At 41.9% G+C, this 56,986-nt stretch carries 57 protein-coding genes and 1 pseudogene (1 of these 58 cut by a window edge); 43 read left to right on the forward strand and 15 right to left on the reverse strand.

Going from position 1 to position 56,986, the window contains the following annotated elements; translation table 11 throughout:
- The 9 genes and pseudogenes from HMPREF2780_RS03375 to HMPREF2780_RS03415 all read left to right on the forward strand — a co-directional run.
- A partial coding sequence (locus tag HMPREF2780_RS03375) for an SspB-related isopeptide-forming adhesin (protein ID WP_158672289.1) occupies positions 1–1,871 on the forward strand: 1,871 nt, incomplete at its 5' end.
- A 245-nt stretch (positions 1,872–2,116) separates the two neighbouring features.
- On the forward strand, positions 2,117–2,767 hold the full coding sequence (locus tag HMPREF2780_RS03380; RefSeq protein WP_008808232.1) for a COG3942 and LysM peptidoglycan-binding domain-containing protein: 651 nt from the start codon (positions 2,117–2,119) through the stop codon (positions 2,765–2,767).
- A 152-nt stretch (positions 2,768–2,919) separates the two neighbouring features.
- Entirely contained in the window at positions 2,920–3,450 is a 531-nt protein-coding gene (locus HMPREF2780_RS03385) for an FUSC family protein (protein WP_008808233.1), read from the forward strand.
- A 288-nt stretch (positions 3,451–3,738) separates the two neighbouring features.
- The gene (locus tag HMPREF2780_RS03390) at positions 3,739–4,104 is read left to right on the forward strand and encodes a MerR family transcriptional regulator (protein WP_008808234.1); all 366 of its coding nucleotides are present in this window, start codon (positions 3,739–3,741) and stop codon (positions 4,102–4,104) included.
- 29 nt (positions 4,105–4,133) lie between these two features.
- A complete protein-coding gene (gene glnA / locus HMPREF2780_RS03395; protein WP_008808235.1) occupies positions 4,134–5,480 on the forward strand; it encodes a type I glutamate--ammonia ligase in 1,347 nt (448 codons plus the stop codon).
- Between the two features lie 53 nt (positions 5,481–5,533).
- Positions 5,534–5,938 (forward strand): GNAT family N-acetyltransferase, encoded by a 405-nt coding sequence (locus tag HMPREF2780_RS03400; protein WP_105026149.1) that lies wholly within the window; start codon positions 5,534–5,536, stop codon positions 5,936–5,938.
- 105 nt (positions 5,939–6,043) lie between these two features.
- A pseudogene (locus HMPREF2780_RS11875) lies at positions 6,044–6,495 on the forward strand (VOC family protein).
- Positions 6,488–7,075: a TetR/AcrR family transcriptional regulator gene (locus HMPREF2780_RS03410; RefSeq protein WP_061596220.1), complete on the forward strand. Its 588-nt coding sequence runs from the start codon at positions 6,488–6,490 to the stop codon at positions 7,073–7,075. The pseudogene HMPREF2780_RS11875 and the gene HMPREF2780_RS03410 overlap by 8 nt, the downstream one beginning before the upstream one ends.
- A complete protein-coding gene (locus tag HMPREF2780_RS03415) occupies positions 7,059–7,805 on the forward strand; it encodes a DNA alkylation repair protein (protein ID WP_105026150.1) in 747 nt (248 codons plus the stop codon). Before HMPREF2780_RS03410 ends, HMPREF2780_RS03415 begins: the two co-directional genes overlap by 17 nt.
- A 26-nt stretch (positions 7,806–7,831) precedes the next feature.
- On the opposite strand, the gene rnjA is transcribed toward HMPREF2780_RS03415, so the two are convergent.
- Together rnjA and HMPREF2780_RS03425 are read right to left on the reverse strand one after the other, a co-directional pair.
- Positions 7,832–9,514 carry a ribonuclease J1 gene (gene rnjA / locus HMPREF2780_RS03420; RefSeq protein ID WP_011999752.1) on the reverse strand — a complete coding sequence of 561 codons (1,683 nt, stop codon included), beginning with the start codon at positions 9,512–9,514 and terminating at the stop codon, positions 7,832–7,834.
- A gap of 3 nt (positions 9,515–9,517) precedes the next feature.
- Complete coding sequence (locus tag HMPREF2780_RS03425; protein ID WP_048776340.1) at positions 9,518–9,748, reverse strand: DNA-dependent RNA polymerase subunit epsilon; 231 nt, start codon at positions 9,746–9,748, stop codon at positions 9,518–9,520.
- 276 nt (positions 9,749–10,024) lie between these two features.
- Here HMPREF2780_RS03425 and tsaB point away from each other — a divergent pair, with 276 nt between their 5' ends.
- The 8 genes from tsaB to HMPREF2780_RS03465 all read left to right on the forward strand — a co-directional run bounded on the left by tsaB (position 10,025) and on the right by HMPREF2780_RS03465 (position 15,853).
- A complete protein-coding gene (gene tsaB / locus HMPREF2780_RS03430; RefSeq protein ID WP_105026151.1) occupies positions 10,025–10,711 on the forward strand; it encodes a tRNA (adenosine(37)-N6)-threonylcarbamoyltransferase complex dimerization subunit type 1 TsaB in 687 nt (228 codons plus the stop codon).
- Entirely contained in the window at positions 10,708–11,160 is a 453-nt protein-coding gene (gene rimI, locus HMPREF2780_RS03435) for a ribosomal protein S18-alanine N-acetyltransferase (protein ID WP_105026152.1), read from the forward strand. The genes tsaB and rimI overlap by 4 nt, the downstream gene beginning before the upstream one ends.
- The gene (tsaD, locus tag HMPREF2780_RS03440) at positions 11,150–12,160 is read left to right on the forward strand and encodes a tRNA (adenosine(37)-N6)-threonylcarbamoyltransferase complex transferase subunit TsaD (RefSeq protein WP_105026153.1); all 1,011 of its coding nucleotides are present in this window, start codon (positions 11,150–11,152) and stop codon (positions 12,158–12,160) included. The genes rimI and tsaD overlap by 11 nt, the downstream gene beginning before the upstream one ends.
- A 9-nt stretch (positions 12,161–12,169) precedes the next feature.
- Positions 12,170–12,865 carry an AzlC family ABC transporter permease gene (locus tag HMPREF2780_RS03445; protein ID WP_105026154.1) on the forward strand — a complete coding sequence of 232 codons (696 nt, stop codon included), beginning with the start codon at positions 12,170–12,172 and terminating at the stop codon, positions 12,863–12,865.
- Positions 12,855–13,187 carry an AzlD domain-containing protein gene (locus HMPREF2780_RS03450; protein WP_048777434.1) on the forward strand — a complete coding sequence of 111 codons (333 nt, stop codon included), beginning with the start codon at positions 12,855–12,857 and terminating at the stop codon, positions 13,185–13,187. The genes HMPREF2780_RS03445 and HMPREF2780_RS03450 overlap by 11 nt, the downstream gene beginning before the upstream one ends.
- A gap of 108 nt (positions 13,188–13,295) precedes the next feature.
- A complete protein-coding gene (locus HMPREF2780_RS03455; protein ID WP_105026155.1) occupies positions 13,296–14,042 on the forward strand; it encodes a class I SAM-dependent methyltransferase in 747 nt (248 codons plus the stop codon).
- A 301-nt stretch (positions 14,043–14,343) separates the two neighbouring features.
- Positions 14,344–15,012, forward strand: coding sequence for a hypothetical protein (locus HMPREF2780_RS03460; protein WP_105026156.1), 669 nt, complete (start codon positions 14,344–14,346; stop codon positions 15,010–15,012).
- A 100-nt stretch (positions 15,013–15,112) separates the two neighbouring features.
- Positions 15,113–15,853, forward strand: coding sequence for a MerR family transcriptional regulator (locus HMPREF2780_RS03465; RefSeq protein ID WP_105026157.1), 741 nt, complete (start codon positions 15,113–15,115; stop codon positions 15,851–15,853).
- Positions 15,854–15,908: 55 nt separating this feature from the next.
- On the opposite strand, the gene HMPREF2780_RS03470 is transcribed toward HMPREF2780_RS03465, so the two are convergent.
- Positions 15,909–17,084 (reverse strand): aminoacetone oxidase, encoded by a 1,176-nt coding sequence (locus HMPREF2780_RS03470; protein ID WP_105026158.1) that lies wholly within the window; start codon positions 17,082–17,084, stop codon positions 15,909–15,911.
- A gap of 267 nt (positions 17,085–17,351) precedes the next feature.
- On the opposite strand from HMPREF2780_RS03470, the gene HMPREF2780_RS03475 reads away from it, so the two are divergent.
- A complete protein-coding gene (locus HMPREF2780_RS03475; RefSeq protein WP_008808248.1) occupies positions 17,352–17,846 on the forward strand; it encodes a DUF536 domain-containing protein in 495 nt (164 codons plus the stop codon).
- Positions 17,847–17,901: 55 nt separating this feature from the next.
- Positions 17,902–19,662 carry a glycerophosphoryl diester phosphodiesterase membrane domain-containing protein gene (locus tag HMPREF2780_RS03480; RefSeq protein WP_105026159.1) on the forward strand — a complete coding sequence of 587 codons (1,761 nt, stop codon included), beginning with the start codon at positions 17,902–17,904 and terminating at the stop codon, positions 19,660–19,662.
- A 41-nt stretch (positions 19,663–19,703) separates the two neighbouring features.
- On the opposite strand, the gene HMPREF2780_RS03485 is transcribed toward HMPREF2780_RS03480, so the two are convergent.
- The gene (locus HMPREF2780_RS03485) at positions 19,704–20,003 is read right to left on the reverse strand and encodes a YbaB/EbfC family nucleoid-associated protein (protein ID WP_008808250.1); all 300 of its coding nucleotides are present in this window, start codon (positions 20,001–20,003) and stop codon (positions 19,704–19,706) included.
- Positions 20,004–20,194: 191 nt separating this feature from the next.
- Here HMPREF2780_RS03485 and HMPREF2780_RS03490 point away from each other — a divergent pair, with 191 nt between their 5' ends.
- Positions 20,195–20,602, forward strand: coding sequence for a glycosyl transferase (locus HMPREF2780_RS03490; protein ID WP_008808251.1), 408 nt, complete (start codon positions 20,195–20,197; stop codon positions 20,600–20,602).
- A 32-nt stretch (positions 20,603–20,634) separates the two neighbouring features.
- On the opposite strand, the gene HMPREF2780_RS03495 is transcribed toward HMPREF2780_RS03490, so the two are convergent.
- Positions 20,635–22,914, reverse strand: coding sequence for a Xaa-Pro dipeptidyl-peptidase (locus HMPREF2780_RS03495; RefSeq protein ID WP_105026160.1), 2,280 nt, complete (start codon positions 22,912–22,914; stop codon positions 20,635–20,637).
- 103 nt (positions 22,915–23,017) lie between these two features.
- On the opposite strand from HMPREF2780_RS03495, the gene gla reads away from it, so the two are divergent.
- The 8 genes from gla to fni all read left to right on the forward strand — a co-directional run bounded on the left by gla (position 23,018) and on the right by fni (position 31,018).
- A complete protein-coding gene (gene gla / locus HMPREF2780_RS03500) occupies positions 23,018–23,869 on the forward strand; it encodes an aquaglyceroporin Gla (protein ID WP_045505375.1) in 852 nt (283 codons plus the stop codon).
- Between the two features lie 137 nt (positions 23,870–24,006).
- Positions 24,007–25,287 (forward strand): hypothetical protein, encoded by a 1,281-nt coding sequence (locus tag HMPREF2780_RS03505; protein WP_105026161.1) that lies wholly within the window; start codon positions 24,007–24,009, stop codon positions 25,285–25,287.
- Positions 25,288–25,414: 127 nt separating this feature from the next.
- Positions 25,415–26,152 carry a CppA N-terminal domain-containing protein gene (locus HMPREF2780_RS03510; RefSeq protein WP_105026162.1) on the forward strand — a complete coding sequence of 246 codons (738 nt, stop codon included), beginning with the start codon at positions 25,415–25,417 and terminating at the stop codon, positions 26,150–26,152.
- Entirely contained in the window at positions 26,149–27,084 is a 936-nt protein-coding gene (locus HMPREF2780_RS03515; RefSeq protein ID WP_105026163.1) for a serine hydrolase domain-containing protein, read from the forward strand. The genes HMPREF2780_RS03510 and HMPREF2780_RS03515 overlap by 4 nt, the downstream gene beginning before the upstream one ends.
- Positions 27,085–27,213: 129 nt before the next feature.
- Positions 27,214–28,092, forward strand: a complete 879-nt coding sequence (gene mvk, locus HMPREF2780_RS03520; RefSeq protein ID WP_105026164.1) for a mevalonate kinase — start codon at positions 27,214–27,216, stop codon at positions 28,090–28,092.
- On the forward strand, positions 28,074–29,021 hold the full coding sequence (gene mvaD / locus HMPREF2780_RS03525; protein WP_061596197.1) for a diphosphomevalonate decarboxylase: 948 nt from the start codon (positions 28,074–28,076) through the stop codon (positions 29,019–29,021). Before mvk ends, mvaD begins: the two co-directional genes overlap by 19 nt.
- Positions 29,011–30,030 (forward strand): phosphomevalonate kinase, encoded by a 1,020-nt coding sequence (locus HMPREF2780_RS03530; protein WP_061596195.1) that lies wholly within the window; start codon positions 29,011–29,013, stop codon positions 30,028–30,030. The genes mvaD and HMPREF2780_RS03530 overlap by 11 nt, the downstream gene beginning before the upstream one ends.
- Entirely contained in the window at positions 30,011–31,018 is a 1,008-nt protein-coding gene (gene fni, locus HMPREF2780_RS03535) for a type 2 isopentenyl-diphosphate Delta-isomerase (RefSeq protein WP_105026165.1), read from the forward strand. The genes HMPREF2780_RS03530 and fni overlap by 20 nt, the downstream gene beginning before the upstream one ends.
- A 39-nt stretch (positions 31,019–31,057) precedes the next feature.
- Here the strand turns inward: fni and HMPREF2780_RS03540 are convergent, their stop codons facing one another.
- The 5 genes from HMPREF2780_RS03540 to pflB form a co-directional block, all read right to left on the reverse strand.
- On the reverse strand, positions 31,058–32,332 hold the full coding sequence (locus HMPREF2780_RS03540) for a hydroxymethylglutaryl-CoA reductase, degradative (protein ID WP_061596193.1): 1,275 nt from the start codon (positions 32,330–32,332) through the stop codon (positions 31,058–31,060).
- On the reverse strand, positions 32,329–33,507 hold the full coding sequence (locus HMPREF2780_RS03545; protein WP_061596191.1) for a hydroxymethylglutaryl-CoA synthase: 1,179 nt from the start codon (positions 33,505–33,507) through the stop codon (positions 32,329–32,331). Before HMPREF2780_RS03545 ends, HMPREF2780_RS03540 begins: the two co-directional genes overlap by 4 nt.
- 187 nt (positions 33,508–33,694) lie before the next feature.
- The gene (locus HMPREF2780_RS03550) at positions 33,695–34,150 is read right to left on the reverse strand and encodes a threonine/serine exporter family protein (protein ID WP_045505394.1); all 456 of its coding nucleotides are present in this window, start codon (positions 34,148–34,150) and stop codon (positions 33,695–33,697) included.
- A gap of 4 nt (positions 34,151–34,154) precedes the next feature.
- Entirely contained in the window at positions 34,155–34,913 is a 759-nt protein-coding gene (locus HMPREF2780_RS03555) for a threonine/serine exporter family protein (protein WP_045505396.1), read from the reverse strand.
- A gap of 137 nt (positions 34,914–35,050) precedes the next feature.
- On the reverse strand, positions 35,051–37,366 hold the full coding sequence (gene pflB, locus HMPREF2780_RS03560; protein WP_011999778.1) for a formate C-acetyltransferase: 2,316 nt from the start codon (positions 37,364–37,366) through the stop codon (positions 35,051–35,053).
- Between the two features lie 249 nt (positions 37,367–37,615).
- Between pflB and dinB the strand changes: the two genes are divergently transcribed.
- From dinB to HMPREF2780_RS03590, 5 genes are all read left to right on the forward strand, one after another.
- Positions 37,616–38,680 carry a DNA polymerase IV gene (gene dinB / locus HMPREF2780_RS03565; RefSeq protein ID WP_105026166.1) on the forward strand — a complete coding sequence of 355 codons (1,065 nt, stop codon included), beginning with the start codon at positions 37,616–37,618 and terminating at the stop codon, positions 38,678–38,680.
- Positions 38,681–38,895: 215 nt separating this feature from the next.
- Entirely contained in the window at positions 38,896–39,210 is a 315-nt protein-coding gene (locus HMPREF2780_RS03570; protein ID WP_002907313.1) for a hypothetical protein, read from the forward strand.
- Positions 39,211–39,528: 318 nt separating this feature from the next.
- Positions 39,529–40,323 (forward strand): CPBP family intramembrane glutamic endopeptidase, encoded by a 795-nt coding sequence (locus HMPREF2780_RS03580; RefSeq protein ID WP_105026167.1) that lies wholly within the window; start codon positions 39,529–39,531, stop codon positions 40,321–40,323.
- A 45-nt stretch (positions 40,324–40,368) separates the two neighbouring features.
- Positions 40,369–41,115 (forward strand): CPBP family intramembrane glutamic endopeptidase, encoded by a 747-nt coding sequence (locus HMPREF2780_RS03585; protein ID WP_105026168.1) that lies wholly within the window; start codon positions 40,369–40,371, stop codon positions 41,113–41,115.
- A gap of 75 nt (positions 41,116–41,190) precedes the next feature.
- A complete protein-coding gene (locus tag HMPREF2780_RS03590) occupies positions 41,191–41,829 on the forward strand; it encodes a TetR/AcrR family transcriptional regulator (RefSeq protein ID WP_105026169.1) in 639 nt (212 codons plus the stop codon).
- A 306-nt stretch (positions 41,830–42,135) separates the two neighbouring features.
- On the opposite strand, the gene HMPREF2780_RS03595 is transcribed toward HMPREF2780_RS03590, so the two are convergent.
- The 4 genes from HMPREF2780_RS03595 to rnhC form a co-directional block, all read right to left on the reverse strand.
- Positions 42,136–43,080, reverse strand: a complete 945-nt coding sequence (locus HMPREF2780_RS03595) for a hypothetical protein (protein ID WP_105026170.1) — start codon at positions 43,078–43,080, stop codon at positions 42,136–42,138.
- A gap of 56 nt (positions 43,081–43,136) precedes the next feature.
- Positions 43,137–45,503: an SF1B family DNA helicase RecD2 gene (gene recD2 / locus HMPREF2780_RS03600; RefSeq protein WP_105026171.1), complete on the reverse strand. Its 2,367-nt coding sequence runs from the start codon at positions 45,501–45,503 to the stop codon at positions 43,137–43,139.
- A gap of 94 nt (positions 45,504–45,597) precedes the next feature.
- Positions 45,598–46,200 (reverse strand): signal peptidase I, encoded by a 603-nt coding sequence (gene lepB / locus HMPREF2780_RS03605; protein WP_105026172.1) that lies wholly within the window; start codon positions 46,198–46,200, stop codon positions 45,598–45,600.
- Between the two features lie 3 nt (positions 46,201–46,203).
- Positions 46,204–47,094 (reverse strand): ribonuclease HIII, encoded by an 891-nt coding sequence (gene rnhC, locus HMPREF2780_RS03610; protein WP_105026173.1) that lies wholly within the window; start codon positions 47,092–47,094, stop codon positions 46,204–46,206.
- A gap of 149 nt (positions 47,095–47,243) precedes the next feature.
- Between rnhC and HMPREF2780_RS03615 the strand changes: the two genes are divergently transcribed.
- The 6 genes from HMPREF2780_RS03615 to trxA all read left to right on the forward strand — a co-directional run bounded on the left by HMPREF2780_RS03615 (position 47,244) and on the right by trxA (position 53,059).
- Positions 47,244–47,549, forward strand: coding sequence for a hypothetical protein (locus HMPREF2780_RS03615; protein ID WP_008808274.1), 306 nt, complete (start codon positions 47,244–47,246; stop codon positions 47,547–47,549).
- A complete protein-coding gene (locus tag HMPREF2780_RS03620; protein ID WP_199774046.1) occupies positions 47,549–48,097 on the forward strand; it encodes a CvpA family protein in 549 nt (182 codons plus the stop codon). Before HMPREF2780_RS03615 ends, HMPREF2780_RS03620 begins: the two co-directional genes overlap by 1 nt.
- Positions 48,098–48,152: 55 nt before the next feature.
- Positions 48,153–50,486: an endonuclease MutS2 gene (locus HMPREF2780_RS03625; RefSeq protein ID WP_105026175.1), complete on the forward strand. Its 2,334-nt coding sequence runs from the start codon at positions 48,153–48,155 to the stop codon at positions 50,484–50,486.
- Positions 50,487–50,496: 10 nt separating this feature from the next.
- Positions 50,497–51,141, forward strand: a complete 645-nt coding sequence (locus tag HMPREF2780_RS03630) for a GNAT family N-acetyltransferase (protein ID WP_061599784.1) — start codon at positions 50,497–50,499, stop codon at positions 51,139–51,141.
- Positions 51,142–51,241: 100 nt separating this feature from the next.
- Positions 51,242–52,660 (forward strand): C69 family dipeptidase, encoded by a 1,419-nt coding sequence (locus HMPREF2780_RS03635; RefSeq protein ID WP_105026176.1) that lies wholly within the window; start codon positions 51,242–51,244, stop codon positions 52,658–52,660.
- 84 nt (positions 52,661–52,744) lie between these two features.
- Complete coding sequence (gene trxA, locus HMPREF2780_RS03640; protein WP_002898369.1) at positions 52,745–53,059, forward strand: thioredoxin; 315 nt, start codon at positions 52,745–52,747, stop codon at positions 53,057–53,059.
- Positions 53,060–53,204: 145 nt separating this feature from the next.
- Here the strand turns inward: trxA and HMPREF2780_RS03645 are convergent, their stop codons facing one another.
- Complete coding sequence (locus tag HMPREF2780_RS03645; protein ID WP_045772750.1) at positions 53,205–53,723, reverse strand: DUF4865 family protein; 519 nt, start codon at positions 53,721–53,723, stop codon at positions 53,205–53,207.
- Positions 53,724–53,831: 108 nt separating this feature from the next.
- Here HMPREF2780_RS03645 and HMPREF2780_RS03650 point away from each other — a divergent pair, with 108 nt between their 5' ends.
- The 4 genes from HMPREF2780_RS03650 to HMPREF2780_RS03665 form a co-directional block, all read left to right on the forward strand.
- Complete coding sequence (locus HMPREF2780_RS03650) at positions 53,832–54,578, forward strand: LysR family transcriptional regulator (RefSeq protein WP_048777407.1); 747 nt, start codon at positions 53,832–53,834, stop codon at positions 54,576–54,578.
- Positions 54,579–54,677: 99 nt separating this feature from the next.
- Complete coding sequence (locus HMPREF2780_RS03655) at positions 54,678–55,085, forward strand: SRPBCC family protein (protein ID WP_105026177.1); 408 nt, start codon at positions 54,678–54,680, stop codon at positions 55,083–55,085.
- A 257-nt stretch (positions 55,086–55,342) separates the two neighbouring features.
- Positions 55,343–56,782 (forward strand): APC family permease, encoded by a 1,440-nt coding sequence (locus HMPREF2780_RS03660; RefSeq protein ID WP_105026178.1) that lies wholly within the window; start codon positions 55,343–55,345, stop codon positions 56,780–56,782.
- 144 nt (positions 56,783–56,926) lie between these two features.
- Positions 56,927–56,986: the 5' portion of a mechanosensitive ion channel family protein gene (locus HMPREF2780_RS03665; RefSeq protein WP_008808284.1), read on the forward strand. 780 nt of this gene lie beyond the right edge of the window; 60 of the gene's 840 nt are visible here — the first part of the coding sequence; it begins with the start codon at positions 56,927–56,929; its stop codon lies beyond the right edge, outside the window.

A 56,986-nucleotide genomic window follows, 5' to 3' on the forward strand; every position in this document is an offset into this window, starting at 1 on the left:
CGGAGCCATCAAAACCGGAAGAGCCAACATATGATCCATTGCCAACTCCACCGCTAGCACCAACTCCTAAGCAGTTGCCAACTCCACCAGTAGTACCGACAGTTCATTTCCACTATAGCAGTTTATTAGCTCAGCCTCAGATTAATAAAGAAATCAAGAATGAGGATGGTGTAGATATTGACCGGACGTTGGTTGCTAAACAGTCAATTGTTAAGTTTGAATTGAAAACTGAAGCGTTGACAGCTGGACGTCCAAAAACTACTTCATTTGTATTGGTAGATCCACTACCAACTGGCTATAAGTTTGACTTAGATGCAACTAAGGCTGCAAGTACAGGCTTTGATACAACTTATGATGAAGCCAGTCATACTGTAACCTTTAAAGCGACTGATGAGACATTGGCAAGCTACAATGCTGATTTAACTAAACCTGTTGAGACTCTTCATCCAACGGTTGTTGGACGAGTCTTGAACGATGGGGCAACTTATACTAATAACTTCACTTTGACAGTCAATGATGCATATGGTATTAAGTCAAATGTTGTTCGTGTAACGACTCCAGGTAAGCCAAATGATCCTGATAATCCAAATAACAACTATATTAAGCCAACGAAAGTAAATAAGAATAAAGAAGGCCTTAATATCGATGGAAAAGAAGTTTTAGCTGGTTCAACCAACTACTACGAATTAACATGGGATTTGGATCAATATAAGGGCGATAAATCTTCTAAGGAAGCAATCCAAAATGGTTTCTACTATGTAGATGATTATCCAGAGGAAGCATTAGATACTCGTCCTGATTTGATTAAGGTTGCAGATGAAAAAGGAAATCAAGTATCAGGTGTCAGCGTTCAACAATATGACAGTCTAGAAGCTGCTCCTAAGAAAGTTCAGGACTTGTTGAAGAAAGCTAACATTACTGTTAAGGGTGCTTTCCAACTCTTCTCTGCTGACAATCCAGAAGAATTTTACAAGCAATATGTAGCAACTGGAACATCACTAGTCATTACAGATCCGATGACTGTTAAGTCTGAATTTGGTAAGACAGGTGGTAAGTATGAAAACAAGGCTTATCAAATTGATTTCGGAAATGGCTATGCAACAGAAGTAGTGGTTAACAACGTACCGAAAATCACCCCTAAAAAAGACGTAACAGTGAGCCTAGATCCAACTAGTGAAAATCTAGATGGCCAAACAGTTCAATTGTATCAAACATTTAACTATCGTCTGATTGGTGGTCTCATTCCACAAAATCACTCTGAGGAATTAGAAGACTACAGCTTTGTGGATGATTATGACCAAGCTGGTGATCAGTATACTGGTAATTACAAGACATTCAGCTCTCTGAACTTGACAATGAAAGATGGTTCAGTGATTAAAGCAGGTACAGATCTAACATCTCAAACAACTGCTGAAACAGATGCTACAAATGGTATTGTAACTGTTCGTTTCAAGGAAGATTTCTTACAAAAGATTAGTTTGGATTCACCATTCCAAGCTGAAACCTACCTTCAAATGCGCAGAATTGCTATTGGAACATTTGAAAATACTTATGTAAATACTGTTAATAAGGTTGCTTATGCATCTAACACAGTACGTACAACAACTCCAATACCAAGAACTCCAGACAAACCGACACCAATTCCAACGCCAAAACCAAAGGATCCAGACAAACCTGAAACACCAAAAGAACCAAAAGTTCCTAGTCCAAAAGTTGAAGATCCTTCAGCATCAATTCCTGTTTCTGTTGGTAAAGAATTAACAACACTTCCAAAAACAGGAACAAATGATGCTACTTATATGCCTTACCTAGGCTTGGCTGCCCTTGTTGGTTTCCTAGGATTAGGTCTGGCAAAACGCAAAGAAGATTAATCAAATAGCTTAGACTTGTTTCATCTTTGATGTTATGTCGGCTATACTGAGTCGGTAATTTAGGACTCTATAGATTTTAAGGCTGGAACCCAGTGTTCCGGCCTTATTTTTTTCTACTTTCTATATAATTTATGTATCAGAAATATATAGAATTTGTAATCATTTCAAAATATTGAGATAAGATAACTGACATCTAAATAAGGTATGATGATGTTAACATCAAATTTTGTGGGGAAAATCATTTTATGAAAAAAATATTTATTAAAACAGCTCTTGTAGTTGCTTCTACAGCTCTTTCAGCTATAGCTGGTCTTCAAGTTGCACATGCAGATTCTTATGTTGTGCAACAAGGTGATTCTTTCTTTGGAATTGCTAGTGCTCACGGGATGAGCCCTTATGATTTAGCTGCAAAAAATGGCAAATCTATTTTTGATACAATCAACCCAGGTGATGTTTTGGAAGTGGACGGCGCTACTTCTACTTATGCAAATTCAGGTTATGGTGTGAGCAGTAATGCTGATTTGGTATCTGATGTAGATGATGTTGTTTTAAATACCCCTACTGACTATGGTAACTCTTATCCAATCGGACAATGTACTTGGGGTGTTAAGGAATTAGCTCCTTGGGCAAGCAACTGGTGGGGTAATGCCAATACTTGGGCTATCAATGCTAGCAATCAAGGTTATGTTACTGGTACAGTTCCGACAGTAGGTGCAATTGCTGTTTGGGACGGAGGAGAGTATGGTCACGTTGCTTATGTTACAGACGTTCAGAGCGATGGTACAATCCAAGTGCTAGAAGCTAATTACAATCGTCAAAAGCAAATTGATAATTATCGCGGTTATTTTAACCCCAATGAATTTTTGGGAAATGTAACGTATATCTATCCAAACTAATTTGATTAAAGATTTAGAGTGTGCTCTAGATCTTTTTTTATTTTTCAAGATAGGATGTAGAGGGTGAGAATGAGAGGTTGTTGCAAACAAGAAGGCTTTTTGTTGGAAAATATGTTAGAATGAAAGTAATTTGATTTGAAAGAGGATCAGGAATGAACTATTTTAGCAAGTACAAGTTTGATAAATCGAAATTCAAATTAGGAATGCGGACTTTTAAGACAGGGTTGGCGGTTTTTATCATTCTCTTGATGTTTAGTCTATTTGGCTGGGGTGGTCTGCAGATTGGCGCTTTGACAGCAGTTTTTAGCCTGCGAGAAGATTTTGATAAGAGTGTACATTTTGGTACTTCTCGTATCTTAGGAAATAGCATCGGTGGTTTTTATGCCTTGATTTTTTTCCTCATCAATAAGGTTTTTCAAGATCAGCTCTGGGTCACCTTGCTTTTTGTTCCGATTTGTACCATGCTAACGATTATGACTAATGTTGCCATGAACAATAAGGCAGGGGTAATTGGGGGTGTATCGGCCCTCTTGATTATTACACTGTCAGTTTCTGAAGGGGATACGATTGTTTACGTATTTGCCCGGATTTTTGAGACATTTCTTGGTGTATTCGTTGCCATGTTAGTAAATTATGACATTAATCGCCTGCGTTCTTTTTTTAGAAAAGAGAAAAGCAAATGAATATGTCAGAAAAAGTAACATTCCTTCTTGACAGGATAAATCTTTAGGAATATAATAGTGGTAATCTTGGCTAGTGGAGAGTGAAGTTTTTGCTTCATTTGCTAATACTTGCCATACAAGTAAGGAATTGGATCCGTACTAAAAACTTAGAAAGAATGATTAGCAATCCTTTTTATCTGAAAAGAAAAGTAATTGTTTCAGCTATCATATGGTCGTGCTAAAGCCGGTTTGATAGCTTGTTTTCCTATTAGTTTTTGGAGTTCTCATCTCTTACGAAAGGAGGATGTAATGAAAGAAAAAGAACTGCGACGCAATTTGGCAGTTTTCCCAATCGGCAGCGTTATGAAATTGACAGACTTAACGGCTCGGCAGATTCGCTATTATGAGGATCAGCAGCTGATTACACCTGAGCGAACAGAAGGGAATCGTCGCATGTATTCCCTAAATGACATGGATCGCTTGCTGGAAATAAAAGACTATATTTCTGAAGGCTATAATATTGCTGCAATCAAGCGTAAGTATGCTGAACGTGAAGCAATGGCCAAAAAACCAGTGAGCGCAAAAGACGTTCGACGTGCACTACACAACGACATTGTGCAACAGAGTAGATTTGCATCCTCTGTGCCGACATTTGGTCAATTAAAACGACCATAACTATTGTTTTATTCCATAAGGAGATCACCATGCCTATTACAGTTGCTGATATCAAGCGCGAAGTTAAAGAAAAAAATGTTACCTTTATCCGTCTTATGTTTTCAGATATTTTGGGAACAATGAAAAATGTGGAAATCCCTGCAACAGATGAACAGTTAGACAAAGTATTATCTAACAAAGCTATGTTTGACGGTTCTTCTATTGAAGGTTTTGTTCGGATTAACGAATCGGATATGTATCTATATCCAGATTTGGACACTTGGACTGTTTTCCCTTGGGGAGATGAAAATGGTAGCGTTGCAGGATTAATTTGTGATGTCTATACGACAGAAGGTCTTCCTTTCCAGGGAGATCCGCGCAGTAACTTGAAACGCGCCCTCAAGCACATGGAGGAGCTGGGCTTTAAATCCTTTAATCTTGGACCAGAGCCAGAATTCTTCCTCTTTAAGTTGGATGAAAATGGAGATCCTACTTTAGAGGTGAATGATAAAGGAGGTTATTTTGATTTAGCTCCGACAGACTTAGCTGATAATACTCGCCGAGAGATTGTCAATGTTTTGACAAGTATGGGATTTGAAGTTGAGGCTAGTCACCATGAAGTAGCTGTTGGTCAGCACGAAATTGATTTTAAATATGATGAAGTTCTACGTGCATGTGATAAAATCCAGCTCTTTAAACTGGTCGTTAAGACTATAGCTCGTAAGCATGGCTTGTACGCTACTTTCATGGCTAAGCCTAAGTTTGGTATTGCTGGTTCAGGTATGCACTGTAATATGTCTCTCTTTAATCAGGATGGGACAAATGCCTTTTTTGATCCTGAGGATCCAAGAGGTATGCAATTGTCGGATACAGCCTACTATTTCTTGGGTGGCTTGATCAAACACGCCTACAACTATACAGCTATTATGAATCCAACCGTCAACTCTTATAAGCGTTTGGTTCCTGGCTACGAAGCACCAGTTTATATTGCTTGGGCAGGGCAAAATCGATCTCCTTTGGTTCGTGTGCCAGCATCTCGCGGTATGGGAACTCGCTTGGAATTACGTTCTGTAGACCCTATGGCTAACCCTTATATTGCTATGGCTGTTCTTCTTGAAGTGGGTCTTCACGGAATTGAAAATAAGATTCAGGCACCAGCTCCTGTTGAAGAGAATATTTATGTTATGTCAGCAGAAGAACGAAAGGAAGCTGGCATTACAGACCTTCCTTCAACTCTACACAATGCTATAAAGGCTCTAACTGAGGATGAAGTCGTCAAGGATGCCCTCGGCAATCACATCTATACTAGCTTTGTAGAGGCTAAGCGTATCGAGTGGGCTAGCTACGCAACCTTTGTTTCACAATGGGAAATTGATAACTATTTAGATCTATACTAATGATAGAGCAGGTGGCCTGAAAGTCCCCTGCTTTTTCGTGGAGGAGAAGTAAGATGGAAAAATTTGATGATTTTATTAAGCGGGTTTTTGATGAGCAATATGAAGTCTGCTTTGGTTCAGATATGCTTGAAAAACTAGAGCCCAGAGATTATTATCTGACGCGGAAGGAGGATGATCGATTAATGGCCTTGCTCCATGGCCAGCAGCTATTAGAAAATATTCATATCAAGGCTTTGGTGGTGGATAAAGCGTACCAGAAAAAAGGCTTGGGAGCATCTCTATTGTCAGAATTAGAAGAAAAGGCTGCAGAAGCAGGAGCAACTAGTATTACCTTATCCACCAAATCCTATCAGGCCAAGGATTTTTACCTCAAACAAGGTTATGAAATCTACGCTAGTCTAGCAGATGTCCCACAAAAGGGCATTAGCAAATATCATTTGATTAAGCGATTAAGCTGAGTTTTTCTTAAATAGATGGAAGTCAATTTGGCTTCTGTTTTTAAACATTAATTTTGCATACATACTGAATGTATGTTAAAATGAAACTTAAGAAAAGGAGAACAAATGATTACTAGTTTATATCCAGTTTTAATGAGTGAAGATGTCCATCAATCTGCACAATTCTTTATTGATTATTTCCAATTTCAGGAAACTTTCCGTTCAGATTGGTATATTAGTTTAAAGAATATCGATCAGATTGGTATATTAGTTTAAAGAATATCGAGAGTGGTTTTGAGCTTGCTTTTATTGATGGCAAGCATGGGACAGTGCCACAAGCTTACCAGTCTAAGGCGAGTGGCCTAATCATCAATATCGAAGTTGACAATGTGGATTGTCTTTATGAAGAATTGCGTCAGCAAGAAGAAATGGAGTTCCTTCTTCCCATTAAGAGTGAAGATTTTGGTCAGCGCCATTTCATTGTGAAAGCGCCGGGTTCTGTTTTGGTTGATGTCATTCAAGTCATTCCGCCTAGTGCTGAGTTTGTGGCAAATTATTTGGAGAGTGAAGATGAATAAAAAACAGCAGGCTTCCTTAGAGACAAGCAAGAAAATATTAGCAATCGCTCGGCAACATTTTTCTTTAAAGGGTTATGCAGAAGCTTCCTTGGAGGAAATTGTGGATGAGCTGGGAATGACAAGAGGCGCACTTTATCATCATTTCGGGAATAAAAAAGCTTTGTTTATTGCGGTACTGGCACAAATTCAGTCCGAACTGGGGTCATATGTAGAACAAAACGCTCTGGAAGCACACGATTCTTGGGAGCAATTGGTGGAAGGCTGTGTGGCTTTTGTTCGTTTTGCGACTTTGACAGAAAATAAACGCATTCTCTTACTTGATGGACCTAATGTTGTTGAGTGGAAAGAGTGGCGCAGTCAGGACGAGGCTAATTCTTTCTTTCATTTGAGAGAGCAATTAGACATTTTATCTAAAGAAGAGAAGCTTATCTCTATTGATCTGGATATGGCCGCGCATATGATTTCAGGCGCCTTGAACGAGTTGTCTCTTTATCTGGCGGAGAAAGAGGGAGAAGCAGAAGTTCGAGATGCGATAAGCAATCTTTTAAGAGGATTTAAAAATCATGGCAAAAAAGGTTAAAGATTATTATGATTTGATTTATGCGGAGGATTTGAGTAGGCGCCTGCAAGAGGTAACAGATAAATTTGATGCTCAGCATTTTATGTCTCTGGTTGAAAGCGACTTAGAAGCTTTGGAATTTACTCAGCGTCAAGAGCTGCTGGCAAAGAGTATCAAAGAATGCTTGCCACTTTCTTATGCTGATTCCCTTAAGGTTTTTGAGCAGATACTTGGTCCGGAGTTAGAGGGTGGCTTGGGTATGTTTTCAGAAGGCTACTGGTTGTGGCCGATTGGCAAATATGTAGAACTTTACGGAGGTCAGGAATTCGAGCTGAGTGCCGCCTTCAGTAAGGAATTAACCAAGCGATTTACTGGAGAATTTTCCATGCGTCCCTTACTAGCTAATTATCCTAAAGCTACGTTGGATTTATTGTTAGTGTGGAGCCAAGATGAGAATATGCGTGTCCGCAGATTAGCCAGCGAGTGTATGCGGATTCGACTACCTTGGGCTAAGAAGCAGACCGTGGTTTTAGATTATTTTGATGAGTTTGCTACTGTTTTAAGGAATTTAAAGGATGATAGGGACAAATCAGTCCAAAAAAGTGTCGCAAATAATCTGAATGATTTATATAAAGAAGATCTTGAAAAGTTTGAGAGTATCATCCAAACTTGGCAGGAGGAAGAGCTGAGTCCAAGCTGTGCTTGGATTATCAAACATGCGTCTAGGACAAAAGATAAAACAAAAAAATAGCTTTGCCACTTGGGCAAAGCTATTTTTTAGTTGTCTTCGTCTGGTGTAAGCACCATCGGAATAATAATTGGTTCGCGCTCAGTATTTTCATAAAGGAAAGGACGAAGGGCGTTGACGATAGCACCATTGACAGACTGGATATTGGCATCTTTATTTTTGAGGGCAATGCGGATAGCATTGAAAAGAAGACGCTGACTTTGGCGAATCAAATCACCAGACTCACGCATGTAGATGAAGCCACGGCTGAGAATATCTGGGCCTGCTAGAATCATTTGTGATTCAAAGTCGACTGTTGCGACAGCAAGTACCACCCCGTCTTCTGACAGGTCTTTACGGTCGCGCAGGACAGCAGCACCGATTTCACCAATACGGTTTCCATCGACATAAATATCTTGAGCATTGAAACTACCAGCTATGCGGGCAGAATTAGCTGTCAGAGCTAGCACATCGCCGTTGCTCATGATGAAGATATTGTCTTTTGGAACTCCAGTATCAACGGCTAGCCCAGCATGGACTTTCTGCATGCGGTATTCACCGTGGACTGGCATGAAATATTTAGGCTTGATCAAGCGGAGCATAAGTTTCTGCTCTTGCTGGCCACCGTGTCCAGAGGTGTGGATGTTGTTAATCTTACCATGAATAACCTCTACACCAGCTTCAGAGATAATATTAATCAGCTTGTTAACGCTAGTCGTATTACCAGGGATAGGGCTAGATGAGAAGATGACTGTATCTCCAGGCTGTAGCTGAACCTGACGGTGAGTACCGTTAGCAATACGTGACAGGGCTGCCATAGGCTCACCCTGACTTCCGGTACACATAATCAGGACTTCACTAGCAGGGTAGTCTTTGATAGCATTTGGCTCAATGAAGGTATCTTTAGGAACCTTGATATAGCCTAATTCAATCCCGTTAACAATCGCCTTTTCCATAGATCGACCGAAGACCGCAATCTTGCGTCCAGCCTTTACCGCAGCTTCTGCAGCTTGTTGAAGACGGAAGATATTTGAGGCAAAGGAGGCAAAAATAATGCGTCCGTGAATACCCTCGATAATCTTCATGATTGATTGGCCAACTACTTTTTCAGAATTAGTAAAAGTAGGAACTTCAGCATTTGTCGAGTCAGAGAGAAGGCAGAGAACGCCTTCCTCGCCTAGAGCTGCCATACGGTGCAGGTCAGCTGGTTCACCGACTGGAGTAAAGTCAAACTTAAAGTCACCGGTACAGACAATCTTACCCTGTGGTGTATGAATGACAATTCCTAAAGGTTCTGGGATAGAGTGGGTCGTACGGAAGAAAGTTGCTTTAAGGTTTTTAAATTTCAGTTCAGTGTTTTGGTTAATTTCGTAGAGTTTGGCATCACGTAAAAGTCCGTGCTCTTCCAATTTGCCACGAATAAGGGCTAGTGCCAGAGGTCCAGCATAAATAGGTACATTAGCCTGTTTAAGCAAGAATGGGATACCACCGATGTGGTCTTCGTGACCGTGAGTAATAAGAACCCCTTTGACACGGTCGATATTCTCTACAATATAGGAGTAATCGGGGATGACATAGTCAATCCCTAGAAGATCGTCTTCTGGAAATTTGATACCTGCATCAACGATAATAATCTCGTCTTGATATTCGATTCCGTAGGTGTTTTTACCAATTTCTCCTAGACCACCAATGGCAAAAACGCCAACTTCTTTTGGTTTTAAAGTATAGGACATGGTTTAAAACTCCGTTACTTGAAAAGTGCCTGATTCTTTTTCGTATTCTAAGTGTTTGTCAGACAAGAGTTCGATAAATTCAATGTTGTAATCAGTATTTTCTTCAACCAATTTACGGGCTTTAATGCGTCCCTCGAGTTCGTTATCTGCTTCAACTTCCAAGTAAAGAGAGCGAGTGTTTTCACGACGTGGGCTACGGTCTTTTGTTTCTTGATAAAAAACTTTATAAATCATTCTATTTCCTTTCATTTCACGATTAATCTACAACAAACATGCAGCCAAGTTATCAGCTGTTTTTTTATATTTAGTTTTCTGGGTAATAGATTAATCTTGGTTCGTTACAATTATAACAATTATATCATAAAATACGGTATTAGTAAAAGTTAGAAATCCAAAAAGAAGAGGAAGCCGTTTTCATTTTTCCCTTCTACCTAAAGGGGAAAGAAGTTGGAAAATCCCTCTCTTCGTAGTATAATATAAGGCAGACAATCGAGTAAGGAAAAGATAAGAATGAAATTATTGGCTTTTGATACTTCTAATCAAGCACTGTCTCTAGCTATTTTAGAAGATGAGCATCTATTGGCTCAGACAACGCTCAATATTAAGAAAAATCATAGCATTACCCTTATGCCGGCTATTGATTTTCTCATGAATAGTTTGGACATAAAACCGACGGATTTGGATCGTATCGTAGTGGCTCAGGGACCAGGTAGCTACACAGGTCTGAGAATTGCGGTGGCGACAGCTAAGACTCTGGCGCATACACTTAAGATTGAACTGGTCGGTGTGTCTAGTTTGCTAGCTTTAGTCCCAGAGCAGGTGGAAGGCTTGGTCATTCCTATCATGGATGCCCGCCGCAATAATGTCTACGCTGGCTTTTACCAGTCTGGTCAGGCTGTACGGCCGGAAGCTCATCTACCTTTGGCAGAGGTTTTGGAAATAGCTGGCGCTGCTGACCAGCCAGTCACTTTTGTCGGAGAGACAGCAGCTTTTGCGGAGCAGATTGAGGCAACTCTTCCTCAGGCTGCCATTCAGCCGACCTTACCAGACGCAGCAACTATTGGTCGTCTTGGTTTAGAACTGCCAGCCCAGTCTATTCATGACTTTGTTCCTAACTACCTCAAGCGGGTAGAGGCTGAGGAAAATTGGCTCAAGACCCATCAGGAATCCAGCGATTCTTACATTCAGCGCCTATGATTAAGATGAGAAAATGGAGCGACAGCTCAGATGATGACGTGGCTACTCTTGCAGAAAAGCTGGAACAGCTCTTACTTGCAGTCTATGAGGTCAGCCCTTGGACGGCGAACCAAGTGGCAGAGGTTCTGCGTTCGGATGTGAACAGTTGTGTGCTAGCAGAAGATGAGGGGCTACTGGTCGGCTTTTTAGTCTGGCAGGAGACAGACTTTGAAGCAGAAGTCCTGCAGATTGCTGTATTGCCTAGCTATCAGGGGCAGAAAATCGCGACAGCCTTGTTTGACTTTTTGCCAGCAAACAAAGAAATTTTCCTCGAAGTGAGGGAGTCCAACAAGCCAGCTCTGCTATTTTACAAAAAAGAAAAATTTGAAGCAATCGCGCGGCGGAAGGCCTACTACCATGCGCCGGTGGAAGATGCGATTGTCATGAAAAGAGAGATCCATGAAAGATAGATATATTTTAGCTTTTGAGACGTCTTGTGATGAGACCAGTGTGGCGGTTCTGAAGAATGAGACTGAGCTTTTGAGCAATGTCATTGCCAGCCAGATTGAGAGCCACAAGCGTTTTGGCGGAGTGGTACCGGAAGTTGCCAGTCGCCATCATGTGGAAGTTATTACGGTTTGTATTGAGGAGGCCTTGGCAGAAGCAGGGATTAGTGAGGAGCAAGTTACTGCTGTGGCTGTCACCTACGGTCCTGGTCTGGTTGGGGCGCTTCTAGTCGGTTTAGCCGCGGCTAAGTCCTTTGCCTGGGCTCATGATATCCCCTTGATTCCAGTCAATCATATGGCCGGCCACCTGATGGCAGCCCAGAGCGTGGAGCCCTTGGAATTTCCCTTGCTGGCTCTCTTGGTCAGTGGTGGCCATACCGAGCTGGTCTATGTTAGTCAGGCTGGTGACTATAAGATTGTGGGGGAAACTCGCGATGATGCGGTCGGTGAAGCCTATGATAAGGTCGGTCGAGTCATGGGGCTGACCTATCCAGCAGGCCGGGAGATTGATCAGCTGGCTCATCAAGGACGGGATATGTATGATTTTCCGCGGGCCATGATCAAGGAAGATAATCTGGAATTTTCTTTTTCCGGCCTCAAGTCGGCCTTTATCAACCTGCACCACAATGCCCAGCAAAAAGGAGAGGTCTTGTCTAATCAAGACCTGTCAGCAAGCTTTCAGGCAGCGGTCATGGATATTCTCATGGCCAAGACTAAAAAAGCGCTGGAAAAATATCCAGTCAAGACTCTTGTTGTGGCGGGCGGTGTTGCGGCCAATCAAGGCCTGAGAGAACGCTTGGCAGCTGAGATTCAGGATGTTAAGGTGATTATTCCGCCTCTTCGCCTTTGCGGTGACAATGCTGGTATGATTGCTTATGCTAGTGTCAGCGAGTGGAATAAGGAAAATTTTGCCGGTTTGGATCTGAATGCTAAGCCGAGTCTGGCTTTTGAAACGATGGAGTAAAGGAGAAGAATGCGCGGACAGACATTTAAACAGGGGGCACAGGCGGCAGTGCCAACGGCTCTGGGCTATATTGGAATTGGTCTAGCTTGCGGCATCATGGCGGCACCTCATATGAATCCCTTGGAGATGGGGGTGATGAGTATTCTGGTTTATGCCGGCAGCGCCCAGTTTGCCATGATTGGTTTATTTGCTCAGCAGGCGCCGGTTTTAGTCATCGCACTGACTGTTTTTCTTATTAATATTCGACATCTTTTACTCTGTCTGCATGCGTCAACTTTTTTTCGAAAGTCTAGCTTGATGCAGAATATTGTCATTGGGTCTTTTTTGACTGATGAATCTTATGGAGTTTTGATGGGGGAGCAGGTGCATACAAAAGAGATTGCTGCTAGCTGGATGATGGGGAACAATTTCATGAGTTATGCTTCTTGGATTGTGGGAACTGTTTTTGGGACAGCCCTAGGCGCCCTTCTGCCCAGTCCTGAAAGCTTTGGCCTGGATTTTGCCCTAGTCTCCATGTTTATCGGTATTTTCTCTTCTCAGTTTACAATCATGCTGCGACGGGTCAAGATAAAGAAGCTCTTTTTAGTCTTAGGTGTGGTGGGCCTTGCCTACTTGGTCCTAACTATGCTACTTCAAAATTCGCTGGCGGTGCTTTTTGCGACCTTGCTAGGCTGTACGGTGGGGGTGATTTTGGATGATAAGTAAGTATATTTTGCTGGCCATTCTTTTGTCAGCCCTGGTCACTTGGATTCCGCGGGTTTTGCCCTTTATCCTAGTCAAGTACAAGGGCCTCCCGCCCATGGCAGAGCGTTTCCTCAAATATCTGCCTGTTTCCATTATCTTTGCCCTTATCCTGTCCAGTGTCACAAATGCTAAAACAGGTCAGCTGCCAAGTTTTAAATGGCTGGATTTGCTGGCGATTTTTCCAACAACTTACATAGCATTTAAGTATAAAAACTTGATTTTGACAGTGGTTTGTGGCGTGATTTTAGTTGCTCTATTACGCTTAGTAGTTCAAATGATCTAATAACTTCTAAATCTTTCTATTTCAGGTAGAGAGATTTTTTATTATTAGAAATGTCAGAAAATTTCATAATCGTGGTATAATGGTGTTGTTAGACTAAGGAGGTGGATCATGGCAGAAGCAGGTCATAAATTTTTAGCAAAATTAGGAAAGAAGCGTCTTCGACCCGGAGGTAAGCTTGCAACCGACTGGTTGATAGAGCAAGGGCAATTTTCTAGCGACAAAAAGGTTTTAGAAGTCGCCTGCAATATGGGAACGACAACGATTGAATTAGCAAAAAAATCTGGTTGCGAAATTACTGCAGTTGATTTAGATAAGGCTGCGCTGGCTCAGGCGCGACTTAATGGAGACAAGGCTGGCGTTGGAGAACTCGTCACATTTGAGCAGGCTAATGCTATGAAGCTGCCTTATGATGACAATTCGTTTGATATCGTTATCAATGAAGCCATGCTGACCATGCAGACGGATAAGGGGAAGGCTAAATGTATGGATGAGTACTACCGGGTGCTGAAGCCAGGCGGAGTGCTCCTCACACACGATGTCATGCTTAAGCAAAGAGATGAGAATGTCCGGGAAGAGCTGTCACGTGCGATTAACGTCAATGTTGGCCCATTGACAGAAGGCTCTTGGATTCAGCTGGCACGTTCTCATGCTTTTGACCGTGTAGACACCTTTGTCGGCGAAATGACCTTGATGAGCCTTCGAGGGATGATATATGACGAAGGACTAGGCGGCACTCTGAAAATTTGCTTCAATGCCCTCAAGAAAGAAAACTACGGCCAATTTATGAAGATGTTTAAGATGTTCCAAAAGAATCAAGAAAAACTGGGCTTTATTGCTATGGTTTCTCACAAATAGGAAATCAATCCTCTTGTTTTATTGATTTAGGGAAGATTTGACAAAATACTTTAGTGATGATTTTGTTTTCTCCTTTTTAAGTAGGTTCAATCACTTTATCTTCCCTTGCTTTTACATAGCCTATGGAATAGGATACTTGAACTCATTCGCTGTTGATAAAGTGTTTATAGATTTTACCTAGTTTGGCCATTTTTACAAAAGGTTTTATATAAGTAAAGATTTTAAACCAATTCCAAAAATAACTTGATTTTTTTGAATAAAAAGAACTATAATAATTTCAGAACGTAGAAAAGAGGTAACCATGATGGTGAAATCATTGTCGAAACTCCTTTATGCATCTTTATTTCTAGCTTTGTCATTTTCTTTAGTAGCCTGCAGTTCGCCAAAAGATAGCGTAACAAAGAGTTCATCCAGCGATAAGGTCAGTAAATCGAGTAAGTCTAGTCAGAGTAAATCGAGTGAGTCTAGTAAGAGCAGTTCCAAGGAGTCATCGACTTCATCAAGCCAAACTTCAGTCTCTTCTAGCGAGGATGCTTCAAAATCAAGCCAAACTAGTTCATCCAGTTCTAGCGCTAAGGAAGCTCTTACAGCAGACTCCATTGTTCCATCAGAATTAGTTGGTGTCTGGAAAGGAAGAAGTCCTCAAGCTGAGGAGATTACAATGACTGTTGGCGCAGATGGATCTATTTGGACTCAGGCTAACTTTAGCAGTTATGGGCAAAAGAGCGATGTAAAGGCTGTTGCAAGAGCCATTAAAATCAGTCAAAACCTCTATCGATGGGAGTTAGTTTCAGGAGAATATAGTGCCTTGACTCCTGGTATAACAGGCCTTGGTGGTATAGGGAAAGCTGAGCCAGGCTTTACTTTAGAAAATGGTAAATTCACACCTGTCATGTTTACTGGTCCTGCTGATCAACCTCTTGATTATTCAAATTACTATGCTTTTGAATTTTCTTTAACTAAAAACTAAACTGTGAGACTCCCTTGTAATCTAGGCAGGGAGTTTTTTTAACAACACTTGACCCTACCCTAAGGTTAGGGATTATACTATAGTAGCAAGGAGGTCTTTCATGTATCATGTTAAAGAAGCTGCACAGCTTTCAGGTGTTTCAGTCAAAACTCTACATCACTACGACAAAATCGGGCTTTTAGTACCTGCTAAATCAGAAAATGGCTACCGGACGTACAGCCAAGCCGATTTAGAGAGGTTGCAAGTCATTCTTTACTACAAGTATCTGGGCTTTTCCTTGGAGAAAATAGCAGAGCTCTTGAGTCAGGATGATCAGGCCCTATTCTCACATCTGGTAAGGCAGTTGGATTGTCTTGAGCAAGAAAGAGACCGCTTGGATACTTTGATTTCGACCTTGCAAAAAACAATTCAAGCTCAAAAAGGAGAAAGAAAAATGACAATGAAAGAAAAATTCGTAGGCTTTACCTACGAAGACAATCAAAAATACCATCAAGAAGCTGTCGAAGAATACGGTCAAGAAGTCATGACGGAAGCTCTGACTCGTCAAAATGGACGGGAAGAAGAATCTGCCGTAGCCTTCAATCAAGTATTTCAAAGTCTGGCAGAGAATATGCAGCAAGGCTTGTCGGTTGACGCAGCAGAAAATCAAGAGCAGGCAGGGCGTCTTTTACAAGCCATTCGCACTTATGGATTTGACTGCTCTATTGAAGTATTTGGTCATATCGGTAAAGGCTATGTCTATAACCCAGAGTTTAAGGAAAACATCGACAAATTTGGAGTTGGCACAGCTCAGTATACGTCAGATGTGATTGCTGCTTATGTGCGAAGGAATGTAGAATAAAAACTGGCAAGGATTTTCCTCGACCAGTTTTTTTATGATTCTACTATTTTACCTATCACTCATAATGCAAGCTTCCTGCTACCCAGCCAGTGCAGAGGGCAGAGGTGATGTTGAAGCCGCCCGTGTGGGCATTAATGTCTAGGACCTCTCCAGCGAAGTGGAGGCCGGGAACGAGTTTGCTTTCTAGGGTTTTAGGATTGATTTCTTTGAGGCTGACACCGCCCTTGGTTACAAAGGACTTGGCCAGGGACATTTTGCCAGTAACAGGGATGGGCAGTTCTTTGATTTGCTTGATGAGGGCTTCTTTTTCACTGAGATTGAGTTGTTTGACTTTCTCAGGAAAGGGCTGGGCAAAAAAGTCTGCCATTCGCTCAGGCAGAAGGATTTTCAGGCAGTTCTTCAGAGATTTTTCCCGATTTTCTTCTAAAAAGTCTGTCAAATCCTGCTGACTCATCTGAGGAAGAACATCGAGATAGATGGTTTCGCCACCCTTGACAAAGCTAGACAAGCGCAGGGCTGCCGGACCTGATAGGCCAAAGTGGGTAAAGAGTAGGTCGTGAGTAATGACATGCTTACCATAGCTTAGGGTCACATCGTCCAGCGAAATCCCCTGAAGCGCTTTGTGAGGAAAGTCAGTCAGAAGGGGACTTTCAGCAGCCTCTAGGTCAGTTACTGTGTGCTTGAAGTGTCGGGCAATATCGTGGCCGAAGCCTGTCGAGCCTGTTGAAGGATAGGACTTGCCGCCAGTCGTCACAATCAATTTCTGGCAGGTCCAAGTCTGGTCGCTGGATCTGACAATGAAAAGATCATCAGTTTTTTTGACAGAGACGATTTCGGTGTTGGTGATAACAGTGCCGCCCAGCTCTGCAATTTTCTTTTCCAAAGTTTCGATAATGGTGCGGGACTTGTCTGTCGCTGGGAAAACACGGTCGTGGTCTTCAACCTTGAGTTTGACACCATTTTCTGTGAAAAAGTTGATGATATCATGGTTGTCAAACTGGGAAAAGACGCTGTAAAGAAAGCGTCCGTTGCCTGGAATACCAGCCAGGAGGTCATCCAAATCTCCATTATTGGTCACATTGCAGCGCCCGCCACCTGTACCAGCTAGTTTCTTGCCCAAGCGTTTATTTTTCTCAAGAAGCAGGGCCTTCTGTCCGTAGAAAGAACTAGAAATGGCAGCCATCATGCCAGCTGGTCCTCCTCCGATGATGATTGTGTCGAAATGGTTCATTCCTATCGTCCTTTCTGATATAAATTTGGCTAAGGTTTAATTGTGAATGTTTCTTAGGAAATATTGTCCACTAATGAGCAGTTAAATGATCGTTTTAAGCTTGGCGTAGTTATTCAATTTCAAAGTAATCTAATCTGTCTCATTGTATCATAAAAGGGAGAAAAATGGATAGGAGTTAAGCTTAGAAAATATTGGGAAATTTGACAGGGAAGCCTTGATATGATAAGATTTAGGTATCTATATCTAGAAAAAGTATTTGAGGAAATTATGGCAATTGAAAAGACAGTCAGCGAGTTAGCTGAGATTCTCGGGGTTAGTCGCCAAGCGATTAACAATCGTGTCAAAGCTCTCCCAGAAGAAGATACAACAAAAAATGAAAAAGGAGTAACGGTTGTTACTCGCAGCGGATTAATTAAACTGGAAGAGATATACAAGAAGACCATTTTTGAGGATGAACCAGTTAGCGAAGACGTCAAACAGCGCGAACTGATGGAAATTTTGGTAGACGAGAAAAATGCAGAGATTCTCCGTCTATACGATCAACTCAAGTCAAAAGATGAGCAATTAAAACGCAAAGACGAACAACTTCGGATTAAGGATGTTCAGATTGCGGAGAAGGACAAGCAACTGGATCAGCAACAACAGTTGACAGCCAAGGCTATGAGTGAGCGCGAAACTTTACTGTTAGAGTTGGACGAAGCAAAAGAGCAGGTCCAACAGCAGGAAAACAAAGGATTCTGGGCGCGTTTATTTGGGAAGTAAGAAAAATCTCAGTTGAAAAACTGAGATTTATTGTTTTAAAAAAGAAGGAATGAAGATGAAACCGCAAAAGTTAGGCTTCAAACGTCTCTACCGAAATTTAGATAAGATTTTGCTACTCTTTTTCATGGTTTTTATGGCCATGGAATTTGCCTGGATTCCTTTTACGTCTTGGGCGGCTGAATCATTGCTCAAGCAGACAGGCTACGAATACTTATCTTATAACAACGCTGTAAGTATTTTCACAGCAAATTGGCTTGTGACTGCCCAGTTTCTAGCCCTATTTTTGGTCAATTTATTAGTCGCTTATTTCCAGGCAGGCATTATCTTCATGGGCGTACGCAACTTGTTAGATAAGGAAGAACGTTCCCATTGGGGCTTTATTGAAGCGACTTTGAGAGACAGTTGGATTATGCTACTAAGAGCTAGACCAGGAAAGGTCCTCTTTATTGTATGTTATATGGGGATTCTCTTTCCTTTTTTCCGACAGATTTTAAAAATATACTACCTCAATAAGATTTTAATTCCGGAGTTTATACAGGAATATCTGAGCAATCAATACTATTTGGGCTGGGTGATAGGGATTCTAGCAATAATGCTATTCTTAATGGCGGTGCGCTTTATGTTTGCCATCCCCAAAATCTTTTCAGAAAGAATCTCTGTTAGAGAAGCCATCCGATTTAGCCTGGATAAGACCAGAAAACGGCTCATTTTCTATTCATGGCACTTATCTTGGATTGTTTTCAAAAGTTTGTTTATCTACGCCTTCTTTGTCATTGGTATTGTCTTTCTTCAAAAATATGCGGATACCCAGTCTAATGCAATTAGCCTTGGTGTCGGAGTCTTCAATTTTGTAGTCATGAAGCTGGCTTATTATTTCATGCTGAGCTACTTTTTAATCAAGTTTCTATATTTCTTGACTGATAAGTCGCTGGCAGACTATCCTAGAAAAAAGGGGAATCCTTGGTTACGGGCTTTGATACTTCTAGCGTCGTGCTTAATTTTTGGATTAGAAGGCTATGTTTATCTGCAATTTCCTTTGGAAACCATTCCTCTGACCATCTCTCACCGGGGAGTTTCAAATGGAAATGGGGTACAAAATACAATTGAGTCTTTAGAAAAAACAGCCTTACTCAAGCCAGACTATATCGAAATGGATGTCCAGGAGACCAAAGACGGCCAGTTCGTCATGATGCATGATGCCACCTTAAAAGACCTAGCAGGGGTAGATAAACATCCTCAGGAATTGACACTAGCAGAGTTAACAGCTCTAGATGTTTCAGAAAATGGCTATCGAACTAAGATTTCAAGCTTTGATGCTTATTTGAAAAGAGCCAATCAATTGGGACAGCGTCTTTTGATTGAAATAAAAACTAGTAAATTTGATTCTTCAGATATGATGGAGCGTTTCTTGAAGAAATATGCAGCTAATATCAAAATATATGGGCATCAAATGCAGTCGCTAGATTATCAAGTAATTGATAAGATACTGGATTATGACAAGGATATACCAGCCTTCTTCATTTTGCCTTATAATACCATTTTCCCTCGAACCAAGGCATCTGGCTATACTATGGAATATTCGACCTTAGATGAGAACTTTGTCAATAAGCTATGGAGTTCAGACAAACTACTCTATACTTGGACCATTAATACAGAAGATGCCGTAGCCAAGTCCTTTAGACTAGGGGTGGATGGGATTATCACAGACGATGTTGAATACATTCAAAACTCGATTAAAGAGTTGAGGGATAATCCTAAATATTCGACCTTATTAGAAAATAAAGCAGCTGACCTTTTGAACTTTCCAGGAAGCTAATAGAAAACCCTCACTCTCTAATCAGAGCGAGGGTTTTGTGATTAAAATGGTAGTTTACCTGCAAAGGCACCCATTTTCTTTTTGGTTGCTTCGTCGATTTGCTCCAGTGCATGGTTAAGCGCTTGGACAGTCATATCAGACAAGGTTTCAAGATCTTCTGGATCAACAACAGCAGCTTGGAAGTCGATTTTTACAACTTTCTTATCACCAGTCAAAGTTGCTGTCACCAAGTCTTGAGCAGATTTGCCTACAAACTCAGTAGCTGCCAATTCTGCTTGGCTCTGTTCCATTTGCTTTTGAAGCTTTTGCGCTTGCTTCATCATTGATTGCATGTTCATCATAAGATTTTTATAATTCCTTTCCTGTTTGAGGATTAATATTTGGTAATCTATACTCTTCAAATTATATCATTTTTTAAAAAAGTGGCAAGAATCTGCTTCAACATTTAGAGAATCGTTTCAAGGCAGTGTTGACGAAAAAGTTGAGATTATGATAGAATATTTAAAAATTTAGATATAGGAGAAATCTCTTAATGAAAAAACACAAATGGAGCCTTCTGTTGCTTAGTCTTTTGATCCCTCTCTTTATTTTAGCTGGATGCAACAGCAAACAAAACCTTAAAGGCAAGTGGAATGTTCAGGATTCTAACCATGAGTATACTACAGTAACCTTTACTGACAAGAAGGTCAGTGTGAATGGACAAGAAGCAGAGTATAAGCAGGTAGAGGTTGGATTTAAAAATAATGTTCAATATATCGTGATTGAAATGGAAGGGAAGAAATATTCAATTATTTTCCCTGATGCAGACAAAAATATCGCTGTTCTCTTACAGCCAACTTCAGAGGATAACTATCTTGAAGGAACCATGATTTTGGCAATGAATCGTAAGGAAAAACCAAACTACGATAAGTACGCAAAAAATTATATCCGAGAAAAATAAAAGCACATCTTGTGCTTTTATTTTTTTATTTATCAAGATTTCTTGTGAGGCAGACTTAAGCTAGAATGCTCCATATCAACACTTAGATGGTAGTCTGTCTTATCGCGAACAGTGTGCTCAAAATCAGTAGTGTAGAGGACGAGACGCAGTTGGTCGCCCTTTTTCAGTTTGTAGATTGTTGGCTGAAGTTCAAAGGATAGTTCCATCCATTGATTAGGGACCACTTCTTCAACGGTTAAGAGGTCGGTCCTATTTTGCAGGTTGAGGAAGCCTTTTGTGATGACACGGTGTGGAGTGTCCGCAAAAGGAAGCTCCATCAGATTGTCCAGCATATAGTAGCGACCGTTATCCATCACTCTTGGTTCCAAGAGGCTTGGGATTGGGGTCAGTCGTTTGGCAGGCCCATAGTCCAAAAGCTGAGCGGAGATGAGCCCTTTGTTGGTGCTAGATTTGAGGCGGAGCTTGAGCTTAGCGGGTCCATTGATAAAGAGATCTTGTTCCAGAGTCCAATCAAGGGTGATTTGCTGGGTTTTGCCTTCAAATAGCTCGTTTTTGAAAACTTGATAACTCTTGGCAAAGCGATTGTAGTCTTCGTCTGAATAACGATTTCGGATTTCTTGAGAGCCTTTACCAAGATGGAAATGAGAGTAGTCTTCTTGATTTCCAAAATCATCTAGGCTCATCCAGTTTTGCGCCTGGCTATTGTCCTGCCAGATGACAGGTGGCAAGTCAAAGTCGGATGAATGTCCTAGTAATTTTTTGGATAAAAGAGCGTTCATGCTTTCACGAAAGTCAATAGACTGCCAGTTGTTGATATAAACATGAGCACCGTTATGGAAGAAGAGGTGCTTTTTGATATGAGCTGGCAGAGCATGGAACATATTATAGACGTGGAGAGGTTTGACATTCCAGTCTTGAGAGCCATGAGTGAAGACAACTTCAGCCTTGACTTTATCTGCATGAATCAAATAGTTGCGGTCGTGCCAAAATTGATTGTAGTCACCAGTTTCCCTTTCCAAATCTTTTCTTTGCTGGTCAAGGTAGGCTTGGTAAGCTTGATTGTGACGAAGATATTCGCCAGCTAGGAGATTACGTGAATAGGTCAGTTCAGTTAGTGATTCAAAGTCTTCCCCTGGATAGCCACCAGGGCTAGTGACAAGTCCGTTTTCACGGTAGTAGTTGTACCAGGAAGAAATACCAGCTTCGGCAATGATGACTTCTAACCCGTCTACCCCCGTTGTTGCTAAACCATTTGACATGGTTCCTAGGTAAGAAATTCCAGTTGTGGCAACTTTTCCATTAGACCAAGTTGCCTTGATTTCTCTTTGGCGTGTATGATCAGTGAAGGCACGGCAACGACCGTTGAGCCAGTCGATGACATTTTTGTAGGCTTCAATTTGCTGATAATCTCCACTTGTCATCATCCCTTCTGAATCCTTAGTTCCCACACCAGATACATAGAGATTGGCAAATCCGCGAGGAAGGAGGTAATCATTGAGGGTGTAACTACCGATATGGCCCAGTTTTTCTTCAGCTTTCTCAACCAAACTTGCCTGTCCTTGGGGCTCTACTGTTTGAATGCTAGATTCTTGAACAGTAATTGTTCTAGGGTTCTTGCAGGCTAAGTCTACATTCATGTTGTGCAGTGCCTTATCGCTAGCTTTATCGTTGGTACCTTGATGGTAGGGACTGGCAGTCATGACTGCTGGGATTTGTCCTTTATAAGAAGGGCGAATGATACTAACCTTGACTAAATCCGGCTTGCCATCTCCATCTGTGTCCACACGGGATTCAACATAAACGACCTCGCGAATGGCCTCATGGCTACTGAAGGTTGCTAGGCTTTTTCCGTTGAAGAAGTGGTAGTCATTGCTCTCTGGAATGAATCCCTCACTGACAAGCTGGTCAATTAGAATATTCCCTAACTTGGTTCTAGTATTGAGCAGTTGATAAAGATTTTCGAGGATATTTCCATAAGTGATGGGGAAATGAATTTTCCTGCAGAAGGCTGTTACATCGTCAAAGTCTACGAAGAGAACAAAACCTAAGACCTGTAGGGCTACGGTATAGAAGACCTCTTCAGTCAGTTGCTGGTCTGATTGAAAGAAGGTTAACAGATCTGTTTGTCGGTCGGCTACCCAGCTAGAGAGGACATAGTTGACGTCCTGATAGCGAAAGAGAATTTTTTGCAAAAAGTGTTGAAGGTTTTCCTTAGGAGAATTAGTTGCTTGGATAGTGAATCCTAAACGAGCCAATTCGTCCAGCATAACTTCTTCACTTGCTTTTGTGTAACTATACTGGTTGTAACGCATGAAACGACTCCTTTTTTGTATTTATATAAAATTGACCTTTACATTCTCCATTATAACTGATACAATAAAGTTTGTCTAAAAATTTTATAAGGAGATTGAACACATGGATGTTACATGGATGGCGAAATACGTCACAGAATTTCTGGGTACGGCCATTTTGATTATTTTAGGAAACGGTGCTGTAGCTAACGTTGAATTGAAAGGCACTAAAGGTCATCAAAGCGGTTGGTTGGTAATCGCAGTTGGTTACGGAATGGGTGTTATGATTCCTGCTTTGATGTTTGGAAATGTTTCAGGAAACCATATTAATCCTGCCTTTACTTTGGGATTGGCTGTCAGTGGCTACTTTGAATGGGGACATGTTGCTCCTTACATTGCAGCTCAGATTTTGGGAGCTATCTTCGGTCAAGCTCTTGTGGTTGCGACTCACCGTCCTTACTACTTGCAAACAACAAATCCAAATGCAATTTTGGGAAGTTTCTCAACGATTTCAAGCATTGACCATGGAACACCTGAGTCTCGCAAAGCAGCAACTATCAATGGTTTTGTAAATGAGTTTGTTGGTTCCTTCGTTCTTTTCTTTGCAGCAATTGCAATGACAAAGAATTACTTTGGAGCTGAGATTGTTAAATATGCAGCTACTCAGGGTATAGATGCTTCTTCTATCCAAGGTAAAGCACAAGTTGGTCACTACATTTTTAGTGGTTTGGCTGTATCACACTTAGCACTTGGTTTCCTTGTGATGGCATTGGTTACTTCACTTGGTGGACCTACTGGTCCTGGATTGAACCCAGCTCGTGACTTGGGACCTCGTATTCTTCATGAAATCTTGCCTAAGTCTGTTCTTGGAGAGCACAAGGGTGATTCAAAATGGTGGTATTCTTGGGTACCAGTCGTGGCACCAATCCTTGCAGGTATCACTGCTGTTATGTTGTACAAATTTATCTATGGATAATTAAAAGGGCGCAAGCCCTTTTTTAGCAGACTCAGCTGACTTGAAGCTAGAGGGAAAGAAGTGATTTTTGTATATATTTCTGCCTTCTTATCTTTTCATAGTAGGCAAGAATAAGGGTACAGTCTGGAGGGAAGAAAATGAAGATTGTTCCATTTAAAATGGATCGATTAAGCGGGCGACGGACCTTGCTTTTCGGTCTCTTAGCCATTCTGCTGGGAATTATTGTTATCATAAATGGAGCAGGGTTTACAAAGCTGGCTCTGGACTTGCTCAGCCTCTATTTTTTTCTAGTGGGCTTGTTTAATAGTATTCTCTACTTTTTTGCTGGTAAGAAAGATATTCCGCTGACATCTGAGATTTTACGAATCATCTTTGGCTTGCTTTTAGCAGGCTTGAATGAACTTGGTAACTTTTCGGTTAATGTTGTCATTATTATTTTAGGGCTTTATCAGTTGGCGACAGCTGTGGTTTATGCCATTACTTATTACCTCTACCGTTGTGATCGGGCTAAGGGAGGTTTTCGTTACTTATTTGATGCGGTTCTTCAGGGACTGGTAGCTCTAACAACCATTTTTTCGCCAGCTACAGATGGTCGTCAGCAATTTTTATTTTTAGGTATTTATTTGATTTTGCTGGGAATTTCCAATATGAGAGATGGGCTTTTCTTCGACCTTGATAAGGAAAGAAAGGATTTACGCAGGCATTTTCGGGTCAATTTGCCCGTCATCATAGCGGCTTTTGTTCCGTTTGAACAACTAGAACGCTTCAACCGTTTTTTTCGTGGGACCAAGGACCAGGAATTATCAAGTGTTTATCGGATCCTAAAAGGAGAACAGAAAGCTGATTTAGAAGTTCTTGTTCATACTTCTAAGGAAAACCTGTTTGGAGCGATTGGTCATGTCGATATTTGCTATAAGGGCAAGGTGATTTCCTATGGCAGTTATGATCCTTTTTCTCAGAAACTATTTGGTACCATTGGTGACGGGGTACTATTTAAAGTGGATAAGGATGCTTATATTGATTTGTGTAAAAAAGAGAGTAAAAAGACCTTATTTGGCTATTCTCTGGCCTTAACTGATCAGGAAAGAGAGGCCGTTGAAAAGCGTCTGAGAGAAATCGATGACTTGCTAGAGCCATGGGAACCCAGTGATCGGGAACTCAATGGTAGTCCCACCTATGCTTATAAATTAAAGCATGAGCTAGGGGCGGAGCTTTATAAATTCAAGAGTAGCCATTTTAAAAGCTATTTTATTCTTTCGACCAATTGTTGTTTGCTGGCGGACTCGATTGTTGGTCAGGCTGGGACTGCTATTTTGAATGTAAGAGGAATTATAGCGCCTGGAACTTACCAAAATTACTTGCAGTATGAATTTGAGTCTGCAAATGGTTTAGTTGTCGCTCACAATGTTTATTGTTGATTTACAAGTAGCAGGGAATGACCTGCTGCTTTTTGTTTATGCTTGTGTTTGTTTTTTAAAAATTTTTATATAATTATTTGTCAAATAGGAGAAAATCCTCTAAAATAGAAGAGACTTGGAGGAATTTATGACACGAAATCATCAAACGATTAAGGCTGTACCAGTACTAAAAACGAACAATCGTCGTTTAAACTTAGAATTTTATTGTCAGACATTAGGGATGAAAAATCTGTTGGAAGAAGGCCCAGGTGTCAGTTTGGGAGATCAGACAAAGAGCGAAAGATTAGTGATTGAAGAATCACCAGGCGCGCGTTCGCGTAAGGTTGTTGGCCCTAAAAAACTAGCTCAGATTACTATAAAGGTTGAAGAGCCAAAAGAAATTGAAGCCTTGCTAGGACAGGCACGTCCTGTTTTACAGGTCTACCAAGGTGAGAAGGGCTATGCTTTCAAGGCTGTTTCCCCAGAGGGAGATACTTTCTTAGTTCATGCTGAGGATGATTCTCAAACACTCCGTGCTCTAGAAAAGACTCCAGCATTTGAGACACAGGCTGAGTTCACTGGTTTAACACAATTTTATATTGAAAAAGTGATTCTCAATGTTCCTAATAAATCAGCAGCTCAAACTTATTATCAACCTTTTGGCGATACGCTACCAATTGAGTTTAAAGAGGAAGAAGGCCAGGATTTATTAGCTGAAAATGCAGCAACTTGGGACTTGTCTATGATTAAGTTTTCTCTGGAACGTTTTGATGTAGATCAATTGGCTGAGCTTCTTGAAGGACGTGATTTGTTCGTTCCTAAGTCTAAAAAGTTTCTTTTAGCGACAGATGTTAGTCAGATTGACTTGTGGTTTGAACAAGCATGACAAAGCAAAAAATTTTTGAGAAAATTCAAGAGCAGATTCGTCAGGAAATCTATCCTGGGGCTAGCCTAGCCCTATATCAAGCTGGTCAGTGGCGGGAATTCTACTTTGGTCTGGCTGATCCACAAGAAAGAAAAGTCACTCAAGCGGGCTTGGTCTATGATCTGGCTAGCGTCAGCAAGGTGGTCGGAGTGGGGACTCTAGCAGCCTTTTTATATGAGCAGGGAAAGCTGGATCTGGATTTGCCCTTGCAACACTATTATCCGGACTTTCATCGAGAAGATGTGACTGTGCGCCAGCTCTTGACTCACACGTCAGGGCTTGATCCTTTTATTCCCAATCGTGATCAGCTGACAGCTCCCGAGTTGAAAGAAGCACTCAATCATTTGACGGTGTTTGAAGATAAGACCTTTCGCTATACAGATGTGAATTTTTTGCTCTTGGGTTTTATGTTGGAAGAAATCTATGGTCAAGCTTTGGACCAGATTTTTCAAGATCAGATTTTCCAGCCTTGGGGCTTGGCTGAGACAGGCTTTGGACCAGTTCCAGGAGCTGTACCGACCGTTCGCGGTGTCCAAGATGGTCAGGTTCATGATCCCAAGGCGCGTGTTCTAGGTATCCATGCTGGCAGTGCTGGCTTATTTTCAACTCTCAAGGATTTGGAAATATTTCTGGAGCATTATCTGCAGGATGACTTTGCGGCCAATCTGACCCAGAATTTTTCCAAGGAGCCAGGCAAAAGGCGCAGTCTAGCTTGGAATCTGGAAGACGGCTGGCTGGATCACACTGGCTACACGGGAACCTTTATCATGTACAATCGCAAGGAGCAAAAGGCAGTCATTTTCTTGTCCAACCGGACCTATGAAAAAGACGAGCGGGCTCAGTGGATCGTAGATCGCAACCAGCTGATGGACCTGATAAAAACGGAATTATAAGATACTCCGACTTCTAAGTTCGGAGTTTTATCATGTTCCTTGAATCCTAAAGATTTTTCTCGTAAAAATCGCTTTTTTTTTCAAAGTATATTAAAATAATAGTTAAAGAAATAAATATAGGGAAAGATCATGACAAAAGAAATTGGTGTCGGAAAGGCACACAGTAAAATTATTTTGATGGGGGAGCATTCGGTAGTCTATGGCTATCCAGCTATTTCCTTGCCACTCAACCATATCGAAGTAACCTGCCGGGTCTTTCCGTCTGAGCGGGCCTGGACCCTCTACGCTGAGGATACACTGTCTATGGCTGTTTTTGCCTGTCTAGAACATCTCGGTCGACAAGGTGCTAAGATACGCTGTCAGGTGGAGTCTATGGTTCCTGAAAAGAGAGGGATGGGTTCATCGGCTGCGGTTAGTATTGCAGCTATTCGGGCTGTTTTTGACTACTTTGAAGAAGAGCTGGATGACCAAACCCTAGAGATTCTAGCCAATCGGGCAGAGATGATTGCCCATATGAATCCCAGCGGCCTTGATGCCAAGACCTGCCTTAGTGATGTAGCTATCAAATTCATCCGCAACTTTGGTTTCAGTGAAATTAAGCTGGATCTGGATGCGTTTTTAGTAATTGCAGATACAGGTATTCATGGTCATACTCGCGAAGCCATCCGTGCTGTAGAAAGTCAGGGTCAAAAGGCTCTGCCTTTGTTGCAGGAATTGGGGAATTTAACAAAAATCCTTGAGAAAGCCATTTCTATCAAGGATCTGATGACGATGGGGCAAGCTATGACCAAGGCTCATGAGAAGCTAGCTAGGCTAGGAGTGTCTTGCCAGAAAGCTGATGAGCTAGTAGCGGTGGCTATTGAAAATGGAGCTTTGGGAGCTAAGATGAGTGGCGGTGGTCTGGGCGGCTGTGTCATTGCTCTTGTAGGAGAAAGAAGTCAGGCGGATGTCTTAGCCACCGTATTGAGAGAGAAAGGGGCCATTAACACATGGATCGAAAGCCTGTAAGTGTCAAATCCTATGCCAATATTGCAATTGTAAAATATTGGGGAAAGAAAGATGCAGAAAAGATGATTCCGTCTACCAGTAGTATTTCTCTGACACTGGAAAATATGTATACCGAGACGCAGCTGAGTCCTTTGCCGGACTCAGCGACTGGAGATGAGTTTTATATTGACGGTCAGCTGCAAAGCCCGGCAGAACATGCTAAAATCAGTAAGATTATTGACCGTTTCCGCTCTCCAGAAGATGGTTTTGTCCGCGTTGATACCAGCAATAATATGCCAACTGCAGCAGGGCTGTCTTCCAGCTCCAGCGGTCTATCTGCTCTGGTCAAGGCCTGCAATGCTTATTTTCAGACGGGCTATCAGACGCAAGAGCTGGCTCAGCTGGCCAAGTTTGCTTCAGGATCCTCTGCTCGGTCTTTCTTTGGTCCGCTAGCGGCCTGGGATAAGGACAGTGGAGTCATCTATCCAGTCAAGACGGATTTGAAGCTAGCCATGATTATGTTGGTTCTGCACGATGAGAAAAAGCCCATTTCCAGCCGAGACGGTATGGAGCTCTGTGCTAAAACTTCCACCATTTTCCCAGATTGGATTGCCCAGTCTGCCTTGGATTATCAGGCTATGCTAGGCTATTTACAGGACAATGATTTTGCCAAGGTTGGTCAGCTGACGGAAGAAAATGCTCTTCGGATGCATGCTACGACAGAGAAAGCTTATCTGCCGTTTTCTTATCTGACAGAGGAGTCTTACCAAGCTATGGATGCCGTCAGAAAGCTACGGGAGCAGGGCGAGCGTTGCTACTTTACCATGGACGCGGGGCCCAATGTCAAGGTCCTCTGCTTGGAGGAAGACCTAGACCATCTGGCTGCTATATTTGAGAAGGAGTACCGACTTATCGTCTCCAAAACAAAGGACTTGTCAAATGAAAGCTAGTGCAAGAGTCCAAACCTGCGGTAAGCTCTATCTGGCGGGTGAATATGCAGTGCTAACGGCCGGTCAGCCAGCCATTATCAAGGCCATCCCAATCTATATGACGGGAGAAATCCAGGCAGCGCCTGACTATCGCTTGACATCAGATATGTTTGAACACAGCGCTAATCTAGAGCCAGATCCTGATTATGCCTTGATTCAGGATGCGGTAGGGGTTATGAACACTTATTTGCTAGCCTTAGGTTACCAACTTCAGCCTTTTTCACTGAAGATTAGTGGCAAGATGGAAAGAGACGGCAAGAAGTTTGGGATTGGCTCCAGTGGTAGTGTGGTTATGCTGACTCTCAAGGCCATAGCAGCCCTTTATGAGCTGGACTTAGAGCCAGAGCTACTCTTTAAGCTGGCTTCTTACGTTCTCCTCAAGCGCGGAGACAATGGCTCCATGGGAGATCTAGCCTGCATTGCTTATGAAGACTTGATTTACTACCGGTCTTTTGATAGAGAACTGATCCGTAAGCGTATGGACAAAGTTGATTTGCTACAGCTGTTAGCAGAGGATTGGGGTTTTGAAATTCGTAGTATTAAGCCTTACTTAGCCATGGATTTTCTAGTTGGCTGGACCAAGCAGCCAGCGATTTCTAAGGACTTGGTCAATCAGGTCAAGTCAGCTATTTCAGAGTCCTTTTTGACAGGCAGTAGGACACAGGTTGATGCTTTGGAGAGAGCTTTATTAGCAGGAGATAAGCTCGCTATTCAGTCTAGTCTGGAAAAGGCTAGTCAGCTCTTAGAAAGGCTCAGCCCAGCTATTTATACAGACAGGCTGAAAGTCTTAAAAGAAGCAGCAGAGGGACTGAACTGTGTGGCTAAGAGCAGTGGTGCCGGCGGTGGTGACTGCGGGATTGCTCTCAGCTTTGATGCCGCATCTAGCAAGCAACTGATTCAAGCATGGAAAGAAGCTGGCATTGAGCTATTATACAGAGAAAGGATGGGCCATGATGAGCCAGAATCGTAAGGACGACCATATCAAATACGCTTTAGAGCAGCGTCCGGGTTACAACAGTTTTGATGAAATGGAACTGGTTCACCGTTCTTTGCCCAAGTATGATTTGGCAGAGATTGACCTATCTACTCACTTTGCTGGTCGTGACTGGGACTTTCCTTTTTACATCAATGCCATGACTGGTGGCAGCCAAAAAGGCGGTCAGATCAATGAAAAGTTGGCTCAAGTAGCTGAAAGTTGTGGCCTTCTTTTTGTGACTGGCTCTTACAGTGCAGCCTTGAAAAATCCTTCTGACACTTCCTATCAGGTGGCGGTTGGTCGGCCTAATTTATTGCTGGCTACCAATATCGGCTTAGACAAGCCTTATCAAGCCGCCCAGCAGGCAGTAGCAGATTTGCAGCCCCTCTTTTTGCAGATTCATGTCAATCTCATGCAGGAATTGCTGATGCCAGAGGGCGAGCGGGAGTTTCGTTCTTGGCGTCAGCACTTGGCGGATTATAGTCAGCGATTGGATCTTCCCCTAATTCTTAAAGAAGTTGGCTTTGGCATGGATTGCTCTACTGTCGAAGAAGCACGCTCCTTGGGTATTCAGACTTTTGATATTTCCGGCCGTGGTGGCACTAGCTTTGCCTATATTGAAAATCAGCGGGGTGGGAATCGTGACTACCTCAATGATTGGGGGCAATCTACTCTGCAAAGCCTGCTAGCTCTTCAACCACTGCGCGATGAGGTCGAACTCTTGGCTAGTGGAGGTGTCCGCCATCCTTTGGATATGATCAAAGCCCTTGTCTTAGGAGCTAAGGCAGTTGGCCTCTCTCGCACCATGCTGGACTTGGTGGAAAATCACTCGGTGGAAGAGGTTATTGATATTGTAGAAGGCTGGAAATCAGATCTGCGTCTCATCATGTGCGCCCTGTCCTGCCGAAACTTGCAAGAATTAAAGAGTGTACCTTATCTACTCTATGGGCGGCTGAAAGAGGCTCAGAAACAGATTCAATAAATAGCATAAAGACATACAAAAAAGGCCATCAAGGCCTTTTTACTTGTCCTGTTTTCGTAAGTCAGCTAGGATTTCCTGAGCAGTAGCGAGGTTGAAAGTTTTCATGGCTGTTAAGTGATTGGCTACAGTAGCAATTTCTTCGCCTTGAGCTCCAGCTTGCAATGCTAAAGATTTGGCTTGCAATTTCATGTGTCCGGCTTGGATGCCAGTGCTGACCAAGGCTTTGAGGGCAGCGAAGTTTTGTGCCAATCCAACCGATACGATGAGGGATGCCAATTCCTTAGCCTGAGGTTGCCCCAGCAAGTCAAAGCTGGCTGTTACTGCGGGATTGAGGCCGATGGAACCTCCCTTAGTTGCAATGGGCATGGGCAGGGTCATCTGACCATGAAGCTGGCGTTTGTCTGGGTCTGCCGTCCAAGTAGAGAGGCCACGGTAGCTTCCTTCTCGGCTGGCATAGGCATGAGCGCCAGCTTCTATAGCCCTCCAGTCATTTCCAGTAGCCAGTACCAAAGCATCAATACCATTAAAGATGCCTTTATTGTGGGTAGCTGCCCGGTAAGGATCGACCTGGGCTAGCTTGCTAGCCAGCTGCATTTTATCTGCAAGAAGCTCCGCCTCAGCCTTATCCCGACTGAGAAAGCGATAGTCGATGACACAGCGGGCTGTTACTAGGCTATCTGTTGCATAGTTTGACAGGATAGCCATCAGACTCTTACCGCCAGTCAGCTCTTCTAGAGGAAGGGTGAGAGCCTCCAGCATGGTGTTGAGCATATTGGCTCCCATGGCTTCCTGCGTATCCACAGATAGATAGAAAATGAGGAAGTCATCCTTTTGCTCCAGCCAGAAATCTCTAGCACCGCCGCCACGGGCCACAATCGATGGATAGGCTTGATTGGCCTGTTCCAGCAACTCTTTCTTTTTCCTGAGAACATCTTTAACAGCTTGGTCGACCTTTTCAACATGATAGAGGACAATCTGACCAATCATTTGGCGTTTGTGGACCTCTGTCTCAAATCCGCCTGAACGTTTGATAATCTTAGCCGCAAAGCTAGCCGCTGCTACAACAGATGGCTCTTCTGTCACAAATGGAACTTGATAGCTTTTGCCATCCACCAGAAAGTCTGGCACCAGAGAGTAGGGCAGGGCCAGAGTGGCCAGGACATTTTCGCTCATCTGATTGGCCGTTTCCAGAGGCAAAGTCTGCTGACTGTCTAGTAGCTGCCAGTATTCATCTTGTAAAAGTCCCTTTTCTTTCAGCATCTGCAGCCGTTCAGCAGGAGTTTTTTTGGAGAATCCAGTCCAGTTTACTTTCATGATGATTTCTCAACTTTGATATATTTACGCTGGTGCTCTGCAATTTCCGCCAGAGCAAAGCTTTGGTCTTCATAGCCAGAGAAGCTAGCATTACCCTCTGCATCCAATTTAGCTTCTGCAAAAAAGATATGCTCGTATTCTTCAACAGAAAGAGCTTGACGCTGGTCTAGTTCCTCCAGACGTGTCCGTGACAGCTGTTTTTCATAGCCTGGAACTAAGGAAACACTGAAAATTTCTGCTACAGCACCACTACCATAACTAAAGAGAGCAATCTTGTCACCAGCCTTAAGATTATCTGAGTTTTCTAAGAGGGACAAAAGACCTAGGAAAAGCGAACCTGTGTAAATATTTCCGACTTTTTGACTGTAGAGGATTGACTTTTCAAAGTTTTCCTTAAGCTGATCTTGCTGCTCTTGAGGAAGGCTTTTATCCATGATTTTATTGAGACCTTTAAGAGCCAGTTTTGGATAAGGAAGATGGAAACAGTAGGCTGCAAAATCTTTGAGAGAAAGCTTGTGGCGCTTTTGGTACTCGTCCCAAGTTGTTTTCAAACAATCCAAGTATTGTTGGGTAGAGTAGAGTCCATTTACATAAGGCGTTGTCGAGTAATTTGGACGCCAAAAATCCATAACGTCACGAGTTTGAGCGACATTATCTTCATTAAAAATTAAGATACGAGGATCCTTACTTATCAACATTGCAATAGCTCCCGCTCCCTGAGTTGGTTCACCAGGAGTATTAATACCATATTTGGCAATATCACTGGCAATAACGAGGACCTTGCTATCTGGATATTTTTCGATATGGAGTTTTGCGTAGTCAAGTGCTGCAGTAGCACCATAACAGGCTTCTTTAATCTCAAAACTCCGGGCAAAGGGCTGGATCGCCAAAAGGCCATGAATAAAAACGGCCGCTGCCTTGCTCTGATCAATGCTTGACTCCGTAGCAACAATGACCATGTCAATCTTCTCTTTGTCTTCACTTGTCAAAATGGGATCTGCAGCTGCAGCTCCTAAGGTGATAATATCTTCTGTCAGAGGAGCAATGCTGAGTTCTTTAAGCAGGAGTCCCTTGCTTAGTTTTTCTGGATCGGTAGCACGCGCTGCCGCTAAATCGTTTAACTTCAAGACATAATTGGAGGTTGCAAATCCAATTTTATCGATTCCTATTTTCATATTAAAACCTCATATCTTGATATGATTATCAAGAGTATTTCAACATCTATTTTACCATAATTCAAAATAAAACTGATAAAAAAGCCCCGTCGAACAAAGACAGGGAACTTAAAACATCTTAGTGAAAAACCTATTTTTACTAAGATTTAATCAGAAGCATCAAAATTGTTTAGACTTTATAGTCAACTCAATAGTGGACGTGCTTTCTTTTTTGAATATACTTAAAAAGTTTTAACGCAACTGTACCACTGGCCATCCCAATCGAAATAACGAGGGCCAAGATGACTACTAAGGTGGCATTAACCATGGCCTTACTATAATCGCCAGTTACAAAGAATGCGGTTGTTCGATAGGAGAGGTAGCCAGGGACTAAGGGGGCCAGAATTGACAGGATGAATACAACTGCAGGAGTTTTATAAATAACACTCATAATTTGGCTACAGCAAGATCCGACGATAGCAGCTACAAAGGTGGCTACGATAACATTGGTCGGGCCTTTTAAAAGTAAATAAAGAAGCCAGATAGACATCCCCAGTAGACCAGCTGGAATTAGCATTCTGCGTTGGACATTTAAGACGATAAGAAAAGTGATAATAGCCAACAAACTTGCAAGAGCTTGAAGGAAAAATGTTAGTATTGTCATAGCTTTATTTCATTAATACAAGGGCAACGGAAGTACCCGCACCAAGAGCTAGGGTAATGAGAAGAGATTCAAAAAGTTTACTCATTCCCGAATTAATGTGATTGGTCATGATGTCACGGACAGCATTAGTCAGGGCAATCCCAGGAACAAAAGGCATGACAGAGCCTGCTATAATCAAGTCTGCAGTTGAGTTAAAACCAGAGTAGCGGGCCCAGGCCTGTGCTAACAAACCAAAAACAAAGGCACCTGCAAAGGCTGTAACAAAAGGAATTCGTACATACTTCTCAGCGTACAGTGAAAAGGTAAAGCCAAAGAAGGTTGCCACAGCAGCGCCAAGTGCATCGTAAAAATTTCCTCCAAACATGATGGAAAAAAATGGGGCACTGAGCGTAGCTGCAATGGTCAATTGTTTCTTGTTGTAAGGCAGACGCTTGTTTTTGAGACGTAAGAGTTCATCGTAAGCCTCTTGCAAGGTTAATTGACCGCTGGTCAACTGACGAGAGACTTGGTTGACATCACAGACCTTCTCAATATTATAATTTGAATGCACGATACGTTTCATACGAGAGAAATTCGTATTCTCGACTGAGAAGAAAATCGCAACTGGCATAGCTAGAGCATTGCAATCAATAATCCCCTGCGAATGAGCGATCCGAATCATGGTATCTTCAACTCGGTAGATTTCGGATCCACTTTGCAATAAGAGGGTGCCGGCTAGCATGATGACATCTACAGCTAGATTAAATTCTTTTGACTCTTCCATAATCTCTTTCCAAGTGTTTCTAAACTTTCTTCTATTATAGCAAAATTCAGAAGCTTCTTCATAAAAATTCCATGTAAAATCAAAAAAGAAGACTGGAAATAAACCAATCTTCCTTTATAGTTTAATTTAATGACTTATTAGCTCAAAGCATCATCCATTGAAAGGACTTCGTGGAATACACGTTGAGTCAATTCAGTTTTTTGTTCTGGAGTGAGGTACTTAGTATTTACACAGTAACCAGAAATACGAACGATAACGTCTTCGCCAGACATAATCTTGTCGTAAACGTCCTTCAAGTCCATAACGTTCAAGTTAACGTGTTGTCCACCATTTTCAAAGTAACCATCAAGGATTGTTACCAAGTTGTCTACTTGTTCGTCATGAGTTTTACCAAGCGCACGAGGTGATACTTGAGTTGTCAATGAGATACCGTCAGCTGCGTAACTGAAGTCCAAGCTAGCAAGTGAGTTCAAGTTTTGCAACCAGCCACCTTTTGCTTTGTTAGATGGGTTAGCACCTGGTGAGAAGAACTCAAGTTTAGACAAGTTCACAGTACCGTCTTCGTTGAGGTATACTCCTTTGTGGACTGGTGAGTTACCAGTTTGTTTAGAGTAAGCAACGTTAGATGTGATTGTCAAGAGTGATACTGTAGCTTCAGCGTTCTTGTAAAGTTTGTGGCTACGCAAACGAGTTGTGTAAGCTTCAACCAACCATTCAGCCAATTCGTTTGAACGAGGATCATCTTCACCCCAACGTGGGTATTCACCGATTGTTTCGTAATCGTAGATGTAGCCATTTTCGTCACGGATTGGTTTAACGGTAGCGTACTTGATAGCTGACAATGTATCAACAGTGTTAGCAAAACCACAGATACCGAATCCCATGTTCGCACGTTGGTGAGTAGGCAAGAAGGCCATTTGAACAGCTTCGTAGTTATACTTGTCAGTCATGTAGTGGATGATGTTCAAAGCATCTACGTAAGTGTCAGTCAACCAGTCAAGTGATTTTTCAAAGTTAGCTTTAACTGATTCAAATTCAAGAACTTCGTCACGGATAGGATCGATGTCAAATACCTTGTAGTCTTTATGCACATCGTCATAACCACCGTTCAAACCAGTAAGAAGAGCTTTCAAAACGTTTACACGAGCACCGAAGTACTGGATGTTGTGGCGTTGTTCTTCATTTTCTGGGTCAAGTGGAGATACACAACATGAGATACAGCTCATTTCGCCATATCCATCTTTCGCCATTGTTGTTACACCTTCGTATTGGATAGAAGAGTGTTTGTGGCTCATATGCATACAGTAGCGACGGAAGTTGTAAGGTAATTTGTCAGTCCAAAGAACTGTCAAATTTGGTTCTGGTGAGTTACCGATGTTGTCAAGAGTGTTCAAGAAACGGTAGTCCATCTTAGTAACACGGTGACGACCATCGTTACCCATACCTGCCATAGAAGTTGTGATGAAGGTTGGGTCACCAGAATAAAGTTGGTCGTAAGCTTTTGTACGAGCAAATTTAACAGTACGAAGTTTCAAAACGAAGTCATCGATAAATTCTTGGATTTCGCTTTCAGTGTAAGTGCCACGAGCAAGGTCGCGTTCGGCAAAGACATCAAGAACGATTGGCACACGTCCAAGAGAAGTTGCAGCACCGTTGATGACGCGGCAGACTGCCATGAAGGCAATGTTTGTCCATTGGATAGCTTCTTTAGTATCGAAGGCAGGACGACGAACATCAACTCCGTAAAGGTCACCTAATTTAACAACTTCAGCAAGTGCTTGGTATTGCATGTTGACTTCTTCGCGAAGGCGAATAGTTTCTTCATCGATTTCTGTCAAAGCATTCCAGTCATTCACTTTCTCAGCCATCAAGTAGTCAGCACCGTACAAGGCTAAACGGGCATAAACCCCGATGATACGTCCACGAGAGTAAGCATCTGGAAGACCAGTAACTGTGTGAGCGTGGCGAGCACGACGAATGTTTGAAGTGTAAGCACGGAAGATACCATCGTTAACTGTTGTCACGTACTTAGTAAAGATTTCGTGAACAGCTGGATCTGGCTCATAACCATTTTCCTTCAAAGTTGTTTCAGCCATACGGATACCACCTTTTGGCATGAAGTTCAATTTGAAGAGTTCGTCGTTTTGGATACCATAGATTAGCTCGTTATCTTTGTCAATGTAGCCAGCTGGGATACCTGCAATAGATGCTGGGCGAGTGTCCATTGGGAAACGAGTTGCTTCATAGTGAGCCTTTGTTTCTTCAATAATCTTTTTAATATGAAGAGAGCGTTCAGTTGGACCTGCTAAGAAGCTTTCATCTCCATCGTAAGGAGTGTAGTTAGCTTGAACAAAGCGTGAAATACTTGCTTTTTCTTTCCAATCTTCACCTTTGAAGCCTTCCCAAGCCTTGTCAAAAATATCTTGTGCTTCGACAACAGTTTTAACAACCATGTTAAATTCCTCTTTTTCTTTCTAGTAACAAGTATCTGTTACATTTGTATAGTTAAAGTATAACACATAGTAATCGTTTACACAAAGTGTTTTCGGGATTTGTAAGCCTTTTCTTTTATAATACAGTTGTCTGAAAATCCGAAAAGTGTACTATATAGACGGATGAGAGAAATTTCTTAGCAAATAGTTGGGCAAAAATGAGAAAAAGGTTATACTAGAATTGGAAGACAAGAATAAGAGGCGACTAGAATGTTGATATTCCCCTTAATTAACGACACATCAAGAAAAATCATCCATATTGACATGGATGCCTTTTTTGCTGCTGTCGAAGTCAGGGATAATCCTAAGCTCAAGGGGCATCCGGTCATCATCGGCAGCGACCCACGCTTGACTGGCGGTCGTGGTGTCGTCTCCACCTGTAATTATGAGGCCAGAAAGTTCGGAGTTCATTCGGCTATGAGCTCCAAGGAAGCCTATGAGCGTTGCCCGCAGGGGATTTTTATCTCTGGGAATTACGAAAAATATCAGGCAGTCGGCTTGCAGATCCGAGAGATTTTTAAACGCTATACGGACTTGATTGAGCCGATGAGTATTGATGAAGCTTATCTGGATGTAACGGAAAACAAGCTGGGGATTAAATCCGCAGTCAAAATAGCCAAGTTGATTCAGCACGATATCTGGAATGAGCTGCAACTGACGGCTTCGGCAGGCGTTTCTTATAATAAGTTTCTGGCCAAGATTGCCAGTGACTATGAGAAGCCTCATGGTCTGACTGTTATTCTGCCTGAGGAAGCAGAGGCCTTTCTAGCGCCAATGGATATTGCTAAGTTTCATGGGGTTGGTAAGAAGAGTGTTGAGAAACTACATGAAATGGGGGTTTATACTGGTGGAGATCTGCTCAAGATACCAGAAATGACCTTGATTGATAAGTTTGGCCGCTTTGGTTTTGATCTCTATCGTAAAGCGCGTGGCATCAGTAATAGTCCAGTCAAGTCCAATCGCATCCGTAAGTCGATTGGGAAGGAGCGGACCTATGCCAAACTGCTCTATAGTGAGGAGGATATCAAGAAAGAGCTGACCCTGCTGGCACAGAAGGTAGAAAATAGCCTGACTAAGCATGATAAGAAAGGACGAACCATCGTTCTGAAAATCCGTTATGCCGATTTCTCCACCTTGACTAAAAGGAAAAGTTTGAATCTAACCACTCAAGACAAGGAGCAAATCGAGCGAACGGCTCATGAGATTTACGATAGCTTGGAAGAACAACCACGAGGCATCCGGCTGCTAGGACTGACAGTGACGGGGTTTGAATAAAGATAAAGGCTTGGTTCATTACCGAGCTTTTTTAGATATAGTTTTTAGTATGAGAGAGTTGCCTGTGACGATTTTCTAAGTTGTCTGATGATTTTCATTGACTAAAAATAATCTTTTTTGAAAAAATACTGGACAAAGTTTTCTGTGTCTGTTATACTAGGTCTATAAAATAAAAAAAACCGTCTGGTCGGTTTTTTGAAAAGAAAGGAGCAGAAATGAAGAAATCTGTAGTAGAAAAAACAAGCGAGCACATCCTCAAGTTGAATCAGGAGATGGATCGGCAGCTGGAAGGTCAGAAAGAGTTTTTGCAGCAGCATGCAGAAAAGCTGAAAAAGATGTCACAGGGTGAGAATGGCATACGCTATTCTAAGTGGGGAGTCAAAGCTGGATATGCTGTCCTTGCTGGTGGCTTGCTGACTTCTGTCTTTAGCCCATGGCGAGGACTGGGTATTATGGCAGTAGGGGGTCTGAGCATTGCCTCCAATCTCTGGCAAATTCGGCGATTGCAAAATAAAGAAAGGAGCAAGTAGCAGTGAAATGGCCTGTCTTAAGCATCAGAGTCAGGACAACTTAGAAACTAAAAGCAGCAGGCAGTAGCTAAACGGTGCTGACATAGCTTTTAGCATTATTTAGTCTATCTTTGCTTTTTATTTTAGGCAAAGACTAAAAGACTACGTTTTCTATTTGGCGCAGGTCTTTATTTTTTATAATAAAACAAACCGAATGGTCGGATATTAAAAATCTGCGTTTCAAAACAGGTAATCATCTGAAAGACTGAGAGTAAAGGATGCCTTTGTCCAGTTTTCGGATGACTTTTCACTATTCTATATTTGATAAGGAGTTATCGTATGAACAAACAAACACATGTAGAGCCAGAGACAAGGCATATCCTGCCCTTTCTGGCCTGGACTTTTGGCATTACCTGGGGAGCCTGGCTGCTTCAGTATATTTTAACCGCCCTGAAGCTGACCAGCGGGGCTGAGCCTTTGGGATTTGCTCTCAATTACATCGGGGGCTTCGGACCGACCTTGGGAACTTTTATCAGCCTCAAAATTTCTCATCCTAAGAAGATGCTGGACTTTATCTTCTCCCATGCCAAAGGCTGGTGGATTTACATGCTGGTCTTCTGTCTGGTTCGGGTTTTGACCCTTTTTATCGCCAATCCTGTATTACCGCCGCTCAATGCCGTTCTGATGTTTCCTCTGGGCTGGACCTTTGTCACCTTTGTTGGAGGCGGGAACGAAGAGCTGGGCTGGCGGGGAGTGCTGCAGCCGGCTCTGGAGAAAAAATTCTCCTTCCCTCTGGCAACTGTCATCACGGCTCTGGTCTGGGTGGCCTGGCATCTGCCCCTCTGGCTGATTCCGGGAACGAGTCAAGGTCAGGTTTCTTTGCTCTTCTATCTCTCCTTTGGTATCTTGCTCTGTTTCTGTCTGGCAGTTCTCTACAAGCAGACGGCCTCTGTCTTTGCCTGCATGGTCTTTCACGGCTGCATTAACTTTGCTCAGGCGACGATTGTCGGCAGTGCTACAAATGGCGGAAGGTATCTCAGCTTCCAGGCTGCTAATCTGGTCATGACCGCCCTGCTGGTCGGCTGGTGGTATTGGAAGGGCAACCGGAAAGGGGCTGAGAAAGATGCAGGCTAAAAATCTTGGCAATCGCTCTTCTGCCAAAGAAAAAGGAGTAATCATATGAAAACACAAACACATGTTGGGCCAGAGACAAGGCATATCCTGCCCTTTCTGGCCTGGACTTTTGGCATCAGCTGGTCTGCCTGGCTGGCTTCGGCTTTCCTGAGGATTCCTATTATTTCCCAGGTCCTAACCATCGCTGGTGTTTTTGGCCCGGCCATTGGGGCTAAACTGGTCTTAGGAAAATCGTTCAAGGAGCTCTTGACTTCTATCGGATTGGCCCGAAAAAGGACTTGGGTCCATCTCTTGATTTTGACAATTCTTTATACCCTTTCCATAGTCTTTTGGAGCCCGCTCCTGCCTGGTTTTAGCCCCCTCAGGATTGCTCTGCTTTTTCTCATGACGACTTTTCTGACAGGCGGCAATGAAGAGATTGGCTGGCAGGGCTTCCTGCAGCCAAGTCTGGAGAAGATCCTGCCCTTCCCTTTGGCAACTGTAACAACTGGGTTAATCTGGGCTGTCTGGCATCTGCCCCTCTTCTTTATGCCCGGCAGCAGTCAGGCAGGGACTTCTTTTCTAGTCTTTACTGCCGCCTGCCTGCTCGCCCGTTTCTGGCTGGCGGCTCTTTACAAGGTCAGTCAGTCCATCCTTTACTGTGTTCTTTTCCACGGGGCCATCAATACCATTGGTGAAGGCATTTTCCTGGGGAAGGGGACGGAAAATCCGCTCTTTTTCCTAGGCTATATCTTGATGACGGCTTACAGTATCTATCTTTGGTATCAAAGGGATCAGCAAGACAAGGCTTAAAGATATTTTTAAGATTTTGTATTTCTCCGGCTTTTTTGGTAGAATAAAGCTATACTAGAAACAAAGGGGAACAGAATGGCGCAGCGAAAAGACAAATCCCAGGCCATGAGAGAAAAAATTTTAAATACAGCGACCCAGCTCTTTATCCAAAAGGGGTCCGAAAAGACTAGTATGCAGGATATCGCCCAGACGGCGGGCATCTCCAAGGGGGCTATCTATCATCATTTTAAGTCAAAAGATGAGATTGTCCTGGCGGTGATTAGGAGCCGGCAGGAGCTGATGGAAGAAGAGATGAAGCAGTGGCTCAAGGCTACGGAAAATCTGACTGGCAGAGAGCAGCTGCAGACCATCCTCAAGTCTAATCTGGAAAGTCAGACAGCCCGGGCTACGGACGGCATTGTGGGTGAGTATGAGAAGGACGCAGGCTTTATTTTGACCATGATGCGGGACAATCTGCGGATAGGCGCCCCTCTGGTCAGTGACATTATCAAAAAAGGGATGGCAGATGGCTCCCTTCAAACCCAGTATCCGGACCAGGCTGCGGAAGTTTTTCTGCTACTGGTGAATTTTTGGATGCATGGGACCGTTTTTGAAAGCGATCCTGAAAAACTGCCAGAACGCTTCCATTTTCTGCAGTTTATGATGACCTCGGTCGGCATGGATATCTTTAATGATGAGCTCATGCAGCTCTTTAGCCAGAAAAATAAGCATTAAAAAAGGCGATAGGACAGAACTAAAAAATTTAATTCTGTCCTAGCCTTTTTATTTATGTGCTGAATATACTGTGGATATCTTCCTCGGTCAGGCCGATTAGGGGGTCGATTTTCAGAGAAAAGTTTTGAAAAGCAGGCTGAGCGTCTCCGCTTTATGCTGGAATCCATTGGCATTGATATTCTTAGTGATGAGCTGATGGAGCAGACTTTGACATACTTAAAACGAAGCTAAGCGATGATTGGCACACCGAATTTTCCAAATACAATTGTAGAAAGTTAATATAAAGATGACAGCAAACTGTCCTCTTTATAATTCAATATTTGGAAATTTTTCACTTATATAATGGTCCACCTGAGTTAAGGCTAGCTCTGTCTTAGAAGCGCTAGCTCGTTTCATAGGTAGTTTATCTTCCTTGCCATTGGTGTGTACAATACAAAGTTGATTTTTTCTAATGATTGGAATAAATAAAAAGCTGGTTGTGAACTTGGAATGATAGATTTTCTTTGCATCCTCTAAATTGCTGATTTTAAATGTCGAGTGATAGCTTACCAGATGATTCTTATACAAAAAGATTCGGATATCTGCTTCATTTTGGCAACCCAAGATTTCGATTTGTTCCAGTGAACCATGGAGTTCAGGGTAAAGATTGTAAAACTCTTTTAATTCTTTTTGACTGGATAGATAGCCCTTCACCCCTTTCAGAAAGAAGGGCATCCCAAGGAAGAAGAATAGAAAGAAGACAATTTGACCTCTATACCGTATGGAATCAGTATCTTCTAAGGTAATGTAGTAATCAAGTTGAGCAGATTTTTCATCATCAGAAAGTTTGGAAGCCATCATTTCCGAGTAATTCTTGATATTAGAAGAATTGTTGACGTTTGCTATCAGCCATTTGGGATTCTCTTTTAAGTCTTGAGTATTCCTGAGGTCATCGATTAAATCATAAAAATCTGAATCATCAGCGTGTAGTCCAATCTTGCTTTCCTTGCCACTTTCATCCTTATAGGTTACGGTATAAAAGAAGGTTGAGTAATCTTTTCCTTTTAATTCTGCTTCAGGTCCAGAAACATCCGTAATTTGTATGGCATAGTCTCCTGTATTAGTGACTTTTGAGGGTAGGGTTTCTCCTTTATCTCTTAAAGATTTTGTAGTGACATTCCTATAAGATAGAAGGGATATCAGTCCAAGGATAAGGAAGATAGAACCAAAGAATAGTCTGGTAAGCAGTCTGGGATATGGGTTGTATTTCATTATAACTCCTTTAAAAGTAAGATTTCCTAACTATAAATAGTAACTAGCGCTGCAAACTATTTTTTAAAAATATCTTTAATATCCTCTTCTCTAATTCCAATCATGGGATCAATACTGAGGTAGTTATCAAGAGTAAGGATAAAACCATCTTCAAGAATTGGATCGTCTGTGTCAGAATTAGTGGTGACAACTTCAGCAGGCTCTTCTCTTTCTAAAAGATCAGAAAAACGAGGAATAAGATAAGTTTTGCGGGCGGTGCCAGTGTTTTTTGCAGCATAGTCAAAGGCTGCTTTTTCCCCAAGCAGGATCAGCTTGCTCTTGGCCCGGGTAATGGCTGTGTAGACCAGATTGCGCTGGAGCATGCGGTGGCTGCTACGGGTGATAGGTAGGATGACCACGGGAAACTCGCTGCCCTGAGACTTGTGGATACTCATGGCATAGGCTAGGCGGATCTTGTACCATTCGCTACGTTGATAGACGATTTCATTTCCATCGAAGTTGATGGTTAGTTCATCCTGCTTAGAGTCGGTGTATTTTGCTGGCAACAAGTCCGTGATATAGCCCAAGTCCCCATTAAACACATTGCTTTCAGCATCATTGACCAGGTGGATGACCTTGTCTCCTTGCCGGTACTGGCAGTCTGGTGCTTCAAAGACCAGTTGGTCTTTTTCTGATGGATTTATCAGATCCTGCATGAGTTGGTTGACTTGGTCGATTCCCGCGGGTCCTCGATACATAGGAGCCAAGACTTGAACGTCCTGGGCGGGGATGCCACTGCGGATAGCAGCGGCTACGATTTTTTTAATCATATCAGGGATATATTCACTAGTTGCTTCAAAATAGGAACGATCCGCCTTTTTTTCAGTAAAATCAGCTGGCAGAATCCCTTGCTGGATTTGACTAGCCAGGGTAACAATTGTTGAATCTTCTCCCTGCCGGTAGATTTTTGTCAGCTTGGTTTGAGGCAAGATAGGTATTTTTAAGAGATCGGCTAGAACCTGACCTGGACTGACAGACGGAAGCTGATCAGCATCCCCTACAATGAGGATCTTACTGTTGGAAGAAATATTGCTAAGTAGTTGATTGGCTAGCCAAGTATCGACCATAGAAAACTCATCCACAATGATGAAGTCAGCATCCAAATAGTCATCTAAATGACTGATATCATCATCTCCAGTCATTCCCAGATGCCGGTGAATAGTAGCACTGGGTAGCCCGGTCAATTCATTCATTCGTCTGGCAGCTCGTCCAGTCGGAGCAGCAAGCAGAATAGGTAATTCCTGTTTCTTAGCCAAATCTAGTTTGTGAAGAGCAGCATAAGTAGCAATGATGCCGTTGATAACAGTTGTTTTACCAGTTCCCGGCCCACCCGTCAGAATAAACACCTTATGATTAATGGCATCGCAGATGGCCTTCTTTTGAATATGGTCATAGCAGATTCCTAAATCTTGCTCGACTTGTTCGATGATACTTTCGAGTTTTGGGGTATCAAAGGTTTCTTGTTTGCCTTTTTCTAGAATCCGAATCAGATTACTACGAATACCTTCCTCGGCGAAATAAAGACTGTTTTCAAAGATTTTTGTTTCAACATTTTTAATCTTATCTTCTTCAATGAGGTGGGCCAATTCATCCGCTACCAAGGCAGGGTTAAGTTCAACCTGACGGGCATTCTCCAGCAAATTAATGGTGTGGGATAGTAAGTCACGTGCTTCTATATAAGTGTCACCTGTCTCCATAGACTGGCTGAAAAGGGTATGAACAAGTCCAGCCCGGAAACGCTCTGGAGCGTCGCTTTCAATACCTAGTTGCTGGGCCAACTGGTCAGCTATTTTGAAACCAATACCTTGAATGTCCTCAACTAGTTGATACGGATATTTTTGGACAATTTCCAGCGTTTCTTCTTTGTAGGTATCTTGAATCTGCAAGGCTAATTTATTAGGAATGCCATATTCAGCGAGTTTAGAGAGCAACATCTCTGTGCCGTAATTTTGTCTCAGTTTGCTGACGAAGGCTTCCCGATTGGTTGAAGAAAGGCCGTTAATAGTTACGAGTCGGCTAGGATCAGCCAAGATCTGGTCAATCGTATTATCGCCATAGAGATCTACTATCTTTTGGGCGGTCTTAATACCGATCCCTTTAAAATGATCGCTAGCAAAATACTTGACTAGACCCTTACTGCTTGGCTTGGCTCTTTCGTAGCGAGTTACTTTTAGCTGTTCCCCGTATTTGGGATGTTGAACAAGAGTTCCCCAAAAAGTATAGTCTTGTCCTTCCATGATATCGGCCATGGTTCCGGTCACGATAATCTTAAAATCATCAAATTCTGCATCTGAGTCCTCGATATCCAGTAACAAAATTCGAAAGAAATTGTTGGGATTTTCAAAAATAATGCGTTCGACGGTTCCTGAAAAATAGAATTCCATATCTCTCATCCTAGAAAAAAAGGCAGACAAGCCAATGAAACCTGCTGTCCTGCCCTTTTTATTTCTTGCTTCTTATTTGCTTAACAAATGGTACTTAGAAGATACCAATCTTATTGAGTGGCCAGAAGCGTAATTTCGCTTCTCCTTCAATCTGACTGGCCTTGAAGTTTCCAACTTCTCGGCTATCTCTTGAAACGAGTCGGTCGTCTCCTAGAAGGAAATAGTGTCCCTTAGGAACTTCGACAGTGAATGTTGAGTTACCTAGAGAGTCCTGAGTGAAAGAGTTGGCTTGTTCAGCGATTTGCTGGAACATCTTCCGGTAAGAATAAGTCGACTGCAATTTGTCCTTTTTAAATTTAGAAATATATTCTTTTAAGTAAGGTTCATCAGTTTTCTTACCATTGATATAGAGTTGGTCGTTTTCATATTTGATGGTATCACCAGGCAGACCAATCACTCGTTTGACAATCCGTTTCTCGTTCCCATTTTCATCTGTTTCTTTAGCAACAACGATATCAAAACGGTCGATGGGTAGATAGCGGACTTCGAGCAGATACTCTCCATCAGCAAGGGTCGGGTCCATTGAGTGGCCACTTACCAAAAATGGAGACCAGAGGAAGAGGCGGGTGAGGAGCAAAGTAGCCATGAAGAGGATGAAAAATCCCCATTCTTTCATAAATTTTCTAAAACCAGACATAACTTACCTTTCTAGTAATTGTTTTGCTTTTTGAGTATTTTTAAAATGTAGTTTAGCACTTGTTTCAAGACCGGCCATACCATAAGCCTTCAAAATCTGACTGGCCACATGATCGCTCTTAGCCCCTGCTCCGCTTGGTAATTGGTAGCCTAATTCCTGGCTCAGAATCTCTAGATTCTCTAAGAAAAGATCGCGGGCTATGATGGAGCTGACAGCCACAGCTAAGTATTTTCCTTCAGCTTTTTCTTCTAAATGAATCGCCTGACTAACCTGATTTCGCTCTTGCTTGACATAACGCTGGTAATTGGTGCTGCTAGTGAAGGCATCAATTACGATTTGATCAGGTTTTATTCCTTTTTCTAGCAAGAGATAGATGGCTTGGTTGTGAAGGGCAACCTTGACCGAAACAGCATTGTAACCCGAAGCAATGACTTGATTGTACTTCTTAGGTGATAAGAGCAGGGCTTGATGGGTGATTTTTTCTTTTAGGATAGGAGCTAATTGGCGAATTTTTTGATCCGTCAGGGTTTTAGAATCTCCGACACCTAATTTTTTGAGAAAATCCTCCTGTTCTTTAGTGACAAATGAAGCCACAACAGCTAAACCACCAAAATAGGAACCATTACCAACCTCATCCGTTCCTACCATAGCTTGGTAGGTGATTTTCTGAGGAGGCTGAGTGAAATCTGCTGTCTCTTTGAAAAAAAGAGCATATTTACCTGCCTCTTCTCCCTGAAGGAGTAATTTACCAGAAGTATAGACGCTGGCTGTTGCTTGCTCCAAACGGAAAAAATAGCGGATATAAGGATTTTTACTAGAGCTGAGATATTTTTTATATTGCTTAAGAAATGCTTGAATCTCCTGCTCACTCGGTGTTAAGGTGAATTGTCCCATGCCTTCTATTTTAACATAAAAAAGAGTAAAGTTGAAAAAAAGATTGACGGACTTTTTATCTTCAAGTATATTTTAGAAAAGCAGGATAGAGGGGTGGCCCTGACCTGACAAAAGGCTTGATATTTGGTATAATATAACGAGGTGATTTTATGGCAAATTTGAATCGATATAAGTTTACATTTGGAAAGAAGACCATGACTTTAACAACAGGTTTTGATAATCTGTTTATGGAGGAAGTCGAAAAGGTCGCGACAGAAAAATACCAAGCAATCAAGGAAAGAATGCCCCAAGCGGATGATGAAACCTTGGCTATTTTGCTTGCCATTAATAGTCTGTCGACTCAGTTAAATCGTGAAATTGAATTTGATGACAAGGAAAGAGAATTAGAAAGTTTGCGTCGAAAAGCCCTAACTGAAATAAAAGAAAAATCTTTGCAAACAGAGGGGCCTTTATGATTATTTCACTACTAATTTTACTGATTTTGGCATGGAGTTTCTATATTGGCTACTCTAGAGGGATTGTCCTTCAGGCTTATTATTTACTATCAGCTATTGTAGCCTTTTTTATCGCTAGTCAATCTTACCAAGGTTTAGCCCGTTTTTTAAGTTTGTGGGTCCCTTATTCAAGTGCGACAGAAGGAGCTACAACGTATTATTTTCCTAACAATCAGCTCTTTCATTTAGATAAAGTCTTCTACGCTGGCCTAGCTTTTTTCATCATTTACACTTTTGTTTATGCGATTGGTCGCTTCATTGGGATTTTTATCCATTTAGTACCTAAAGGAAATACGGATTCTCGTTGGTATAATGTTGCGAGCGGTGTAATTGCTGTTTTCATTTCCTTATTTGCCATTGAAATGTTCCTAACGGTTTTCGCTACTGTACCACTAGCTTTTATTCAAGATCGCTTAAATCACAGTGGTTTAGCAAGCTTTATTATTAACCATACCCCAATCACATCTAGTCTCCTGAAGTATTTTTGGGTTACCAAGATGATTGGATAAAAGGACTCAGTTGGCCTACTAGCTGGGTTCTTTTTCACTAGAAAAAGATATTATCATGAATACAAAAATATTAGAAACCTTAGAATTTAATAAAATAAAGGACTTGTTCCAAGGCTTTTTGCAAACGGAGCAGGGAAAGTTGGAATTACAAGTTTTACAGCCGACCACAAAAAAAGAGGCAATTGAGAGAGCCTTTTTAGAAGTTGCAGATATGGAGCAGATTTTAGTAGAAGATCCGCATTTTCATTTGGCAGCAACCAAGGATATCACTGCTATTAGCAAGCGTTTGGAGCTTGATGGTGATCTGAATATCGAGGAATTGCTTGTTTTAAAAAAAGTTTTGCGCGTTTCGCATGACTTGGTTACTTTTTATAATGATTTAGAAAATGTTCGACTTCAAGAATTGAACCGTGTTTTTGAAAATCTAGTCGATTTCCCTGCTATTCAAGGGAGTCTGTTAGCTGTCAACGACGGGGGCTTTATTGAAAGTTTTGCCAGTGAGGATCTGGGGCGAATCCGTCGTAAGATCCAAGAGAATGAAAGCAAGGTACGAGATCTTTTGCAAGAAATTCTCAAAAACAAGGGAGACATGCTGGCAGATCAAGTGATAGCCAGCCGGAATGGCCGCAATGTGCTGCCGGTTAAAAACACCTATCGAAATCGGATTCCAGGAGTGGTGCATGACATTTCTGCCAGTGGAACGACCATTTATATCGAGCCTAGGGCAGTGGTTAACCTCAATGAGGAAATTTCCAACTACAAGGCGGACGAGCGCTACGAACTCTTGCGAATTTTGCAAGAACTATCTGCTATGATTCGCCCTCATGCAACTGAAATTGCCAACAATGCTTGGATTATCGGTCATCTTGACTTGGTGATGGCCAAATTGGCCTTTATGAGAGAACGAGGAGCAGTAGTGCCAGCCTTATCCGAGACACAAGCCATTCAGTTGCTACAGGTTCGTCATCCCCTGATTGAAAATGCAGTAGCTAATGACCTGCATTTCGGACCTGATTTGACAGAGATTGTCATTACTGGGCCAAATACAGGTGGTAAGACCATCATGCTGAAGACCTTGGGTCTGGCTCAGATCATGGCCCAGTCAGGTCTGCCGATTCTGGCTGACAAGGGGAGTCGCGTCGGGATTTTCAGTCAGATTTTTGCAGATATTGGGGATGAGCAGTCCATTGAGCAGAGCCTGTCGACTTTCTCCAGTCACATGACCAATATCGTCTCTATTTTGGAGCAAGTTAATAGCGAGAGTCTGGTTCTGCTAGATGAGCTGGGAGCTGGGACTGACCCGCAGGAGGGTGCAGCTCTGGCTATTGCTATCTTGGAAGATTTGCGGCTAAGGCAGATTAAAACCATGGCGACGACCCACTATCCTGAGCTCAAAGCCTATGGGATTGAGACGGACTGGGTGGAAAATGCTAGCATGGAATTTGATACTGATAGTTTGCGACCGACTTATCGCTTTATGCAGGGAGTGCCTGGCCGCTCCAATGCCTTTGAAATTGCTCGCCGGTTAGGCTTATCTGAACTTATCGTTAGCCATGCCCAAGAGCAGACCAACACAGACAGCGATGTCAATCGGATTATTGAGCGCTTAGAGGAGCAGACACTGGAAAGTCGCAAGCGCTTGGATAATATCCGCGAGGTGGAGCAGGAAAATCTCAAATTTAACCGAGCCCTCAAAAAGCTATATAATGAGTTTAACCGAGAAAAGGAAACCGAACTCAATAAGGCACGCTTGGAAGCTCAGGAAATCGTTGATTTGGCTCTATCAGAGAGTGAGAGCATTCTCAAAAATCTTCATGCTAAGTCCAGTCTCAAACCTCATGAGATTATTGAAGCCAAGGCCCAACTCAAAAAGTTGGCACCAGAAACCGTTGATTTATCAAAGAATAAGGTGCTCAAGCAGGCTAAGAAAAATCGGGCGCCCAAGGTGGGAGACGATATCCTAGTCACTAGCTATGGTCAGCGGGGAACCTTGGTCAAGCAGCTCAAGGACGGCCGCTGGGAAGCTCAGGTAGGTCTCATCAAGATGACTCTAGAGGAGCAGGAATTTAATCTTCTCAAGGCTGAAAAAGAGCAACAACCTAAGCGCAAGCAGGTCAATGTGGTCAAGCGAGCTAATACTGCTGGACCAAGAGCTAGACTGGATTTACGAGGTAAGCGTTACGAAGAAGCTATGAAAGAGCTAGATGAATTTATCGATCAGGCCCTTCTTAATAATATGGCTCAAGTGGATATTATCCATGGTATCGGGACTGGTGTCATCCGTGAAGGGGTGACAAAATACCTCCGCCGCAATAAGCACGTCAAGTCCTTCGGCTATGCTCCGCAAAATGCTGGCGGCAGCGGTGCAACGATTGTGATCTTTAAGTAAGAGGCCAGAAATGAAAATACAGACCTATGACTCGACTTATGAGAAAAGTTGGGTTTATACAAAAGCTTTGAGTTATCTCTTTTCGCCTTTCTTTGATGATATGAGCCGTTACAAGGACGAGTTTACTGAAGAACCTTACCAAGATTCGGTTGAGCTCATAGCAGTAGAAGATGATCAGGTTGAAGGTCTTCTAGATATTGGTATTTACACCGAAGAAGCAAGTCATTCTTATCCATATTATCCAGGAAAAAAGATAGCTTACTTCGCTAATCTGGCTGTCCATCCTGATTTTCAGAATCAAGGGATAGCCAGTCAACTCTTTCAAACTGCTTGGGAGCAGCTGCATGAAAAGAAAGTTGAGGCCTTGATCATCTTTACCAGAGACGGAGAGCAGGCAAATCACCTCTATCAGAAGTGGGGCGGCAAGCTGATTTGTCAAGATTATTTAGTTGTCGGACGCCCCAAAGATCAAACACCGTTTTCTTTCAGTGTTGATACTAAGCAGCAGACAATCTGCCTGACAGACAAGTCAGGAAATTCTTTAGGCTATTATCAAAGAGAAGGGCATTATATTGTCTCAAGGAAAGAAGATTTAGAGCATTTTGAGATTGATGAGCTTTACAAAGAACATACCTATGTCTTGAAAATCGAATAGGGCATTGGAAGTTTCAGCGTAGAGATAACAGCAGGTTCTTTTATGAGGGCCTGCTTTTTGCTATAATGTAAGTAGCATAAAGAGTACCGGAGGGAAAATAATGAGAATAAAGCATGCATCAGATTCCTGCACGACTATTTTGGTAGGCAAGAAGGCCAGTTACGACGGTTCAACCATTGTGGCTCGTACAGAGGATTCACAAAATGGGGGCTTTACGCCCAAGAAATTTGTCGTAGTGGAGCCACAAGACCAGCCCCGTCATTATCAGTCAGTTTTGACATCTTTTGAGATGGATTTGCCGGACAATCCAGTCCGCTATACGGCAGTGCCAGACGCAGTTCCCAAAGATGGGATTTGGGGAGCAGCTGGAATTAACAGCTACAATGTTGCTGTCAGCGCGACGGAAACAATTACGACCAACAGCCGCGTGCTGGGGGCTGATCCTTTGGTAGAGTCAGGTATCAGCGAGGAAGATATCCTTACGCTGGTTCTTCCTTATATCAAAACGGCTCGTGAAGGGGTTCTACGCTTAGGGAAAATCTTAGAGGAATACGGCACTTATGAGTCCAATGGAATTGCAATCTCAGATGTCAACGAAATCTGGTGGCTGGAAACCATTGGCGGTCACCATTGGATGGCGCGGCGCGTGCCAGATGATGCCTATGTGACCAATCCAAATCAGCTGGGCAGTGATTATTTTGAATTTGACAATCCAGAGCACTTCCTCTGTCATCCAAATCTTAAAAACTTTATCGAGGAAAATCATCTCAATCTGAATTACTCAGATGAGGGTTTCAATCCGCGCTATGCTTTTGGTAGCCAGAAGGACAAGGACCGCCATTACAATACACCGCGAGCTTGGGACATCCAGCGTTTTCTCAATCCAGAAGTAGAGCAAGAACCAAGGAGTTTCTTCATTCCATGGTGCCGCAAGCCATACCGCAAGATCACGATCGAAGATGTCAAGTATGTCCTGAGCAGTCACTATCAGGATTCGCCTTATGATCCTTATGGAGCAGAAGGGGACCACCACAGCAGACGGGCCTTTCGGACTATCGGGATCAATCGGACCAGTCAGACAGCTATCTTACAACTTCGTCCTAATCAACCGCAGGAAACGACTGGGATCCAGTGGCTATCCTACGGTTCCATGCCTTACAATACAGCTGTTCCTTTCTTTACTCAGATCTCAACTACACCAGACTACTTTGCCAATACAACAGACAAGGTTTCGACGGATTCCTTCTACTGGGCTAATCGCTTGATTGCAGGGCTGGCTGATGCTCATTTTAGCAGTCATGTCGGAGATTTGGATGATTATCAGGAAAAGACCATGGCTTGGGGCCATGAAATGATCGGTCGAGTAGATTGTGCTCTGGCCAAGGGCGAGGATGTTGACTTTGAAGCTGAAAATCAAGCTATGAGCGACAAGGTGCAAGAAGCTACAGACCAGCTCTTGGAGAAAGTCCTCTTGGATGCCAGCAATCTCATGGTCAACCACTTCTCATTGAGTGACTGAGTTCTTATCCGTAGCAAATATTTTTCTTTCTCTTGTTTTTGGTGTAAAATGTTAACAAAAGTAAGCTATTAAAGGAGAAAATTTATGGTAGCAGCAGTTACAGATGCAACATTCGCAGAAGAAACAAAAGACGGATTGGTTCTGATTGACTTTTGGGCAACTTGGTGTGGTCCATGCCGTATGCAGGCGCCTATTCTAGAGCAGTTGGCAGGAGAAGTCCATGAGGACGAATTGAAAATCCTTAAAATGGATGTGGATGAAAATCCAAATACTGCCCGTGAATTTGGCATTATGTCCATTCCGACCCTTCTCTTCAAGAAAGATGGTCAAGTCGTTAAGCAAGTCGCAGGTGTTCACACCAAAGACCAGCTCAAGGCTATTATCGCGGAATTGAGTTAATATCATAGCTAAAAAAATCGTTACATGTCGTAACGATTTTTTCATTTAGCCGATGACAGTAAAGGTTATACAGAAGAGCAAGTTGTGCAAAATAGCATTGAAGAAGTGTTTGCTCAGGCGTTTCCCTATTACTTATCATAGGTGCTTATTGTGAAATGTGTAAAATTTCAAATGTTGGTAGTTGTGTGTCGGGTTTATTGGTATAAAAAGTAAAGATACATTTTTTCCATTTATCAGGATTAAAAATAACAACTTTGCCGCTTTCGTTGGTTTGCATTTGCTCGTAAATGGTAAAGGATTTTAAACTTTCAGATACTTCTATATCAATGACTTCTAATGTAGCATATTTACTTGAGTCAAAATGATCAGATATTTCGACTGATGAAGTCACTCCGATTTCAATATTTTGCCAGCCAAACGAATTTAAAATATGATCAAAGTAACCATCAAATATGAATTTTGTCATTCCGTTGGTATTTTTCCAAATATATAGCGGACAGTAACTATTAAATAATTGGCCTTCAGACTTTTCAGAGATTAAATAAACTTTGAAAAACAAATCGTCGAATCCATCCATTAAATGACCTGTATTTCGGACACGTTGTCTAATGATATCCATATCATAATCTGATGGTAATTTTATAGTATATTGCATTGCTTGCATAGCAGTACCCCTTTTCTAATGAACTATTGACAGTATAAATGATTTATATCATGTTGAATAATACTTAAAAATGATATAATTATCACAAAAAGTGATAGGGTGTTTTAAATGAATTTTAATGATATGAGCATTTTTGTGACAATCTATGAGACAAGGTCAATAAACAAAAGTTCAAAGATCTTACAATATGCGCAATCTAATCTCAGCGCTAGATTGAAGGTGCTTGAAACTGAATTAGATACGAAATTATTTTACAGAAAATATAATGGTTTAATTCCGACAGAAAGTGGAGACTTATTTTATCAATTTTGTAAGGAAACTTCTAACAATTTAGAGAAATTAAAAAAGAAATGTGAAACCTCAAAAATATCCATCTTAATTTCAGAATTGTTATTCAATCACGATATTAATAATTCACAAACAATTGATTTGGATAAAAGTGAGATTAATATCCAAAAAACTTCGGATATACCAATCATTGCTCATCAGGAAGAATTTGATAAAATTTTTTGCTTTCAAAAAATTGAAAATTTGAAACATTATGATGAGACTATTGGACATATCGAGTCAGTTTATGTTTGTTCGAGTATCATAAGGACTAGTGAGGAAATGCCTATATTCGTCAATAAAGATGAAAATTGTCCTTTTAGAAAACAAAGCTTAATGAAGTTTGCTCATTTAAAATCAGTTGTAGAAATTGATTCTTTTGAGAACATTATCAGCTTAGTTGAAAACGGGAAAGGAATCGCACTATTGCCTAAATGGCTAAATAAGAGAGCGAAAATCAAGCCATACGACCAAGACATCGTTCTGATTCCATTTTATCAGTATGAAAAGAAGAGCCAAAGCAGGTAGCTCATTTAGAAGAAATACTAATGCTAGAGTGGAAAACCATTTGACAAATTTTATAAATACACCTATAATAAGTATACATATTATAAAGGAGATTTTGTAATGGAATTTAGTTTTAGTTTAACCATAAAAGCATCAAAAGAAGATGTATGGAGCTACTATGAAAATATTGAAAAGTGGTATGACTGGGAAGAAGATTTAAAAAATATTACATTAAATGGTGGATTTAAGACAGGTTCTTGTGGGACGATGGAACTCGAAGGAATGCCCCCAATGGAATATCAGCTGACACTTGTCAAGCCCTTTGAGGAATTTTGGGATAAAACAGCGACCCCGTTTGGAGATATCCTTTTTGGTCATCAGATTATTGAGAACAATGATGGCACTGTAAATGTTAAGCACACTGTAGCTTTAGATAGCAAAGATCAGCAACATTTGGGATTTTTAAGCCAAGTTTTCTCAGATGTTCCTCAATCGATTTTTATTTTAAAAAATTGTTTGGAAAAATAAGAATTCCCAAGTTAGCTAGGGAATTTTTTTTATTTTTTCTAAATGTTGAGAAGGGATCAGCAAGAGGTACAGATGATTTATTGTTCTTTTTATGCTCTTCTTTAATGGAAAAAATGAAACAGAAACGAAATATGGAAGCGCTTTATTTTATTTTTTAAAGTGTTATAATAACAGTGAAATATATTAACAAGTTATCCAACTGCTGCCTCTATTTGAGAGACAAAAAGAGCTTTTAACGATTGGAAGGAGGAAATCGTATGGAAGAAAAAGATTCTAAGCAGTTAAGTTGGCTCATGATAGCCTTGATAGCCTTTAATATTGTTTGGGGCTTAGGCAATGTCGTGAATAATTTTGCTCAGCAGGGAATTGTCGTGATCACTTCATGGATTCTGTTGCTGATTATCTATTTTATTCCTTACACATTAATGGTTGGGCAGTTAGGTTCAACATTTAAGGATAGTGAAGGCGGGGTTAGTGACTGGATTAAGTTTACCTCTACCAAACAGCTAGCTTTTTTTGCGGCTTGGACCTACTGGGTTGTGCAGATACCATATTTGGCTCAAAAACCTCAAACAATCTTAATTGCTTTAGGATGGGCCTTTCAAGGAAATGGAAGGATTTTGGAAAGTCTATCCATGCCCATGATTGTCTGCCTTTCTTTACTAACTTTCCTACTCCTTTTGTATATTTCGACCAAGGGTTTGAAAGCCTTGAAATTTTTGGGAACATTAGCCGGTGGAGCTATGCTGATCATGTCGGTTCTCTTTATTCTAATGGCTGTTGGTGTGCCATTGATTAAGCCAGATCTACAATTGGCCACTCAACATATGGACCAGTTATCGACTTATATTCCAAAATTTGACTTCTCCTATTTTACAACAATTGCACTCTTAGTCTTCTCAGTAGGAGGAGCAGAAGCTATCTCTCCTTATGTTAATAAAGTGAAAAATCCCGCAAAGGGCTTTCCGAAAGGTATGATAGCTATGGTTGTCATGATAGGAGCCTGTGCTATTTTAGGCTCTCTTGCCATGGCCATGATTTTTGATAGCAACCATATCCCAGACGATTTGATGAGGAATGGCGCCTACCAAGCTTTTGCTGTTTTAGGAAAGCATTGGGGAATAGGCAATTTCTTAGTTACTATCTATGCTCTTACCCAAGCAATAGGACAAGCGTCTACACTAGCCATTTGTATCGATGCGCCTCTACAAATCTTTTTGGGTAGCGCAGATAAAGATTTTATTCCAAGCTGGTTGCGTAAGCGTACCAAGTCAGGAATGCTGATTAACGGCTATCTTTTAACAGGGGTACTAGTAGCAATTATCATTGTACTGCCACTTTTTGGATTGAAGGAAATCGATGGTTTAGTCGTATGGATGACCAATCTCAATGCTATCGTTTCTCCCATGTGTTTCCTTTGGGTATTTGTAGCCTATATGTTCTTGTATCGTAAATGGGATAAATTTAAAAATGTTGAATACAAATTTATGAAAAATCGTAGACTAGGTTTTCTAATGGGAGCTTGGGGATTTGCTTTCACTGCCTTTGCTTGTATTCTAGGTATGGCTCCACAAGTCAAGATGGCAACTTATCCAACTGAGTGGTGGTTCACCCTCATCACGAATATTATCACTCCAATAGCCCTCTTAGGTCTAGGCTTGCTTCTGCCTATGGCTGCACGTCGAGAGAAGAAATAAAGAAAGTTGGGACAAGTCAAAAGACTGTCCCAGCTTTTTGTTGAGTTTTCTTAGGGTCCCAGCCTTTTTCAAGTATGGGCTTTGTGTTATAATAGATTATATTCCTTCTGGTACTGGAATAAATGGGATTGTATGAGGTAAGCAATGTTTTTTTCAAGCAATATTTTTTCTCGTTATTTTAAGCAGTTTGATTGGACGGCTATT

It is taken from the genome of Streptococcus sp. HMSC062B01 (assembly GCF_001811085.1).
Lineage (GTDB): Bacteria > Bacillota > Bacilli > Lactobacillales > Streptococcaceae > Streptococcus > Streptococcus gordonii.

Bases quoted from the DNA above. Each gene is read 5' to 3' on its own strand.
- HMPREF2780_RS03400 (WP_105026149.1), top strand. From the start codon at position 5,534: ATGGAAAAATTTGATGATTTTATTAAGCGGGTTTTTGATGAGCAATAT.
- HMPREF2780_RS03415 (WP_105026150.1), top strand. From the start codon at position 7,059: ATGGCAAAAAAGGTTAAAGATTATTATGATTTGATTTATGCGGAGGAT.
- HMPREF2780_RS03615 (WP_008808274.1), top strand. From the start codon at position 47,244: ATGGCAAATTTGAATCGATATAAGTTTACATTTGGAAAGAAGACCATG.
- HMPREF2780_RS03580 (WP_105026167.1), top strand. From the start codon at position 39,529: ATGAACAAACAAACACATGTAGAGCCAGAGACAAGGCATATCCTGCCC.
- HMPREF2780_RS03655 (WP_105026177.1), top strand. From the start codon at position 54,678: ATGGAATTTAGTTTTAGTTTAACCATAAAAGCATCAAAAGAAGATGTA.
- HMPREF2780_RS03510 (WP_105026162.1), top strand. From the start codon at position 25,415: ATGACACGAAATCATCAAACGATTAAGGCTGTACCAGTACTAAAAACG.
- mvaD (WP_061596197.1), top strand. From the start codon at position 28,074: ATGGATCGAAAGCCTGTAAGTGTCAAATCCTATGCCAATATTGCAATT.
- HMPREF2780_RS03630 (WP_061599784.1), top strand. From the start codon at position 50,497: ATGAAAATACAGACCTATGACTCGACTTATGAGAAAAGTTGGGTTTAT.
- HMPREF2780_RS03635 (WP_105026176.1), top strand. From the start codon at position 51,242: ATGAGAATAAAGCATGCATCAGATTCCTGCACGACTATTTTGGTAGGC.
- recD2 (WP_105026171.1), bottom strand. From the start codon at position 45,503: ATGGAATTCTATTTTTCAGGAACCGTCGAACGCATTATTTTTGAAAAT.
- HMPREF2780_RS03625 (WP_105026175.1), top strand. From the start codon at position 48,153: ATGAATACAAAAATATTAGAAACCTTAGAATTTAATAAAATAAAGGAC.
- HMPREF2780_RS03470 (WP_105026158.1), bottom strand. From the start codon at position 17,084: ATGAACCATTTCGACACAATCATCATCGGAGGAGGACCAGCTGGCATG.
- dinB (WP_105026166.1), top strand. From the start codon at position 37,616: ATGTTGATATTCCCCTTAATTAACGACACATCAAGAAAAATCATCCAT.
- HMPREF2780_RS03530 (WP_061596195.1), top strand. From the start codon at position 29,011: ATGAAAGCTAGTGCAAGAGTCCAAACCTGCGGTAAGCTCTATCTGGCG.
- pflB (WP_011999778.1), bottom strand. From the start codon at position 37,366: ATGGTTGTTAAAACTGTTGTCGAAGCACAAGATATTTTTGACAAGGCT.
- lepB (WP_105026172.1), bottom strand. From the start codon at position 46,200: ATGTCTGGTTTTAGAAAATTTATGAAAGAATGGGGATTTTTCATCCTC.
- HMPREF2780_RS03595 (WP_105026170.1), bottom strand. From the start codon at position 43,080: ATGAAATACAACCCATATCCCAGACTGCTTACCAGACTATTCTTTGGT.
- HMPREF2780_RS03385 (WP_008808233.1), top strand. From the start codon at position 2,920: ATGAACTATTTTAGCAAGTACAAGTTTGATAAATCGAAATTCAAATTA.
- HMPREF2780_RS03515 (WP_105026163.1), top strand. From the start codon at position 26,149: ATGACAAAGCAAAAAATTTTTGAGAAAATTCAAGAGCAGATTCGTCAG.
- rimI (WP_105026152.1), top strand. From the start codon at position 10,708: ATGATTAAGATGAGAAAATGGAGCGACAGCTCAGATGATGACGTGGCT.
- HMPREF2780_RS03460 (WP_105026156.1), top strand. From the start codon at position 14,344: ATGATGGTGAAATCATTGTCGAAACTCCTTTATGCATCTTTATTTCTA.
- HMPREF2780_RS03545 (WP_061596191.1), bottom strand. From the start codon at position 33,507: ATGAAAATAGGAATCGATAAAATTGGATTTGCAACCTCCAATTATGTC.
- rnjA (WP_011999752.1), bottom strand. From the start codon at position 9,514: ATGTCCTATACTTTAAAACCAAAAGAAGTTGGCGTTTTTGCCATTGGT.
- gla (WP_045505375.1), top strand. From the start codon at position 23,018: ATGGATGTTACATGGATGGCGAAATACGTCACAGAATTTCTGGGTACG.
- HMPREF2780_RS03445 (WP_105026154.1), top strand. From the start codon at position 12,170: ATGCGCGGACAGACATTTAAACAGGGGGCACAGGCGGCAGTGCCAACG.
- HMPREF2780_RS03585 (WP_105026168.1), top strand. From the start codon at position 40,369: ATGAAAACACAAACACATGTTGGGCCAGAGACAAGGCATATCCTGCCC.
- HMPREF2780_RS03450 (WP_048777434.1), top strand. From the start codon at position 12,855: ATGATAAGTAAGTATATTTTGCTGGCCATTCTTTTGTCAGCCCTGGTC.
- HMPREF2780_RS03650 (WP_048777407.1), top strand. From the start codon at position 53,832: ATGAATTTTAATGATATGAGCATTTTTGTGACAATCTATGAGACAAGG.
- tsaB (WP_105026151.1), top strand. From the start codon at position 10,025: ATGAAATTATTGGCTTTTGATACTTCTAATCAAGCACTGTCTCTAGCT.
- HMPREF2780_RS03480 (WP_105026159.1), top strand. From the start codon at position 17,902: ATGAAACCGCAAAAGTTAGGCTTCAAACGTCTCTACCGAAATTTAGAT.
- HMPREF2780_RS03380 (WP_008808232.1), top strand. From the start codon at position 2,117: ATGAAAAAAATATTTATTAAAACAGCTCTTGTAGTTGCTTCTACAGCT.
- HMPREF2780_RS03570 (WP_002907313.1), top strand. From the start codon at position 38,896: ATGAAGAAATCTGTAGTAGAAAAAACAAGCGAGCACATCCTCAAGTTG.
- HMPREF2780_RS03475 (WP_008808248.1), top strand. From the start codon at position 17,352: ATGGCAATTGAAAAGACAGTCAGCGAGTTAGCTGAGATTCTCGGGGTT.
- HMPREF2780_RS03505 (WP_105026161.1), top strand. From the start codon at position 24,007: ATGAAGATTGTTCCATTTAAAATGGATCGATTAAGCGGGCGACGGACC.
- HMPREF2780_RS03540 (WP_061596193.1), bottom strand. From the start codon at position 32,332: ATGAAAGTAAACTGGACTGGATTCTCCAAAAAAACTCCTGCTGAACGG.
- HMPREF2780_RS03455 (WP_105026155.1), top strand. From the start codon at position 13,296: ATGGCAGAAGCAGGTCATAAATTTTTAGCAAAATTAGGAAAGAAGCGT.
- HMPREF2780_RS03550 (WP_045505394.1), bottom strand. From the start codon at position 34,150: ATGACAATACTAACATTTTTCCTTCAAGCTCTTGCAAGTTTGTTGGCT.
- fni (WP_105026165.1), top strand. From the start codon at position 30,011: ATGATGAGCCAGAATCGTAAGGACGACCATATCAAATACGCTTTAGAG.
- rnhC (WP_105026173.1), bottom strand. From the start codon at position 47,094: ATGGGACAATTCACCTTAACACCGAGTGAGCAGGAGATTCAAGCATTT.
- glnA (WP_008808235.1), top strand. From the start codon at position 4,134: ATGCCTATTACAGTTGCTGATATCAAGCGCGAAGTTAAAGAAAAAAAT.
- HMPREF2780_RS03590 (WP_105026169.1), top strand. From the start codon at position 41,191: ATGGCGCAGCGAAAAGACAAATCCCAGGCCATGAGAGAAAAAATTTTA.
- trxA (WP_002898369.1), top strand. From the start codon at position 52,745: ATGGTAGCAGCAGTTACAGATGCAACATTCGCAGAAGAAACAAAAGAC.
- mvk (WP_105026164.1), top strand. From the start codon at position 27,214: ATGACAAAAGAAATTGGTGTCGGAAAGGCACACAGTAAAATTATTTTG.
- HMPREF2780_RS03660 (WP_105026178.1), top strand. From the start codon at position 55,343: ATGGAAGAAAAAGATTCTAAGCAGTTAAGTTGGCTCATGATAGCCTTG.
- HMPREF2780_RS03410 (WP_061596220.1), top strand. From the start codon at position 6,488: ATGAATAAAAAACAGCAGGCTTCCTTAGAGACAAGCAAGAAAATATTA.
- HMPREF2780_RS03555 (WP_045505396.1), bottom strand. From the start codon at position 34,913: ATGGAAGAGTCAAAAGAATTTAATCTAGCTGTAGATGTCATCATGCTA.
- HMPREF2780_RS03490 (WP_008808251.1), top strand. From the start codon at position 20,195: ATGAAAAAACACAAATGGAGCCTTCTGTTGCTTAGTCTTTTGATCCCT.
- tsaD (WP_105026153.1), top strand. From the start codon at position 11,150: ATGAAAGATAGATATATTTTAGCTTTTGAGACGTCTTGTGATGAGACC.
- HMPREF2780_RS03495 (WP_105026160.1), bottom strand. From the start codon at position 22,914: ATGCGTTACAACCAGTATAGTTACACAAAAGCAAGTGAAGAAGTTATG.
- HMPREF2780_RS03425 (WP_048776340.1), bottom strand. From the start codon at position 9,748: ATGATTTATAAAGTTTTTTATCAAGAAACAAAAGACCGTAGCCCACGT.
- HMPREF2780_RS03390 (WP_008808234.1), top strand. From the start codon at position 3,739: ATGAAAGAAAAAGAACTGCGACGCAATTTGGCAGTTTTCCCAATCGGC.
- HMPREF2780_RS03465 (WP_105026157.1), top strand. From the start codon at position 15,113: ATGTATCATGTTAAAGAAGCTGCACAGCTTTCAGGTGTTTCAGTCAAA.
- HMPREF2780_RS03645 (WP_045772750.1), bottom strand. From the start codon at position 53,723: ATGCAAGCAATGCAATATACTATAAAATTACCATCAGATTATGATATG.
- HMPREF2780_RS03485 (WP_008808250.1), bottom strand. From the start codon at position 20,003: ATGATGAACATGCAATCAATGATGAAGCAAGCGCAAAAGCTTCAAAAG.